57 protein-coding genes (1 of these 57 cut by a window edge) are annotated in these 54,173 nt (G+C 70.1%); 34 read left to right on the top strand and 23 right to left on the bottom strand.

Annotated elements, in window-relative coordinates; genetic code table 11:
• Positions 1–1,508, top strand: the 3' portion of a protein-coding gene (locus ACIQM3_RS08195) for an alpha/beta fold hydrolase (RefSeq protein WP_401620503.1). It extends 13 nt beyond the left edge of the window; 1,508 of the gene's 1,521 nt are visible here — the last part of the coding sequence; the start codon falls outside the window, past its left edge; the stop codon is at positions 1,506–1,508.
• A 39-nt stretch (positions 1,509–1,547) separates the two neighbouring features.
• Here the strand turns inward: ACIQM3_RS08195 and ACIQM3_RS08190 are convergent, their stop codons facing one another.
• Positions 1,548–3,185: an FAD-dependent oxidoreductase gene (locus ACIQM3_RS08190; protein ID WP_401622350.1), complete on the bottom strand. Its 1,638-nt coding sequence runs from the start codon at positions 3,183–3,185 to the stop codon at positions 1,548–1,550.
• 271 nt (positions 3,186–3,456) lie between these two features.
• Here ACIQM3_RS08190 and ACIQM3_RS08185 point away from each other — a divergent pair, with 271 nt between their 5' ends.
• The 7 genes from ACIQM3_RS08185 to ACIQM3_RS08155 all read left to right on the top strand — a co-directional run bounded on the left by ACIQM3_RS08185 (position 3,457) and on the right by ACIQM3_RS08155 (position 8,715).
• Positions 3,457–4,575, top strand: coding sequence for a TcmI family type II polyketide cyclase (locus tag ACIQM3_RS08185; protein ID WP_401620500.1), 1,119 nt, complete (start codon positions 3,457–3,459; stop codon positions 4,573–4,575).
• Positions 4,576–4,643: 68 nt separating this feature from the next.
• Entirely contained in the window at positions 4,644–5,087 is a 444-nt protein-coding gene (locus ACIQM3_RS08180; RefSeq protein WP_393754374.1) for a cupin domain-containing protein, read from the top strand.
• Positions 5,084–6,352: a beta-ketoacyl-[acyl-carrier-protein] synthase family protein gene (locus tag ACIQM3_RS08175; protein WP_401620496.1), complete on the top strand. Its 1,269-nt coding sequence runs from the start codon at positions 5,084–5,086 to the stop codon at positions 6,350–6,352. The genes ACIQM3_RS08180 and ACIQM3_RS08175 overlap by 4 nt, the downstream gene beginning before the upstream one ends.
• Positions 6,349–7,608 carry a ketosynthase chain-length factor gene (locus ACIQM3_RS08170; RefSeq protein ID WP_401620493.1) on the top strand — a complete coding sequence of 420 codons (1,260 nt, stop codon included), beginning with the start codon at positions 6,349–6,351 and terminating at the stop codon, positions 7,606–7,608. Before ACIQM3_RS08175 ends, ACIQM3_RS08170 begins: the two co-directional genes overlap by 4 nt.
• Before the next feature lie 16 nt (positions 7,609–7,624).
• Positions 7,625–7,882, top strand: coding sequence for an acyl carrier protein (locus tag ACIQM3_RS08165; RefSeq protein ID WP_104791180.1), 258 nt, complete (start codon positions 7,625–7,627; stop codon positions 7,880–7,882).
• A gap of 1 nt (position 7,883) precedes the next feature.
• Positions 7,884–8,363 carry an SRPBCC family protein gene (locus tag ACIQM3_RS08160; RefSeq protein WP_401620489.1) on the top strand — a complete coding sequence of 160 codons (480 nt, stop codon included), beginning with the start codon at positions 7,884–7,886 and terminating at the stop codon, positions 8,361–8,363.
• A gap of 19 nt (positions 8,364–8,382) precedes the next feature.
• Positions 8,383–8,715 (top strand): TcmI family type II polyketide cyclase, encoded by a 333-nt coding sequence (locus ACIQM3_RS08155; RefSeq protein ID WP_401620486.1) that lies wholly within the window; start codon positions 8,383–8,385, stop codon positions 8,713–8,715.
• A gap of 72 nt (positions 8,716–8,787) precedes the next feature.
• On the opposite strand, the gene ACIQM3_RS08150 is transcribed toward ACIQM3_RS08155, so the two are convergent.
• Positions 8,788–9,873, bottom strand: coding sequence for a methyltransferase (locus ACIQM3_RS08150; protein ID WP_401620483.1), 1,086 nt, complete (start codon positions 9,871–9,873; stop codon positions 8,788–8,790).
• 34 nt (positions 9,874–9,907) lie between these two features.
• A complete protein-coding gene (locus ACIQM3_RS08145) occupies positions 9,908–10,996 on the bottom strand; it encodes a nitrous oxide reductase family maturation protein NosD (protein ID WP_401620480.1) in 1,089 nt (362 codons plus the stop codon).
• Between the two features lie 135 nt (positions 10,997–11,131).
• Here ACIQM3_RS08145 and ACIQM3_RS08140 point away from each other — a divergent pair, with 135 nt between their 5' ends.
• Both ACIQM3_RS08140 and ACIQM3_RS08135 read left to right on the top strand, forming a co-directional pair.
• Positions 11,132–11,533 (top strand): ACT domain-containing protein, encoded by a 402-nt coding sequence (locus ACIQM3_RS08140; protein WP_401620478.1) that lies wholly within the window; start codon positions 11,132–11,134, stop codon positions 11,531–11,533.
• 46 nt (positions 11,534–11,579) lie between these two features.
• On the top strand, positions 11,580–12,080 hold the full coding sequence (locus tag ACIQM3_RS08135; RefSeq protein ID WP_401620475.1) for a hypothetical protein: 501 nt from the start codon (positions 11,580–11,582) through the stop codon (positions 12,078–12,080).
• On the opposite strand, the gene ACIQM3_RS08130 is transcribed toward ACIQM3_RS08135, so the two are convergent.
• On the bottom strand, positions 12,019–14,280 hold the full coding sequence (locus ACIQM3_RS08130; protein ID WP_401620472.1) for a family 2 encapsulin nanocompartment cargo protein terpene cyclase: 2,262 nt from the start codon (positions 14,278–14,280) through the stop codon (positions 12,019–12,021). The two genes, ACIQM3_RS08135 and ACIQM3_RS08130, sit on opposite strands and share 62 nt — an antisense overlap.
• A 239-nt stretch (positions 14,281–14,519) precedes the next feature.
• On the opposite strand from ACIQM3_RS08130, the gene ACIQM3_RS08125 reads away from it, so the two are divergent.
• A complete protein-coding gene (locus ACIQM3_RS08125) occupies positions 14,520–15,851 on the top strand; it encodes an N-acetylmuramoyl-L-alanine amidase (protein ID WP_401620469.1) in 1,332 nt (443 codons plus the stop codon).
• Positions 15,852–15,951: 100 nt separating this feature from the next.
• Here ACIQM3_RS08125 and ACIQM3_RS08120 read toward each other — a convergent pair whose 3' ends face one another.
• Complete coding sequence (locus tag ACIQM3_RS08120) at positions 15,952–17,088, bottom strand: aminoglycoside phosphotransferase family protein (RefSeq protein WP_401620467.1); 1,137 nt, start codon at positions 17,086–17,088, stop codon at positions 15,952–15,954.
• Positions 17,089–17,319: 231 nt separating this feature from the next.
• On the opposite strand from ACIQM3_RS08120, the gene ACIQM3_RS08115 reads away from it, so the two are divergent.
• On the top strand, positions 17,320–18,816 hold the full coding sequence (locus ACIQM3_RS08115; protein WP_401620464.1) for a hypothetical protein: 1,497 nt from the start codon (positions 17,320–17,322) through the stop codon (positions 18,814–18,816).
• 56 nt (positions 18,817–18,872) lie between these two features.
• Here the strand turns inward: ACIQM3_RS08115 and ACIQM3_RS08110 are convergent, their stop codons facing one another.
• Complete coding sequence (locus ACIQM3_RS08110) at positions 18,873–20,291, bottom strand: PP2C family protein-serine/threonine phosphatase (RefSeq protein WP_401620461.1); 1,419 nt, start codon at positions 20,289–20,291, stop codon at positions 18,873–18,875.
• A 522-nt stretch (positions 20,292–20,813) separates the two neighbouring features.
• Between ACIQM3_RS08110 and rpmG the strand changes: the two genes are divergently transcribed.
• Positions 20,814–20,978, top strand: coding sequence for a 50S ribosomal protein L33 (gene rpmG, locus ACIQM3_RS08105; protein WP_401620458.1), 165 nt, complete (start codon positions 20,814–20,816; stop codon positions 20,976–20,978).
• Between the two features lie 309 nt (positions 20,979–21,287).
• Here rpmG and ACIQM3_RS08100 read toward each other — a convergent pair whose 3' ends face one another.
• On the bottom strand, positions 21,288–21,788 hold the full coding sequence (locus tag ACIQM3_RS08100; RefSeq protein ID WP_401620455.1) for a tetratricopeptide repeat protein: 501 nt from the start codon (positions 21,786–21,788) through the stop codon (positions 21,288–21,290).
• A 57-nt stretch (positions 21,789–21,845) separates the two neighbouring features.
• Between ACIQM3_RS08100 and ACIQM3_RS08095 the strand changes: the two genes are divergently transcribed.
• Positions 21,846–22,646, top strand: coding sequence for a VanZ family protein (locus tag ACIQM3_RS08095; RefSeq protein ID WP_401622347.1), 801 nt, complete (start codon positions 21,846–21,848; stop codon positions 22,644–22,646).
• On the opposite strand, the gene ACIQM3_RS08090 is transcribed toward ACIQM3_RS08095, so the two are convergent.
• Entirely contained in the window at positions 22,643–24,391 is a 1,749-nt protein-coding gene (locus ACIQM3_RS08090; protein ID WP_401620452.1) for a glycoside hydrolase family 6 protein, read from the bottom strand. The two genes, ACIQM3_RS08095 and ACIQM3_RS08090, sit on opposite strands and share 4 nt — an antisense overlap.
• Positions 24,392–25,305: 914 nt before the next feature.
• On the opposite strand from ACIQM3_RS08090, the gene ACIQM3_RS08085 reads away from it, so the two are divergent.
• The 8 genes from ACIQM3_RS08085 to ACIQM3_RS08050 all read left to right on the top strand — a co-directional run bounded on the left by ACIQM3_RS08085 (position 25,306) and on the right by ACIQM3_RS08050 (position 32,344).
• Complete coding sequence (locus tag ACIQM3_RS08085; RefSeq protein WP_401620449.1) at positions 25,306–28,143, top strand: glycoside hydrolase family 48 protein; 2,838 nt, start codon at positions 25,306–25,308, stop codon at positions 28,141–28,143.
• Between the two features lie 377 nt (positions 28,144–28,520).
• The gene (locus ACIQM3_RS08080) at positions 28,521–28,739 is read left to right on the top strand and encodes a helix-turn-helix domain-containing protein (protein WP_401622344.1); all 219 of its coding nucleotides are present in this window, start codon (positions 28,521–28,523) and stop codon (positions 28,737–28,739) included.
• A 98-nt stretch (positions 28,740–28,837) separates the two neighbouring features.
• Complete coding sequence (locus ACIQM3_RS08075; RefSeq protein WP_401620446.1) at positions 28,838–29,353, top strand: DinB family protein; 516 nt, start codon at positions 28,838–28,840, stop codon at positions 29,351–29,353.
• A 90-nt stretch (positions 29,354–29,443) separates the two neighbouring features.
• On the top strand, positions 29,444–30,157 hold the full coding sequence (locus ACIQM3_RS08070) for a DUF4230 domain-containing protein (RefSeq protein ID WP_401620443.1): 714 nt from the start codon (positions 29,444–29,446) through the stop codon (positions 30,155–30,157).
• 110 nt (positions 30,158–30,267) lie between these two features.
• On the top strand, positions 30,268–30,705 hold the full coding sequence (locus ACIQM3_RS08065; protein ID WP_401620440.1) for a nuclear transport factor 2 family protein: 438 nt from the start codon (positions 30,268–30,270) through the stop codon (positions 30,703–30,705).
• A 127-nt stretch (positions 30,706–30,832) separates the two neighbouring features.
• Entirely contained in the window at positions 30,833–31,501 is a 669-nt protein-coding gene (locus tag ACIQM3_RS08060; RefSeq protein WP_401620437.1) for a TNT domain-containing protein, read from the top strand.
• An 8-nt stretch (positions 31,502–31,509) separates the two neighbouring features.
• On the top strand, positions 31,510–31,743 hold the full coding sequence (locus ACIQM3_RS08055) for a hypothetical protein (protein ID WP_401620435.1): 234 nt from the start codon (positions 31,510–31,512) through the stop codon (positions 31,741–31,743).
• An 88-nt stretch (positions 31,744–31,831) separates the two neighbouring features.
• Entirely contained in the window at positions 31,832–32,344 is a 513-nt protein-coding gene (locus ACIQM3_RS08050) for a DUF664 domain-containing protein (RefSeq protein WP_401620432.1), read from the top strand.
• On the opposite strand, the gene ACIQM3_RS08045 is transcribed toward ACIQM3_RS08050, so the two are convergent.
• On the bottom strand, positions 32,338–33,144 hold the full coding sequence (locus ACIQM3_RS08045; protein ID WP_401620429.1) for an AraC family transcriptional regulator: 807 nt from the start codon (positions 33,142–33,144) through the stop codon (positions 32,338–32,340). The two genes, ACIQM3_RS08050 and ACIQM3_RS08045, sit on opposite strands and share 7 nt — an antisense overlap.
• Before the next feature lie 89 nt (positions 33,145–33,233).
• On the opposite strand from ACIQM3_RS08045, the gene ACIQM3_RS08040 reads away from it, so the two are divergent.
• Together ACIQM3_RS08040 and ACIQM3_RS08035 are read left to right on the top strand one after the other, a co-directional pair.
• A complete protein-coding gene (locus ACIQM3_RS08040) occupies positions 33,234–33,665 on the top strand; it encodes a DUF2000 family protein (RefSeq protein ID WP_401620426.1) in 432 nt (143 codons plus the stop codon).
• A gap of 122 nt (positions 33,666–33,787) precedes the next feature.
• Complete coding sequence (locus tag ACIQM3_RS08035) at positions 33,788–34,072, top strand: hypothetical protein (protein ID WP_104791202.1); 285 nt, start codon at positions 33,788–33,790, stop codon at positions 34,070–34,072.
• A 28-nt stretch (positions 34,073–34,100) separates the two neighbouring features.
• On the opposite strand, the gene ACIQM3_RS08030 is transcribed toward ACIQM3_RS08035, so the two are convergent.
• The 6 genes from ACIQM3_RS08030 to ACIQM3_RS08005 form a co-directional block, all read right to left on the bottom strand.
• On the bottom strand, positions 34,101–34,535 hold the full coding sequence (locus ACIQM3_RS08030) for a protein-tyrosine phosphatase family protein (protein WP_401620423.1): 435 nt from the start codon (positions 34,533–34,535) through the stop codon (positions 34,101–34,103).
• Positions 34,536–34,537: 2 nt separating this feature from the next.
• Entirely contained in the window at positions 34,538–34,825 is a 288-nt protein-coding gene (locus ACIQM3_RS08025; protein WP_401620421.1) for an HPr family phosphocarrier protein, read from the bottom strand.
• Between the two features lie 45 nt (positions 34,826–34,870).
• Positions 34,871–36,847: a fructose-specific PTS transporter subunit EIIC gene (locus tag ACIQM3_RS08020; protein WP_401620418.1), complete on the bottom strand. Its 1,977-nt coding sequence runs from the start codon at positions 36,845–36,847 to the stop codon at positions 34,871–34,873.
• Between the two features lie 81 nt (positions 36,848–36,928).
• Entirely contained in the window at positions 36,929–37,876 is a 948-nt protein-coding gene (pfkB, locus tag ACIQM3_RS08015; protein WP_401620415.1) for a 1-phosphofructokinase, read from the bottom strand.
• Positions 37,873–38,634 (bottom strand): DeoR/GlpR family DNA-binding transcription regulator, encoded by a 762-nt coding sequence (locus ACIQM3_RS08010; protein ID WP_401622341.1) that lies wholly within the window; start codon positions 38,632–38,634, stop codon positions 37,873–37,875. The genes pfkB and ACIQM3_RS08010 overlap by 4 nt, the downstream gene beginning before the upstream one ends.
• 139 nt (positions 38,635–38,773) lie before the next feature.
• Positions 38,774–39,028 carry a DUF6296 family protein gene (locus tag ACIQM3_RS08005; protein ID WP_401620413.1) on the bottom strand — a complete coding sequence of 85 codons (255 nt, stop codon included), beginning with the start codon at positions 39,026–39,028 and terminating at the stop codon, positions 38,774–38,776.
• A 276-nt stretch (positions 39,029–39,304) separates the two neighbouring features.
• On the opposite strand from ACIQM3_RS08005, the gene ACIQM3_RS08000 reads away from it, so the two are divergent.
• Both ACIQM3_RS08000 and ACIQM3_RS07995 read left to right on the top strand, forming a co-directional pair.
• Complete coding sequence (locus ACIQM3_RS08000; RefSeq protein WP_401620410.1) at positions 39,305–39,559, top strand: DUF5133 domain-containing protein; 255 nt, start codon at positions 39,305–39,307, stop codon at positions 39,557–39,559.
• Between the two features lie 179 nt (positions 39,560–39,738).
• Complete coding sequence (locus tag ACIQM3_RS07995; RefSeq protein ID WP_401620408.1) at positions 39,739–40,560, top strand: PepSY domain-containing protein; 822 nt, start codon at positions 39,739–39,741, stop codon at positions 40,558–40,560.
• 128 nt (positions 40,561–40,688) lie between these two features.
• Here ACIQM3_RS07995 and ACIQM3_RS07990 read toward each other — a convergent pair whose 3' ends face one another.
• On the bottom strand, positions 40,689–42,110 hold the full coding sequence (locus ACIQM3_RS07990) for a hypothetical protein (protein WP_401622338.1): 1,422 nt from the start codon (positions 42,108–42,110) through the stop codon (positions 40,689–40,691).
• A 184-nt stretch (positions 42,111–42,294) separates the two neighbouring features.
• On the opposite strand from ACIQM3_RS07990, the gene ACIQM3_RS07985 reads away from it, so the two are divergent.
• Together ACIQM3_RS07985 and ACIQM3_RS07980 are read left to right on the top strand one after the other, a co-directional pair.
• Complete coding sequence (locus tag ACIQM3_RS07985) at positions 42,295–43,434, top strand: hypothetical protein (protein ID WP_401620405.1); 1,140 nt, start codon at positions 42,295–42,297, stop codon at positions 43,432–43,434.
• Positions 43,435–43,549: 115 nt separating this feature from the next.
• Positions 43,550–44,317 (top strand): NPP1 family protein, encoded by a 768-nt coding sequence (locus ACIQM3_RS07980; RefSeq protein WP_401620403.1) that lies wholly within the window; start codon positions 43,550–43,552, stop codon positions 44,315–44,317.
• 76 nt (positions 44,318–44,393) lie between these two features.
• Here the strand turns inward: ACIQM3_RS07980 and ACIQM3_RS07975 are convergent, their stop codons facing one another.
• Positions 44,394–44,825, bottom strand: coding sequence for a VOC family protein (locus ACIQM3_RS07975; RefSeq protein WP_401620399.1), 432 nt, complete (start codon positions 44,823–44,825; stop codon positions 44,394–44,396).
• 185 nt (positions 44,826–45,010) lie between these two features.
• On the bottom strand, positions 45,011–45,433 hold the full coding sequence (locus ACIQM3_RS07970) for a PPOX class F420-dependent oxidoreductase (RefSeq protein WP_401620397.1): 423 nt from the start codon (positions 45,431–45,433) through the stop codon (positions 45,011–45,013).
• Positions 45,434–45,675: 242 nt separating this feature from the next.
• On the opposite strand from ACIQM3_RS07970, the gene ACIQM3_RS07965 reads away from it, so the two are divergent.
• The gene (locus ACIQM3_RS07965) at positions 45,676–45,942 is read left to right on the top strand and encodes a hypothetical protein (RefSeq protein ID WP_401620394.1); all 267 of its coding nucleotides are present in this window, start codon (positions 45,676–45,678) and stop codon (positions 45,940–45,942) included.
• Between the two features lie 29 nt (positions 45,943–45,971).
• Here the strand turns inward: ACIQM3_RS07965 and ACIQM3_RS07960 are convergent, their stop codons facing one another.
• Together ACIQM3_RS07960 and ACIQM3_RS07955 are read right to left on the bottom strand one after the other, a co-directional pair.
• Positions 45,972–46,919, bottom strand: a complete 948-nt coding sequence (locus tag ACIQM3_RS07960) for a MerR family transcriptional regulator (protein ID WP_401622335.1) — start codon at positions 46,917–46,919, stop codon at positions 45,972–45,974.
• An 88-nt stretch (positions 46,920–47,007) separates the two neighbouring features.
• Positions 47,008–48,528, bottom strand: a complete 1,521-nt coding sequence (locus ACIQM3_RS07955) for an alpha/beta hydrolase (protein WP_401620391.1) — start codon at positions 48,526–48,528, stop codon at positions 47,008–47,010.
• Positions 48,529–48,675: 147 nt separating this feature from the next.
• On the opposite strand from ACIQM3_RS07955, the gene ACIQM3_RS07950 reads away from it, so the two are divergent.
• Together ACIQM3_RS07950 and ACIQM3_RS07945 are read left to right on the top strand one after the other, a co-directional pair.
• Positions 48,676–48,921 (top strand): hypothetical protein, encoded by a 246-nt coding sequence (locus ACIQM3_RS07950; protein WP_401620388.1) that lies wholly within the window; start codon positions 48,676–48,678, stop codon positions 48,919–48,921.
• Positions 48,911–49,492, top strand: coding sequence for a DUF1707 domain-containing protein (locus tag ACIQM3_RS07945; RefSeq protein WP_401620385.1), 582 nt, complete (start codon positions 48,911–48,913; stop codon positions 49,490–49,492). Before ACIQM3_RS07950 ends, ACIQM3_RS07945 begins: the two co-directional genes overlap by 11 nt.
• 17 nt (positions 49,493–49,509) lie before the next feature.
• Here the strand turns inward: ACIQM3_RS07945 and ACIQM3_RS07940 are convergent, their stop codons facing one another.
• Entirely contained in the window at positions 49,510–49,887 is a 378-nt protein-coding gene (locus tag ACIQM3_RS07940; protein ID WP_401620382.1) for a MerR family transcriptional regulator, read from the bottom strand.
• Positions 49,888–50,007: 120 nt separating this feature from the next.
• Here ACIQM3_RS07940 and ACIQM3_RS07935 point away from each other — a divergent pair, with 120 nt between their 5' ends.
• The gene (locus ACIQM3_RS07935; protein WP_401620379.1) at positions 50,008–51,081 is read left to right on the top strand and encodes an alkene reductase; all 1,074 of its coding nucleotides are present in this window, start codon (positions 50,008–50,010) and stop codon (positions 51,079–51,081) included.
• A gap of 6 nt (positions 51,082–51,087) precedes the next feature.
• Here the strand turns inward: ACIQM3_RS07935 and ACIQM3_RS07930 are convergent, their stop codons facing one another.
• Positions 51,088–51,858, bottom strand: coding sequence for a class I SAM-dependent methyltransferase (locus ACIQM3_RS07930; RefSeq protein WP_401620376.1), 771 nt, complete (start codon positions 51,856–51,858; stop codon positions 51,088–51,090).
• Between the two features lie 143 nt (positions 51,859–52,001).
• Positions 52,002–52,961, bottom strand: coding sequence for an alpha/beta hydrolase family protein (locus tag ACIQM3_RS07925; protein WP_401620373.1), 960 nt, complete (start codon positions 52,959–52,961; stop codon positions 52,002–52,004).
• 462 nt (positions 52,962–53,423) lie between these two features.
• Between ACIQM3_RS07925 and ACIQM3_RS07920 the strand changes: the two genes are divergently transcribed.
• Together ACIQM3_RS07920 and ACIQM3_RS07915 are read left to right on the top strand one after the other, a co-directional pair.
• Positions 53,424–53,594: a hypothetical protein gene (locus ACIQM3_RS07920; RefSeq protein WP_393754275.1), complete on the top strand. Its 171-nt coding sequence runs from the start codon at positions 53,424–53,426 to the stop codon at positions 53,592–53,594.
• A 69-nt stretch (positions 53,595–53,663) separates the two neighbouring features.
• The gene (locus tag ACIQM3_RS07915; protein WP_401620370.1) at positions 53,664–54,170 is read left to right on the top strand and encodes a GNAT family N-acetyltransferase; all 507 of its coding nucleotides are present in this window, start codon (positions 53,664–53,666) and stop codon (positions 54,168–54,170) included.
• The last annotated feature ends 3 nt before the right edge of the window (positions 54,171–54,173 follow it).

Below are 54,173 nucleotides of genomic sequence, written 5' to 3'. Positions count from 1 at the left end.
GCACGTACGACGGAACCGGACTCGCCTATCACCTGGTGGGCGAGGGCGAACCGCTGATCTGCCTGCCGGGCGGCCCCATGCGGGCGGCCCGCTATTTCGGCGACCTCGGCGGCCTGTCCCGGGTGCGGCAGCTGGTGCTGCTGGATCTGCGGGGCACCGGGGAATCCGCCGTCCCGGATGACCCGTCGACCTACCGGATCGACCGTCTCGTCGAGGACGTCGAGGCGCTCCGCGCGCACCTCGGCCTCGAACAGGCCGATGTGCTGGGCCACTCCGCCTCCGGTGAACTCGCCGCGCTCTACGCCGCGAAGTACCCCCGGCGACTGCGTTCCCTCACGCTCGTCACACCCGGGACAGGCACCCTGGGCCTTCCCGCCACCGACCAGGACCGGCGCGACGCCGCAGCGCTGCGCGCCCACGAGCCCTGGTACGCCGAGGCCAGGGCCGCGCTGGACGAGATCCAGGCCGGACGCGCCACGCCGGAGGCCTGGGCGGGGATCCGACCGTTCATGTACGGGCGCTGGGACGCCCCCGCCCAGGCCCACGCCGCCGAATCCCCCGTGCAGCGAAACGCCCTGGCCGGGTCGTTCTACTACCCGGAGGACGGCCTCGACACCGACGCCGCGGTCGCCGCACTCCGCGAGCTGCCGTTGCCCGTGCTCGTCCTCGCGGGGGAGTACGACGGAGGCCCCAGCCCCGACCGCGCGGCGGAACTCGCCGCGCTCTTCCCCCACTCGCAATTCGTCGTCCAGCGGGGCGCCGGCCACTTCCCGTGGATGGACGACCCCGGTGCCTTCGTCCGCACCGTCACGGCCTTCCTGGACCCCGACCTCAGCAGTGTGCAGGCGGGCGGGATCCGGCTCGCGTACCGCACCTGGGGCGACCCCTCGGCCCCGCCCGTCGTCCTCGCCCACGGGCGGGGCGGCAGCAGCCTGGACTGGACGGGCATCGCCGAACAGCTCGCGGCCCGCCACCGGGTGTACGCACTCGACTTCCGGGGCCACGGCCTCAGCGACTGGCCGGGCCGATACTCCTTCGAATTCTTCCGTGACGACCTGCACGCCTTCCTGGAGACCCGCAATCTCGCCGGCGCCACAGTGATCGGGCACTCGATGGGCGGAGCGGCAGCCCTGCTGCTGGCCGAGCGGCACCCGGAACTGGTCGGGGCCCTGGTCGTCGAGGACGCCCCGTCCCTGCTCCCGCTCGACCCACCCCGCGGGCCGGCCGAACGTCCGCCGGGCGAGCTCGGCTTCGACTGGCAGGTCGTTCCGTCCATCGACGCCCAGCTCAACGCCCCTGACCCCGCCGCACGTGAGTGCCTGGGCGAGATCACCGCCCCGGTACTCGTCGTCGGAGGGGCCCGCAGCCACGTCGACCAGGGGCAACTGGCCTGGATGGCGGAGCAGATACCCCAAGGACGGTTCGCCTCCGTCGACGCCGGGCACCTCGTGCACGCCGACAACCCCCAGGCGTTCCTCGAGGCCCTCAGGTCGTTCGGCGTCGGCTGACGGGCCCCACGGGGCCCGCCGGCCGCACCTCCCGCCGCGTCAGCCGCGGTGGAGCAGAGTCACCATGACCTCGTACAGCGTCGCCTCCGGGTCCGCCGCCGCGCCGTGCGAACGCCAGGCGACGAACCCGTCGGGCCGCACGAGCACGGCGCCTTCGGCGGACGTTCCATGGGTGGCGGCCCAGTCGGCCCCCTCCTCGGGCTCCAGATCGGCGCCCGGGGCGGCGCCGATCCCGAAGGCCTCCAGCGGGACCGACAGGCGCTTGGCCACCTGCTCCGCCGCCGTACGCCAGTCCGGATGCCGGGCGTCGTTCAGCAGCACGAACGACTTCTCGTAGAGATCCAGCGTCGACACACGCCCGCCGTCCCGCCCGAGCCACATGTGCGGTGCCCTGGTGCCGGGCTCACCCGTCAGGCCCATGCCTTCGGGCACCACCGGAAGGCCGGGGTCCACGTCGAGCACGGCGCCGCGCACATAGCGGTAGCCGAGTGCGACCGTGAGCATGCCGCCCTTGCGGCCGCCGCCACCCGGGCCGGGTGATCCGGCGTACCCCGGGTGGCTGTGCTCTCCCGAGCGGGCCGACGCACGCGCGCTCGTGGCCTTCGCCACGGGCAGCCGCTCCGCCTCGTACGTCTGGAGAAGCCCCGGTCCCGCCGCCTCGTCGAGCACGGCAGCCAGCTTCCACGCCAGGTTGTGCGCGTCCTGGATACCGGTGTTGGAGCCGAACGCCCCGGTGGGGGACATCTCGTGCGCCGAGTCCCCGGCCAGGAAGACCCGGCCGGAGCCGTACCGCTCGGCGACCCGCTCGGCGGCGTGCCACGGCGCCTTGCCGGTGATCTCCACGTCCAGGTCCGGCGCACCGACCGCCCTGCGGATGTGGTCCGCGCACCGCTCGTCGGTGAAGTCCTCCAGCGTCTCGCCCTGGTCCGGCTGCCACGGCGCGTGGAACACCCACTGCTCCTCGTTGTCCACGGGCAGCAGCGCCCCGTCCGCGTCCGGGGTGGTCAGGTAGCAGACGATGAAGCGCCGGTCGCCCACCACGGAGGCGAGCCGCCGCGAGCGGAACGTGATGCTCACGTTGTGGAAGAGGTCCCCCGGCCCCGTCCGGCCGATGCCCAGCTGCTCCCGGATCGGACTGCGGGGCCCGTCGGCCGCCACCAGATAGTCGGCGCGCACCGTGGTGTGTCCCCCGGTCTCCCGGTCCTTGACCACAGCGGTGACCCCGTCCGCGTCCTGCTCGAAGCTGAGCAGCTCGGTGGAGAACCGCAGCTCGCTGCCCTCCGCCCGGGCATGGGAGACCAGCACCGGCTCCAGGTCGTTCTGGCTGCACAGGCACCAGCCGCTCGGGCTGAACCTGGCGATCCCGCCGCCCGGGTCGATCTCCTTGAACAGCCACTCCTGGTCGTCGCCGGTGAGCGACCCGGCCTGAAGGATTCCGTGATTGTCCGCCAGCACGGATGCGGCGTCCCGGATCAGCTGCTCCGCACCCGCGGTCCGGAACACCTCCATCGTCCGGACGTTGTTCCCCCGCCCCCGTGGGTGGGTCGAGGTGCTGCTGTGTTTCTCCACCAGCAGGTGGCGGACGCCGAGCCGGCTCAGGAAGAGGGAGGCGGACAGGCCCACCAGGGAGCCGCCCACGATGAGGACCGGTACGCGGAGGTCGACGTTCTCGTTCATCAGTTGCTCCAGCTCGGACACGTGACGGATGCAGTGTCCATGCCCTCGCAGGAGGCCTTGGGCCGGACTTCGGCCGACGCCTCACCTGAACGGTTCATAAATCTCGCGCCGCTCGTACCAGCGTTCCACGATCAGTCGCGGGAGCGATGCTCGCGATGTGGGGGTGGACTTCATGCCGGCGGGCAGAGACCTGCGCCGCTTCCACCGAAACCGACGGATGACGAGAGGCCACGGGACGTGGCCGCCGCGCCGTCTCGAAGGAGAGCGAAAGATGACAACCCTCTCGGAACGGATATCTCAGTCCGCCTTCGACGGTTCGAGGCTCCGGGTCATACTGCTGCTGGACCTGCACGACGGCGCCCAGAACCAGTTCCTCGAGGCGTACGAGCACATGCGCAACCAGGTGGCCTCGATCCCCGGACACATCAGCGACCAGCTGTGCCAGTCCATCGAGAACCCCTCGCAGTGGCTCATCACCAGTGAGTGGGAGAGCGCGCCGCCCTTCCTCGCCTGGGTGAACAGCGAGGAGCACGTGGCGACGGTGCAGCCCCTGCACAGCTGCGTGCGCGACACACGCTCCCTGCGCTTCAGCGTGCTGCGGGAGACCGGGGTCGCGTTCGAGGGCACTCCCGAGTCCGCCAAGGGCCGCCTCCAGGCCGCGCCGCGACTGGGCGACGGCGTCGTACGCCACGCGCTCACCTTCACGGTGAAGCCGGGCACTGAGGAGATGGTCGCGAAGATCCTCGCCGACTACGACTCCCCGCAGTCCCGCGTCGACGAGAACACCCGGCTGCGCCGTACCTCGCTCTTCATGCACGGAAACCGTGTCGTGCGAGCGGTCGAGGTCGAGGGCGACCTCATGGCGGCCCTGCGCCACGTCTCCCGCCAGCCCGAGGTCAGGGCCGTCGAGGAGGCCATCAACCCGTACCTGGAGCAGGACCGCGACCTCAGCGACCCGGACTCCGCCCGGATGTTCTTCACCAGGGCCGCGCTCCCCACCGTTCACCACGTGACAGCGGGCCGGCACGCCCCCGAGGGGATCCAGCGGCACTCGCTGTTCTACCAGGCCAAGGAAGGCTGCGGCATGGCACTGGCCCGGCTGCTCGCCGGCCAGGACGAGGAAGCGGCGAACGACGCGTCGAGCCCCATCGAGAGCAGCACCATCTTCCAGCGCGACGACATCGTGGTGCGGCTGCTCGAGGTGAGCGGCCCGCTCGACGCCCAGCCCTCACAGGCACTCGGCATCGGCGGCCACCGCAAGGCGGCCATGCTCGGCCGGCTGCTCGACGGCGGTGCGAACGGCATGCCGACGACCGACCAGGAGGCCGCGCGCTTCCTCGCGCAGGCCGAGATGAACCTGATCACCGACCGTCGGGCCACCGAGTCCTGACGCGTCACCGGCAGTGGGGCCACCCGTGCTGCCGTCACACCGCACAACGTGCCTGGAGGAGAACAGCCATGACCACCCACCGGCCTCGCATCGTGGACCTCAGCGAGACTCAGCCCAACCGCAGGCGCGGAGGCGACCTGCGCGCCATGCTCACACCCACGGCGGTGGGCGCCACCAGCGGCTTCATGGGGCTGGCCATCGTCGCCCCGGGAGACCGGATCGGCGAGCACTACCACCCGTACTCCGAGGAATTCGTGTACGTCGTGGACGGGCTCCTCGAAGTGGACCTGGACGGCGAATCACACCCGATGCGGCCCGACCAGGGCCTGCTGATCCCGCCGCACGTCCGTCACCGCTTCCGTAACGTGGGTGACGTGGAGGCGCGCATGGTCTTCCACCTCGGCCCGCTCGCCCCGCGGCCCGAACTCGGGCACGTGGACACCGAGGTCACGGAGACCGCGGACGCGAGTGACGGCTACGCGCCGCCAGAACGAACGGGGGCGGCCTCATGACCCGGCGCGTGGCCGTCACCGGGGTCGGCGTCGTCGCACCCGGTGGCATCGGAGCCCCGGCGTTCTGGGACCTGCTCGCCAACGGCCGTACCGCGACACGCGGAATCACACTGTTCGACCCGGCGCAGTTCCGATCGCGCATCGCCGCCGAGTGCGACTTCGATCCCGTCGCCCACGGGCTGGACGCGGATCTGATCGCCCGCTCGGACCGCTACATCCAGTTCGCCCTGGTGGCGGCCCGGGAGGCGCTGGGCGACGCCGGACTCGACCTCGAGAAGGAGGACCCCTGGCGTATAGGGGTCTCCCTCGGGACCGCGGTCGGCGGCACCACGCGCCTGGAGCACGACTACGTCGCGGTCAGCGGCAGCGGCGCGCGCTGGGACGTCGACCACAAGCCGGCGGGCGCCCACCTGGAGCGCGCGTTCGCGCCCAGCACCCTCGCCTCCGCGGTCGCGGAGGAGGTCGGCGCGCACGGACCCGTGCAGACGGTCTCGACCGGTTGCACCTCCGGCCTCGACGCCATCGGGTACGCCTTCCACTCCGTCGAGGAAGGCCGAGTGGACATCTGTGTCGCCGGAGCGTCCGACACACCGATCACCCCCATCACGGTGGCGTGCTTCGACGCGATCAAGGCGACCTCGGCGAACAACGACGACCCGGAGCACGCCTCCAGGCCGTTCGACGCCCGCAGGGACGGTTTCGTCATGGGCGAGGGCGGCGCCGTCCTCATCCTCGAGGACCTGGAGCACGCCCGCGCCCGCGGCGCGACCGTCTACTGCGAGATATCGGGCTACGCCACGTTCGGCAACGCCTACCACATGACCGGGCTGACCACCGAGGGACTGGAGATGGCCGAGGCCATCAACACCGCCCTCGCGCATGCCCGGCTCGACGGATCGCAGGTCGACTACGTCAACGCGCACGGCTCGGGCACCAAGCAGAACGACCGGCACGAGACGGCCGCGGTGAAGCGGGCCCTGGGCGCGCACGCGTACAAGGTTCCGATGAGCTCCATCAAGTCGATGGTCGGCCACTCCCTCGGCGCCATCGGCGCGATCGAGATCGCCGCGTGCGTACTGGCCCTCAAACACCAGACGGTGCCGCCGACGGCCAACTACGAGACCGCGGACCCCGAGTGCGATCTCGACTACGTACCCCGCACCGCGCGGCCCCTCAAGCTGCGCAGCGTGCTCTCGGTCGGCAGCGGCTTCGGCGGATTCCAGTCCGCCGTCGCCATGACCAGATCAGGCGGGAGGACCCCATGAACGCCCCGGCAACTCCGGTACGCCGCAGTTCCGTCATCACGGGGATCGGCGTCGTCGCCCCCAACGGGACCGGCGCCGGTGCTTTCTGGAAGCAGACCCAGGAAGGGGTCAGCGTCCTCGACACGGTGTCCCGCGAGGGCTGCGAGAACCTCCCGCTGCGCGTCGCGGGCGAGGTCAGGGACTTTGACCCGGTCGCCTTCATCGAGGAGCGCTTCCTCGTCCAGACCGACCGCTTCACGCACTACGCGATGGCCGCAGCCGATCTCGCCCTGGACGACGCACGGCTCGGACGCGCGGACTACGAGGGCGCGCCTTTCAAGGTGGGCGTGGTCACCGCAGCCGGTTCCGGCGGAGGCGAGTTCGGCCAGCGCGAGCTGCAACGGCTGTGGGGCGAGGGCTCCCGGTTCGTCGGCCCGTACCAGTCCATCGCCTGGTTCTACGCGGCCAGCACCGGCCAGATCTCGATCCGCGGCGGCTTCAAGGGGCCCTGCGCCGTCGTCGCCAGCGACGAGGCCGGCGGCCTGGACGCGCTCATGCACGCCGCGCGGTCCATCCGGCGGGGAACGGACGCCGTCGTGGTCGGCGCGGCCGAGGCACCCCTCGCGCCGTACTCGGTGGTCTGCCAGCTCGGCTACGAGGACCTCAGCCTCTGCGACGACCCCACCCGCGCCTACCGGCCGTTCACCGCGGACGCCTGTGGATTCGTGCCCGCCGAGGGCGGCGCCATGCTGGTGGTCGAGGAGGAGACGACGGCCCGCGAACGCGGTGCGAAGGTCCGGGCCGAACTGGCCGGCCACTCCGCGACCTTCACCGGAGCGGCCCGCTGGGAGGAGTCCCGGGCGGGACTGGCCCGGGCGATCGAAGGCGCGCTCCGCGAGGCGGACTGCGCGCCGGAGGAGATCGACGTCGTGTTCGCCGACGCGCTCGGCGTGCCCGCGGCGGACCGGGCCGAGGCCCTCGCCATCGCCGATGCGCTGGGCGCGCACGGACGCCGGGTCCCGGTGACCGCGCCCAAGACGGGTATCGGCCGCGCCTACTGCGGCGCACCCGTGCTCGACACCTCCGCCGCGGTACTCGCCATGGAACACGGCCTGGTCCCGCCGACGCCCAACGTCTTCGACGTGTGCCACGACCTGGACGTGGTCACCGGGCGCGCGCGTCCCGCAGAACTGCGCACCGCGCTCGTCCTGAGCCGCGGGCTGATGGGCTCGAACTCGGCCCTGGTGCTGCGCCGCCCCACCGACACCCCGCTCTGAGAAGGAGTAGCCCCTCATGACCGCTCAGCTGACGTACGAAGAACTGGCCGCGCTGATGAAGAGCGGCGCCGGCCTGACGGTCGACCCGTCGGAGATGGCGAGCCGTCCCGGCTCCGCCTTCGACGCCTACGGCCTGGACTCGCTCGGCCTGCTCGGCATCGTGGCCGCGCTGGAGAACCGGTACGGCCACCCGCTGCCGGTCGACGCCGACCGGTGCAAGACGCCCGGCGAGTTCCTCGACCTCGTGAACAACACTCTCGTGACTGGAGCCTGACATGACTGGACACACCGAGAACGAGATCACCATCGCCGCACCCCTGGACCTCGTCTGGGACATGACGAACGACCTCGAGAGCTGGCCGCAGCTGTTCAGCGAGTACGCGTCCGTCGAGGTGATGAAGCGGGAGGGCCAGAAGACGACCTTCCGCCTCACGATGCACCCCGACGACAACGGCAAGGTCTGGAGCTGGGTCTCCGAGCGCACCACGGACCGCCAGGGACGCAACGTACGCGCCCGGCGGGTCGAGACCGGACCGTTCCAGCACATGGACATCCGGTGGGAGTACTCGGAGGTCCCGGGCGGCACGCGCATGCACTGGCGCCAGGACTTCGCGATGCGGCCCGACGCACCGGTCGACGACGCGTGGATGACCGACAACATCAACCGCAACTCGCGCGTCCAGCTGGAGCTCATCCGCGACAAGATCGAGCAGCGCGACCGGGAGCGCCGTTCCGCCTCGGTCCCCGCCAACTGATGCCCCGAAAGGCAGCCAGATGCACCACGCACTGATCGTCGCCCGGATGGCGCCGGAGTCCGCGCCGGACATCGCGAAGCTGTTCGCGGCCTCGGACAACACCGACCTGCCGCACCTCGTCGGCGTCAACAGGCGCACCCTGTTCCAGTTCGGCGACGTGTATCTCCACCTCATCGAATCGGAACGGCCCCCCGGCCCGGAGATCGCCAAGGTGACGGAGCACCCGGAGTTCAAGGCCATCAGCGACCGGCTGACCGCCTTCGTGAGCCCTTACGACCCGGAGACCTGGCGCGGTCCGAAGGACGCGATGGCGCAGCAGTTCTACCGGTGGCAGAGCGACGGCTCCGCCTGACTGACACAGATGATCGCCCCGGGTCCGGCACTCAGGTGCCGGACCCGGGGCGATCTGCGCGTGTGCCCCGCGCTACGGCACGACGCACTCGAAGGCGTGCAGGTACGCGTTGACGGGGTGGATCTCGCCGACCCGCAGGCCCGCGTCGGACATCCGCCCGACCAGACTCTCCCGGGTGTGCTTGGCACCCCCGACGTTGAGCAGGAGCAGCAGGTCCATGGCGGTGGTGAACCTCATCGACGGGGTGTCGTCCACGAGATTCTCGATGATCACCACGCGGGCGCCGGGGCGGGCCGCGGCGACCACGTTCCGCAGGGTCCTGCGGGTGCTCTCGTCGTCCCATTCGAGGATGTTCTTGATGATGTACAGGTCCACCTCGAACGGGATGTCCTCACGGCAGTCGCCGGGCACGATCCGTACGCGGTCCGCGAGGCGGCCGCCGTCCCGCAGCCTGGCGTCCGCACGGGCCACGACGCCCGGCAGGTCCAGGAGCGTTCCCTGGACCGAGGGGTGCTTCTCCAGCAGACTCGCGAGAACGTGCCCCTGGCCGCCGCCGATGTCGGCTACCGAGGACACCCCGGTGAGGTCCAGGAGGTCGGCGACATCCTGCGCCGACTGCACGCTCGAGGTGGTCATCGCCCGGTTGAACACCTGGGCGGACTCGCCCGCGTCCTCGTGGAGATATTCGAAGAAGCCCTTGCCGAACGCCTCGGGGAAGACGCTCGTACCGGAGCGCACCGCGTCGTCGAGCCGCGGCCAGACTTCCCAGGTCCAGGGCTCGGTGCACCACAGGGAGATGTAGCGCAGGCTGTTCGGGTCGTCCTCGCGCAGCAGCCGGGACATCTCGGTGTGGACGAACTTCCCGTCCGCCGTCTCCTCGAAGATCCCGTAGCAGCAGAGTGCGCGCAGCAGCCGGCGCAGAGGTACGGGCTCGGCGTCCACGATCAGGGCGAGCTCGGCGGCCGATGCCGGTACCTCGGCCAGCGCGTCGGCCACACGCAGCCTCGCCGCCGCGCGCACGGCCGCGGCGCAGGCGGCCCCGAACGCGAGCTCCCGGAGCCGCATGGACGGAGGCGGGTTCTGGGCGGCGGAGACCGGGGGCGCGGTGAGAGGGGCCGCGACGGGGGTGGTGTCGGGGGTGGGACTCACGGTGGTCATACCGTCTCGTTTCTCCTTGTGCGGCGGTGGGCCGTCATCCGGCACACATGCCGGCCGGGACGGACGTCCCGCACGTGTTGCTGACGAAGGTGTTGCCGGTGCCCGAGGTGTCGCGGTTGGCGAGGTCGGCCGGCTTGTTGCCCTGCACGAGGTTGCGGCTGATGGTGTTGTCGGTGTTGAGCGCGCCCACGAAGCTCTTGAACAGCAGAATGCCGCCGGAGAGCGGGGTCGAGCCGACGTTGTCGCGGATGACGTTGGAACGTACGGTCGTGGCCTCGCTGCCGGTGAGGACGATGCCGGACCCCTGGATCGCGGAGAGACGCGGGGTGGCCGGACAGAATTTGTTGTTCTTGACGATCCGGTTGCCGCTGATGGTCATCGCCCCCGCCGCGGGCTTGGACTCGTCGCCCACGACGAAGACCCCGCTGCAGTTGCCCGTCAGGGTGTTGCCGTCGATGACGAGGTTCCTCACCCGGCGAGCGGTGACGCCGATGCGGTTCCCGCTCACGGAGTTGTCCACGACCAGGGTCCCGCCGGTGTCGGTCGCTCCGCCCTCCTCGCTGACCGAGTTGGCGACGAAAATGCCCGCGTCGCCGTTGCCGGTGGCGGTGTTGTGCCGGAAGTCACCGCGGGTGGACCGTTCCTGGGCGATGCCCCAGGTGCCGTTCTTGCCGGCTGCCACCCTGCGGACGGAGAGCCCGTCGGTCCAGGACGCCCAGATGCCGCTCTTGTCGAAGCCGGAGACGGTCAGTGACCGGATGCGGACATCGTCGACCGTGCGGCTCTTCGTCCCGATGACGCAGATGCCGTTCCCGCCCGTGGCGCAGGCGTTGGCGGCCTTGGCCTTCTTGGCGGTCTTGGCTCCCTTCGCGGCCGGCGGGGCGATCACCGTCCGCTCCCCGGTGCCGCGCAGGGTCAGGCCGGGCTTGGTGATCAGGACGCTCTCACGGTAGGTGCCGGCCAGGATGACGACGGTGTCTCCGGGCCGGGCGGCGTCCACCGCGCTCTGGATCGATTCGCCCGGGTGCACCACGAGGTCACTGTGCCCGGACGCGGCGGAGGGAACGGCCGCGAGACCCAGTGTCGTGGCTGCGGAGACGGTGATACCCGCCAGGCATTTCATGTGTCTTTTCCTCATGAGCCGAAGCTATGGGCGATCAACCGCCGGTGCCACGCAAGGTGAGCGTATGGATACATGGCGTGCCTGAATGGCTTACTGCGTCCGCGCTCCCGGCTACCGCAGCCGTACCGTGGCCCCATGACGGGCGAGCGCGATCTTCGAACACTGCTGCGGGGCATGCGACCGGAGCTCAGGCCCGGCCGCTACGTCTACACCACTCTTCCGGGCGGTGAGGCGCCCACCGGTGTCACCCCGGTGGTCACCGTCTCCGAGCAGGAAGGGCTGACGCTCGTCGTCCCCGAGGCACAGGCCGAGGAGTCGGGGCTCGCGTACCACTTCGTCGCCGCGTGGATCACTCTCCGTGTGCACTCCGCACTGGACGCCGTCGGGCTGACCGCGGCGGTCTCCCTGGCCCTCACGGACGCGGGGATCAGCTGCAACGTGGTCGCCGGATTCCACCACGACCACCTGTTCGTGCCGTACGCACGCGCGGCCGACGCGGTCCGGGCGCTCGAAGCGCTGGCCGCGGAGTCCGCGTAGGAGTGCCCGGCTCCGCAACGTGAGCCGGGACACGTAACATGGCCCCATGTCCTTCCTCCGCCGCCGTAGCGCCGCCACACCCGCGGGCCCGGACTTCGACGTCCTGGCCATGGACCCGGGGGACTGGCCCGGCAACCTCGGCGCCGGTCTGCTCCCCGCTCCCGACGGGAGCTGTCAGGGCGTGTTCCTGCGTTACGACCTGTTCGGCGGACGCGGCCCCGCGATGATCATCGGCAATCTGCCGGAGGGATCACCGGCCCGCGAGACCGAGGAGGGCCAGGTCCCCTTCGAGGTCGCCCAGCTGCTCCTCGCGCTCGAGAACGACGAGCCGGTCGAAGTCACCGGCACCGAGGACGTGCCCGTCATGCAGGGTGCCAGCCTGCTGATCGTGCGCCGCGTCAAGCTCTCCGAGAGCCGGATCTCCTGCGTCCAGTTCGACCGCAGCGACGGCGTGCTCGTCACCATCGCCAGCTGGGACCGGCCGATCACCGACGATCTGTACGCCCTGCTGAAGCCACTTCCCGCGGAGCTGTTCCAGCAGGGCTGAAACGTCCCTGCGTCAGCAGTCGTGTGACCTGCGCCGCCGATGTCCCGAACCCCGTGGGGCCACTGATGTGCCACGGGGTTCCGGTGCCCCGCCGCAGATCCTCCTCGCGGTAGCGCCGGCAGTCCCGGTGCCAGATCAGGATCCCCGCCATCCAGTGCTGGAGCTCCAGCACATAACCGGCCAGGACCTCTCTCGCCTCCGTGTCCAGGTCGAAGTCGTCGTAGAGAACCGGCAGTTCCTGCTCGGCGACATGCCGGAACTGGCGCATCCGCGATTTCATCAGGTCGTGCACGATCGCGACACCCGTCGGATAGTCCACCCCGAAGAAGTTCTGGACGACCAGGACGCCGTTGTGCACCTCGCCCTCGTACTCGATCTCCTTCTGGTACGAGAACAGGTCGTTCAGCAGGCACGCGTAGTCCGCCGCCGCGTTCTCCAGGGACTGCATCGGGCCGCTGCGGTAGACGGCGTCAGGCACCTTCCTGCCGTGCCCCAGCCGGCACAGGCTCATCGTGAGATCCGAACCGAACGTCGCCCGGCGCATCTCCATGTAGTCCACCGGATCGGGAATCCGGTTCTGCGCCTGGTTCGCCAGCTCCCAGAGCCAGCTCGCCGTCATCGATTCCACCGCCTCCCGGAAGGTGTGGCGCGCGCCCTCGTCCATCGGCCCCGCCGTCCGCTGCCAGAGGTCCGCGAGCCCGCGCTCCAGCGCGTTGACCGGCTCGGGCACGGACGACCCGTCCAGCGGCATGAACAGCGACAGCCGCTCGTTGGCCAGCCGCGCCCCCGCCAGGTCACGCGTCCGGCCGTGCACCACGGGGAACCAGTCGTCGCCGTACGTCCCCCAGGTCAGCCAGCCCGAGGACAGGTCGAGCTCGTCCGGGGTGGCGTCCGGATGCAGCCCCGCCGCACAGAGGGGCAGATCGGTGGCGACCAGCCGCTCCTCGTCCCAGATGTGCGAACCCGGCACACCAGGCTGGGCCTCCAGCAGCCCCATCCGGCGCGACCAGTCCACGATCCGTACGCGCGCCCCGTCCAGGTGCGGACTCAGCGTCGTGCTGAACGGCATGTCGAAGTCGGGCAGCAGCGACGGACCGACCCGCTGGAACGGAACATGTGTATGGCTGCGCAGCCGGAGCGACTCGGAGCGGGGGGTGAGGCGCAGCGAGGCCGCGGCCATTCCGAATCCGGGGACGCTCTCACCCGTGCCGCCGCCGTTCATGTAGCGGCTTGAGCGCATGTGCCACTCATGGCCGCCGGACTGCCAGTCCTGAAGCCCCTTGACGTACGCCAGGACAGCCGCCGTCCCGTCGGGGGTGAGCCCCTTCTCCGTGCAGAGCGGCCCGAGTTCGGTGAGGGCGGTGTTCTCGAACTGCTGCAGTCGCGACGTGAGCAGATCGTTGACCGCCTCGGCCGCCTCCTGGGTCGAGCAGCCCAGGAACCTCTCCAGGACCAGGACACCGTTGCTGTTCTCGCCCTCGTCCTCGACCTCGCGCTGGTACGAGAACAGGTCGTTGCGCAGATGCACCCCGTCGGAGAAGGCGTCCCTCAGCACGCGCAGCGGGCGCGAACCCGCCACCGAGTCGGGAACCTCCGCGTTCGCGGCGTACTCCACCAGACCCGCCGACCACGGTGCCCCACCGACCTTGCGGCGCATCTCGATGTACTCGACGGGGTTGGCGATCCGCCCCTCGTTGATGTTCGAGAGCTCCCACAGGGACTCGTTGAGCAGGTTCTCCGTCGCCTCGGCGAACCGGGCCCGCCAGGCGTCGGACATGGCCGGCACGGTCCTCGCCCAGAGATCGGCCAGCCCCGCCTCCACCGGATTCTCCGGCTCCGGTGTCGCAGCGCCCCGCTCCATCGGCATGAAGGCGGGCAGCCGGTCCAGATACCGCTTGCCGCCCTCGCGGTCCGGAGTCCGTTTGAACAGCTCGAGGAAGTGGTCGTCGAAGAAGAAGACCCACACATACCAGTCGGTGACCAGGGACAAGGCCTCGGCCGAGCAGTCCGGGTGGGTGTACGCGCAGAGCAGCGCGTAGTCGTGGGACTCGAGGTCCTTCTCCTCCCAGATACCGGAGCCTTCCAGCATCCCCATTCCGCGCGCCCACGCCCGGGTATGGGTCCGGGCAGCCTCCAGATGAGGGTTGAGGCGCGCCGGGTACGGCACGTAGAAGTCCGGCAGTGAGAAGGGCTGTGCCATGTGCGTCCGGCCTTTCCGAGAACTTCGCGCGATCCACATGGACCGGTCCTGTCGGCGCCAGCACTACCCCTCGGCCATACGGGGCACGCACAGCGCGAAATAGTCACACAAATCCATGACCGGCGGCACACTGCACTCTTGACTCACCAACACCTCCCGCCACAGAGTGTGCGCCGACCGACGAATGCGAGGGAGCGTCCCCCGGGAACCGCTCTGCCACCGGGCCAAGAAGGGTTGTCATGACGTCGAAGCAGAGGATCAGACTCGCGCTCGCACTGACCACGGCAGGGGCGCTGAGCGTGGCGCTCCTCTCCCCGGCCGCGGCAGGAGCGGACACCGTACGACCGGAATGCCCGCGCGGCCTCGCCTGCGACTGGGTCCCCGCGGCCTACCAGCAGACCGGCGACCCGGCGGACAAGGAGACCTACGGCAACTACGACACGGCGAACAGGCCCGAGAGCAACGCCATCCGATTCATCGTCCTGCACGACACCGAGGTCGACTACGCCACCACCCTGAAGATCTTCCAGAACCCGGCCAACCAGACCTCCGCCCACTACGTGGTGCGTTCGGCCGACGGCCATGTCACACAGATGGTGAAGAACAAGGACGTCGCCTGGCAGGCGGGCAACTGGTACGTCAACTCCCACTCCATCGGCATCGAGCAGGAGGGCGTCGCGGCCGAGGGCGCCAAGTGGTACACCCCCGAGATGTACCGCTCGACCGCACGCCTCGTACGTCACCTGGCGGCGAAGTACGACATCCCGCTCGACCGGCAGCACATCCTCGGCCACGACGGCGTGCCGCCCACCAGTGCGGCGGGCACCCAGAACATGCACTGGGACCCGGGCCCCTACTGGGACTGGAACCGTTTCATGGCGTTGCTGGGCAAGCGCACCGTGACCAGCGCCCCCAGAAGCAGTGAACTGATCACCGTCAGCGCGGACTTCACCAAGAACCAGCAGGAGTTCCGCGACTGCGAGAAGAGCGTCGACCTGCCCCGCCAGGGCAGCAGCGCGGTCCCACTGCACACCGAACCGTCCGCGGACTCCCCGCTCTTCTCCGACCCGGGGCTGCACCCGGACGGCTCGCCCGGGACGAACTGCGCGGCGGACTGGGGCAGCAAGATCAGCGCCACCCAGCAGGCCGTCGTAGCCGGCAAGGCACCCGGCTGGACGGCGATCTGGTGGTACGGGGAGAAGGCGTGGTTCCGCACCCCGGCCGGGACCCGGACCGTCACCCCCACATCCGGCCGCGTCGTGCGGCCGAAGGCCGGCAAGGAGGAAGTGCCGGTGTACGGCGTCGCCTACCCGGAGAAGGCGGAGTACCCCACGGACTTCGCCAAGCCGACCGTGGGCAGCCCGCTCGTCTACACCATCAAGGCGGGGCAGGCCTTCCCCGGAGGGGGCGAGGCACCCACCGGCTACTACTACGCGCCGACGATCGACGCCTCGAAGCCGTACGACCACACGTACTTCCGCGGAAGCCAGAAGTACGTGACGGTCCAGATCGGCCACCGGATCGGCTTCGTGAAGACATCCGACGTCGATGTGGTGCGAGCCGGATCGTGAGCAGCTGCTGAGAAGCGAACGACGTGCTGCGGGACCCATGTGTCGGTATCGGTCCCGCAGCGCGCATCCCCCGCCCGTCAGGCCGGTATACCCGGCGTGGTCAGCGTGTCCCCACCGCGGCGCGCACGGCCCGCCGGGCCATCGCGCAGTCGTCGTGCAGCCTGCGCAGCAGCAGCCGCTGCTCCTCGCCGGAGGTCAGCAGGCCCTGCCGTGCCTGGCCGCCCCCGGCCGGCGCCCCTTCGCGCATGGCCCGCTGGACAGCCGTCTCGTACGTACGGATCTCCCGGGTCAGCACGATCATGAGGTTCACCAGGAAGGCGTCACGGGCGGCAGCCCCGGCCGCCTGTGCCAGCTGGCTGATCTGGCGCCGCGACCCCGGTGCGTCACCGAGCACGGCCCAGAGCGTCGCCAGGTCGTATCCCGGCAGATACCAGCCGGCGTGCTCCCAGTCGACCAGCACGGGCCCGGTGGGCGGCAGCAGGATGTTCGAGAGCAGGGCGTCGCCGTGACAGAACTGGCCCATGCCCTGCCGGCCGCCCGCGTGGGCCAGACCGTGCAGCAGCTTCTGCAGGTCACCCAGATCACGATCGGTGAAGAGACCCAGCTCGTGATAGCGGGCGATGCGTGAGGCGTAGTCCAGCGGGGCGTCGAACAGCCCGGCCGGCGGCCTCCAGGCGTTGATCCGGCTGACGGCTCCGAGCACGGCCCGCAGATCCGCACGGGGCGGTGCCTCCGCGGGGTGCCTCGTCAGCGCCGCGACCCGTCCGGGCATCCGCTCGATCACCAGGGTGCAGTTCTCCGGGTCGGCTGCGATGAGCCGCGGGGCCCTGACCGGCGGGCGGTGCCTGACGAAGGCGCGGTATGCCGCTATTTCGTGCCGGAACCGCTCCGTCCACGCGGGGGAGTGATCGAGTAAACACTTGGCCACCGCGGTCGCGCGGCCGGTGGTGCCCACGATGAGCACCGAGCGCCCGCTGCGGCGCAGCACCTGCACGGGATTGAACTCCGGGCAGATGCGGTGCACGGAGGCGATGGCCATCCGCAGCTGCGCACCCTGAGCGCCTGACAGGTCCAGTCTTCCGCTGAGCGGTTGGGAGCCCGGCCCCGCCGTCCGCCGGGTCCGGCCCGTGCCGGACGCCGGTGACGCGGCGCGGGGGTCGAGATACGGACCGCCGCCCGCCCCCGAAGGACGCAGCGGACGGGGCGGGGCGGACACGGAGGACGATGCTGTGTACATGGGCGAGACAGATCCCTTCGTGCGCCGACAAGTTACGTGCGCCGCCCCGGCCGGCGGCCGTTCGGCACCCTGGGGAGTACCTAGGGCTGCCGGGCGGGGTGGCGCTTTCCTACCTGACACCGGCCCGCGGGTGGCACAACATCTAGCGACCCCTGGCGAACCCTGGCGAATATTCGCCCGGCATCCGCCGGGGGGCTAGGGTCAAGTCAGCCGAGAACCTGGGGGCTTGACGTGACCGGAGAACCCAACACCCGTCTTTCCGACCTGTTCGGCCTGGCCGGCTGGTCCAAGGGCGAACTCGCGAGAATGGTGAACAGGCAGGCGGCGGCCATGGGCCACCTCCAACTCGCCACCGATACCTCGCGGGTGCGGCGCTGGATCGACATGGGGGAGTCCCCCCGTGATCCCGTGCCCGAGGTGCTGGCTGCTCTGTTCACCGAGCGGCTCGGCCGTGTCGTGACCATCGAGGACCTCGGGTTCGGCCGGCGCGGGCGTGTGGGGAAGCGGCGAAAAGCCGGGACGGAAGACAATCCCGACGGTTTGCCGTGGGCGCCCGAACGGACGGCAGCGGTCCTCACCGAATTCACGGGAATGGACCTCATGCTCAACCGACGCGGCTTGGTGGGCGCGGGCGCCGCGCTCGCCGCTGGCTCAGCTCTCACCGGCGCCATGTACGACTGGCTGCATTCAGATCCCGCTCCGGCGGCCCGGGCCTCCCGGCTCAACGACCCTCGGTACGCCGACAACGCGGGCTTCGACCTGTACGAGGCCGCGCCCATCGGGTCCGAGGAGATCGAGGCACTCGAGCGCTCGGTCGAGGTGTTCCGGGCCTGGGACGCCTCCCGAGGCGGCGGGCTCCAGCGCAAGGCCGTCGTGGGCCAGCTCAACGAAGTGGGCGGCATGCTCGCCTACAACCACCCAGAGCATCTGCAGCGCCGCCTCTGGGGTGTCGCCGCCAACCTCGCGGTCCTCGCCGGCTGGATGTCCCACGACGTCGGCCTCGAGCCCACAGCCCAGAAGTACTTCGTGATCGCGGCACACGCGGCGCGCGAGGGCGGCGACCGTCCCCGCGCGGGCGAGGCGCTCTCCCGCGCCGCCCGCCAGATGGTCCACCTGGGCAGGCCCGACGACGCCCTGGACCTGATGAAGCTCGCCAAGTCCGGTTCCGGGGAGGAGACCCTGCCGCGTACGCGGGCGATGCTGCACACCATCGAGGCCTGGGCACAGGCGTCGATGGGACGCGGGCAGGCCATGCGGCGCACCCTCGGCGAGGCGGAGGAGCTCTTCGTCTCGGACAAGGGCGATGTGCCGCCGCCGAGCTGGATGCAGATGTTCGACGAGGCGGACATGCACGGGATGCAGGCGCTGGCTTTCCGTACGCTGGCCGAGCACGACCCGGGGGCGGCCTCCACCGCCCAGCGCCACGCCAAGCAGGCACTCGATCTGCGGATAAACGGCCGCCAGCGGTCCAAGATCTTCGACTACATCTCACTCGCCTCGGCGTGCTTCATCGCCGACGACCCCGAGCAGGCCGATCGCTACGCACGGCTGGCCCTGGTGTCGATGGGCGAGACGTCCTCGCACCGGACCTGGGACCGGCTGCGTGAGATGTACCGGCTCACCGGCCAGTTCGCGGGTTACGCCAAGATCGAGGACCTGCGCGAGGAGATCGAGCTCGCTCTGCCCCCGAGCGCAGCCAAGAAGAAGGCCAAGGGCTCCCAGATCTGACCCGGGCCTGCCATCGATGAGCGCACCGGACCGTCCGCAGGCCGACCGGGGCTCGCTCATGCCTCGACGCGGGCCACCAACACACAGGCATCGTCGAGCCGTTCGGCAGATCCGAGCTCCTCGACCACGGCCCGTACGCAGTCCTGCGCCGTGCGGGCCTGCGCGAACCGAGGCGCCAGCCCCAGAAGCATGTCCGGGCCGACGCTCCGGTCCGTCAGTCCGCCGGTGTGCAATACGAGCACATCGCCCGGAAGCAGGTCCACCTCGTCCTGCTCGTAGGTGACTCCGGAGGCCGCCCCGAGCAGCACTCCGTCAGGTGCCGGCAGCGGTCGCCCCACTCCGTCGCGGAACAGCAGCGGCGCGGGGTGCCCTGCCTGTGCCCAGACGAGTGTGCCGGTCGCCGGGTCGAAGCGGCAGCACACGGCGCTGCCCAGGGCGGGCTGTGCCGAGCACTCGATCAGCTGGTTCAGGTGGCCCATGACCGGCCCGGGGCCCACGCCCGCCACGGCCATGCCGCGCAGCGCGCCGAGCAGCATCGCCATGGCCGAGGTGGCCGGGATCCCGTGCCCGGTGAGGTCGCCGACGGTGAGCAGGGTCCTGCCGTCCGGGAGCGGAAGCGCGTCGTACCAGTCGCCACCGATGAGGTCACTCGACCCCGAGGGCAGGTAATGCGCGGCGATGTCCAGGCCGTTCGCGCCCTGACCGGGTATCGGCAGCGAGCCGCGCCACGGCGGAAGCACAGCCTCCTGGAGTTCCACCGCCATGCGGTGCTCGGCTTGGGCCAGCTGTTCCTGCCGCCGCAAGGTGTCCTGTGTCCTGCCCACGATGTGCTGGCTGCGCCGCAACCTGCTGACATCGCGCAGGACCGCCCACATGGAGGCAGTGCAGCCGTCCGCGTCGAGAACGGGTTCGCCCATCATGTGCAGCGTGCGCATTCCGCCGTCGGGCCGCAGAATCCTGAATTCGCCGTCTATCGGCCGCCCGTCCACCAGGCAGTCGGTCACCATCGACATCAGGAGAGGCTGGTCCTCCGTGAGGAGCACGGACGGCAGCTCGTCCAGGGACAGCCCTCCTGCCCCCGGGTCCCTGCCGAAGATCTGGTACAGCTCCTCGGACCAGCTGACCTCGTCCGTGAGCAGGTTCCACTCGGCGCTGCCCACTCTGCTGAGAAGGGAACCGGTCGGCTCGGCCGGCGCAGGGGGGTTCTCTCCCGCGGGCTCCGCGGCCGTGACACGGGGGATGCCGTCCCTCAGCTGTCCCAGATGCTCGCCGAGGTCGTCGAGCTGGTGGACGGCCAGGTCGCAGAGCGCCCGCTGCCAGCGCTGCTGGGGATCGTCGTCGTCGATCACGGAGGTGTCGCGCCGGACCGCGTCCATGTCGCCGCGCAGTATCCGGGTCCGGTTGATCAGGGCGTCGACGGCGTCCCGCTCGGGCGGCTGTGGGGCGGGGCGGTCCGCAAACAGATGGGACGGCATCTGGTACTCCGATACAGGCGGAACGGCCGGTTCGTGGGGGTGGACCGAACACGACTGTTGCACAGGCCGTGGGGCCCCGTAAGGGGTTTGGCAACACTCGATGCGTTCTTGCTTCCGGCATATGCCATCGGCTGGGTGGAGCGAGGGTCCGCCGAACACCCTTGCCCCTGGCGGGGAGTTGACGCAAGTAGCCAGGCGTGAGTCGCTCGGCGTACGCCCGCGCGTGCGACCCCGCACGCTCGCACCGGCCGGGATCTGGGCCTATGCGGAGTCGTGGGAGCCGTGGATCAACGCCTAGTGCTGCCGGTGCTGTCGCGAGGTCGATGAAACGTTCGACATCGCGGCCGGATGTGCTTCGGTCGCCCGTTCGAGATCCAGTTGCAGGGGGCTCGGCGGCCCGCTGCTCAGTGTCTCCGGCCGAGGGAATGGTGGCGCACGTGTTCGTGTTGTGTGACCAGAAACGAAAACGACACTCATTCCCGCCCTGGGGAGTGAGGTCGAAATCCCTGTCTGGAGGCCCCCATGGCGCGCAGTGAGACCAGGCCCGTCGTCCTGCTCCGGTCCACGGCCGGAACCGGCCACACCTATGTGACGCGGAAGAGCAGGCGCAACGACCCCGACCGGCTGGAACTGCGGAAGTTCGACCCGGCTGCCGGGCGTCATGTCACGTTCCGTGAGGCCCGCTGACGATCGGTTGCGGCATCTTCCGTCGGTCGTGGGGCGCCGGCCTGCGGGGTCGTGGTGTGGATCACACGGCGGGGGGTGGATTCACGGGAACGCCGAGTGGTGGTTTATCGTTCATCTATGCGTCGGGGTGAGCGGCCGAAAGCCGCCGGGCGGCAGTCCGCCCTCACCTCCGCACACAGGCCGCCCCGGCTGGATTCCCCCGATCCGGCCGGGGCTTCTCCTTGGGGCGCCTCTTCTGCGTGCCGTGCGATCGCAGCCGGCCGGGGCACACAGGTCCCCCTCGAAGGCCCCACCCGCACGGGCCCGTGCTCACATGGTCTGCGTGAGATCCGCCGCGTAGTGCTCGATGGCAGGCCGGTACCGCTGCACGTCCGGGCTGTCACTCGTCGATGCCAGCAGCCGCAGCAGGAGCTGCATGGCCTCGTGGTGCTCGCCGGTGTTGAACAGGGCCATGGACAGAAAGGTCCTCAGCGCCCCGTCGTCCGGGAATTCCGAGACACCGCGCCGGAGCGTCTCGACGGCTTGACCGAATCTGCCCAGGACGCGATAGGTGCTGCCGAGACCCAGCAGCGCGCCCCGGCGTTCCTCATCGGTGAGGCCGTCGCCCTGCAGACTCCGCTCGTAGTACGGGACGGCCTCGGCCTCCAGGCCGAGCACATCGTGGACCCAGGCGGTCTGATAGGCGACATCCGTCGCGTCGGGGAACAAGGCCGTGAGGGAGAGGAGGCGTTCCCTGGCCTGTTCGGGGTGGCCTTCTTCCCGCAGCCGAACGGCTTCCCCCAGAAGTTCGTCCTTCTTCTGTGCGCTCATGCGCACATGGTCGCACCCATGGGTGTGCCCGACGGGGTTGGGGGCATCCGTTCCGCCATGACAGCAGAGGCGGATCGTAGTGCACGACGCAGAGGCGTGGGGAAACTACTGCTGCGCGCGGCGGTGTTGGCGGCGGCGTTCGTGGCCCTTGTCGCGTTCTCCGTGGTCCTGGCGAAGGTGACCCTCACACCGTCACCCGCCTCGGAGGGCATCGTGACGTCCAATCTGAAGCCGGGTCGGTCCCTGCGGCAGTACGCGGAGGACTACACGTTTCTCGCAGCATGCAAACAGGCGGGCGGAAACCTGCTGCTGGGCGCCCCGTTCGGCGTACTGCTGCCGATTCTGGTGCCGCGTCGACTCCGGATGATCCGGATGACCGTGCTCACCGTGCTGGTCATGGCGGTCGTCGAGCTCGCACAGGGCGCGCTCGTGGCGGGACGGGCCTTCGACATCGACGACGTGATCCTCAATACGACCGGCGCACTGCTGGGGTACGCGCTCGTGGGGCGGCGCATCAGCCACCGCTACCACGCGCTCTCGGACGAGCCGGCCTTGGTGGACGAGGCGAAGCCCGGACCGCGGACGCCGGCCGGCACGGAGCCGGCCTCCAAGAGCAGGGCGAAGCCTGGCGCCGCCAGGAGCGGGAGCAGGACGAAGCCCGGTGCCAAGGCCAAGCCCGGCGCCGCGTCGAAGTCCGGGACCAAGGCGAAGGCCGCAGGCAGGCCCGCGTCCGGTTCCGCCGCACGGCGGAGCGCGTCCGCGCCTGTGGCTCGCGGACGCGCTCTGCTCGACAGGTGGCGCAGCCGGCGGGAGGGCCCGGGCGGGGGAGCACCCGGAGCCCGCCGGCGCGGAGCCTAGAGCGCCGGGTAGGCGTTCTTCATGAGCTCCTGGAACTGGGCGGAGAACCACTTGCCGGAGACCGGTGCGTCGGGCAGCGCCCCGGACGGGTTGTTGCCGTTGCGGACGTTACCGGTGTAGGTCGGGTCGCACATCCGGTCGAAGCCCTTGCCCTCGTCGTTCGGGATCTCCTTGCTGGAGCCGTCCGACTCCCCCGGGGGCTTCATCCAGACGTACGCGTCGATGCCCGCGGCGGGCGCTGCCTGCGGCCGTTCGCCGAGACCTGCTCCGGACTGGTTGCACCAGTTCCCGAGGTGGAGGCGACGGTCGTACCGGCCGCCGTCCACATAGGTGTCGACACTGGTGCTCGCGCCCGGCCCGGTCGGCCGGTCCGCGCCGCCCCAGCCGTTGCGGGAGGTGTCGATCAGCATGCCGATGCCGGAGTTGAAGCCGACCGAGACCAGCTCGTTGCGGAAGGCCTGGGCGAAGGACTGCTCGTCCGTGTAGCGGTTCCAGTCGACCCACTTCGACTGACGGACGGACGTCCCGTTGACGGAGTCGTCGATGGAGAAGTTGTCCTCCGTCGTCGCACCGTAGTTGGCCGTGTTGGTGATGAAGCCGTGCACGTCGTTGACGGTCGCGCCCTCGGTCGTCGCCGCCACCTTGAAGAGGTCGGCCGACGGGCCGAAGTTGTCGTCCCAGCCGATCCAGCCGTGGTGCCCCGCGTCGATGTAGTTGTAGACGTTCGGCGCGTCACCGAGCTTGTTGAGCGCGTAGCCGACGCCCTTCTGGTAGTTGCCGTTCGCCTTCATCACGTCGCAGTTCGGGGTGGCGGTGGGCCGGCTGCCGGTGTTCGTGACAAGGTTCGGCAGCGAGTCGATCTCGACGGTGGTGACGATGCGCAGACCCGCGTACTTCGCGTCAGCGAGGATGGCCGCGATCGGGTCGATGTACTCGGTCTTGTAGCGGTCGATCTCGGTGGGGCCGAGCTCACCGTTGGAGGCGAGAGCCGCGCAGTCACGCCCGGGCAGGTTGTAGATGACGAGCTGGACGACGAGTTCGCCGGAGCCCTTCTGGGTGAGAGCCTCGTCCAGGTGGTCACGCAGGCCCATTCCGCCGTTGGCGCCCTCGATGGCGGCGATGCGGTCGAGCCAGACACCGGTCGGCTGGTCGGAGATCCGGCTTCCGCCCGGCTCGGCGGCAGCCTTGGCCGACCACTCCGGGTTGACGTAGACCTTGGAGCCCTCGTACGGGTTGTTCACCCGGTCGGTGGGATCGGTGGGCGGGTCGGTCGGGTCCGGCGGGTCGGTCGGTCCGGTGGTGCCTCCGTCACAGGTGACGCCGTTCAGCTTGAACGTCGCGGGCACGGCGCTGTTGCCGCTCCCGGTCGCGTTGAAGCCGAAGGTGGCGGAGGACCCGGTGGCCAGTGCGGCGTTGTAGCCGGCGTCCTTCGCGGTGACGGCGCTGCCGCTCTGCGAGACGGTGGCGTTCCAGCCCTGGCTGACCTTCTCACCACCGGCGAACGACCACTGCAGCTGCCAGCCGGATACGGCGTCGCCCAGGTTCTTGACGGTCACCGAGGCAGTGAGACCGCCGTTCCACTGATTCTGGATCTTGTAATCGACGGAGCAGCCTGCCGCCGCTGCGGCGGAGGTGCCGAAGGGTGCCACCGCGGCGGCGGATCCTGCGGCTGCGGCGACGAGTGCTCCCGCGGCTATGAGCGCCGTTCGGGATCGGCGCAGGGTGGTGCGGCTCGTGCGGCTCATACGAATTCCGTTTCCTCAGCTGTCGAGGGCGCGCAGGTGATCACGCAGCCCGATTCCGTACGGGGTGGGGGTACCGTCGTAGTCGCTGATCAAGGACGGGCCCTGGAGCGGTGCCAGGTGTCCCAGGTCCGTCCGGAGGAGAGTTCCTGGTCGACGAACCCTGCGCGACCCGGCCGGACAAGCCGGTGGGGGCAGTGTTCTGGCCGATCTCGCCTGCGGCGAGGGGGAGTTCGGCCCGACGCGTGAGAGTGGGGAGTCGGAGCGGTCCTCGTTCACACAGAGGTGTTCGGGTTCAGGCCAAGCCGGTACTCCTGGTCGGGGCACCGTTCGCGTGAGTCCCGTTCAGAGCCGTTGCCGGCCGCGAGGCCCGATTTCCGGAAACCGCCGGCCCGATGCTGCGCGGTGCTGTTCTCCACCGTGCGTACGAGGGCGGATCCGGAAGCCGTGACCGTAGCCGGGAGAGCGCGTTCGGTCACGCCGAGCACTGCTCCGGGGAGCAGCCTGAACAGGTGCGACACGTGCGGGGGGTGAAGCACGAGCGACTCCTTGCAGATCGGGCGTGCCCCCTACGGCACGTCGACTGGTGGAACCGCTCCCACTGGTGTGGCTTGACGTTAGAGCGTCAAGTGGTGTCGGTCAACACACCAGTTCTGATCTCTTGGTATCGAAATAATTCGACTCTTCAAGTCTCTTGACTCTCTTTTTCCTCGTCCCCATGCTGGGAGCGCTCCCACTGGTTCAAGGCTTGTGCTCAGCCCCGCACACCCCCCATGTCGCCGAGCCGCGAGGAGGTACTGCGCATGCCATCGGGACGCGCACGAAGAACCTGGTTACCCGGAAGACCACGCAGAACCGGAGCCGGAAACCGACGGTTGTGGACAGCATTGGTGGCCGCGCTGGCCCTCCCCCTGGGGATGACAGCCGCAGCCGGTACGCCGGCCCAGGCCGCCGCCGTCCAATGCAGCGTCGACTACAGGACCAATGACTGGGGTTCGGGCTTCAGCGCCGAGCTCACCGTCACCAACAGGAGCTCCACCGCGATCGACGGCTGGACCCTGAGCTACGACTACGCCGGCAGCCAGAAGCTCACCAACGGCTGGAACGGGGCCTGGTCCCAGTCCGGCAAAACGGTCACCGTCAAGAACGCGAGCTGGAACGGCACCATCGCCGCCGGGGGAGCCGCCACGACCGGCGCGCAGTTCAGCTACAGCGGTACCAACACGGCGCCGTCCACCTTCGCCGTCAACGGCACGGCATGCGTCGGCGCCCATCAGCCGCCGATCGCCGTCCTCACCAGTCCGGCGGCGGGCGCCGTCTTCTCCGCCGGAGACACTGTTCCTCTGGCCGCGACGGCCGCGGCCGCCGACGGCGCGGGAATCAGCAAGGTCGAGTTCTACGACAACACGACGCTGCTCGGCACGGACACGACGTCCCCCTACACGTACAACGCCCAAGGGCTCTCCGCCGGCGGCCACTCCGTGTACGCCAGGGCGTACGACAGCCTCGGCGCCTCCGCGGAATCGACCCCGGCCGGCATCACCGTCGCAGCGGGCCCGGCCGTCGTCGCCACCCCCGCCCAACTGGGCGTGCAGCAGGGAAAGTCGGCGACCTTCGAGGTCTCGCTGTCCACCGCCCCCGCCTCGTCCGTCACCGCCACCGTGGCGCGGAGCGCCGGCAACACCGGTCTGAGTGTCACCGGTGGCGCGAGCCTCACCTTCACCCCGTCGAACTGGTCCACGCCTCAGAAGGTGACCGTCTCGGCCGACGGATCCGGCACGGGAGCCGCGACCTTCACCGTGACGGCCCCCGGCCACACCAAGTCAGAGGTCACTGTCACCCAGCTTGCGGAGGCGAAGGAGTACGACGCCCGCTTCCTCGACCTGTACGGGAAGATCACAGACCCGGCGAACGGCTACTTCTCCTCGGAGGGCATCCCCTACCACTCCGTCGAGACGCTGATCGTGGAGGCTCCCGACCACGGACACGAGACGACGTCGGAGGCGTACAGCTATCTGATCTGGCTCCAGGCGATGTACGGGAAGCTCACCGGGGACTGGACGAAGTTCAACGGTGCGTGGGACACCATGGAGAAGTACATGATCCCCACGCACGCCGACCAGCCCACGAACTCCTTCTACAACGCGTCGAAGCCCGCCACCTACGCGCCCGAGCACGACACTCCGAACGAGTACCCGGCCGTCCTCGACGGATCGGCGACCTCCGGCTCGGACCCGATCGCGGCCGAGCTGAAGAGCGCGTACGGCACCGACGACATCTACGGCATGCACTGGATCCAGGACGTCGACAACGTCTACGGCTACGGCAACACGCCGGGCAAGTGCTCGGCCGGCCCCACCGAGACCGGGCCCTCGTACATCAACACCTTCCAGCGGGGACCGCAGGAGTCGGTCTGGGAGACCGTCACCCACCCGACCTGCGACAACTTCACCTACGGCGGGGACAACGGCTACCTGGACCTGTTCACCGGGGACGCCTCCTACGCCAAGCAGTGGAAGTTCACCAACGCTCCGGACGCGGACGCCCGCGCCGTACAGGCCGCCTACTGGGCGGACACCTGGGCGACGGAGCAGGGCAAGTCGGGTGAGGTCTCCGCGACCGTCGCCAAGGCGGCGAAGATGGGCGACTACCTCCGCTACTCCATGTTCGACAAGTATTTCAAGAAGGTCGGCAACTGCGTCGGCCCGACCACCTGCCCCGCCGGCAGCGGCAAGGACAGCGCGCACTACCTGATGTCCTGGTACTACGCCTGGGGCGGTGCCACCGACACCTCGGCGGGCTGGTCCTGGCGGATCGGATCCAGTCACGCACACGGCGGCTACCAGAACCCGATGGCGGCCTACGCGCTGAGCTCCGTCGCCGACCTCAAGCCCAAGTCGGCAACGGGCCAGCAGGACTGGGCCAAGAGCCTGGACCGGCAGATGGACTTCTACCAGTGGCTCCAGTCCGACGAGGGAGCCATAGCGGGCGGCGCGACCAACAGCTGGAAGGGCAGTTACGCCCAGCCGCCGGCCGGGACGCCGACCTTCTACGGCATGTTCTACGACGAGAAGCCCGTCTACCACGACCCGCCGTCCAACCAGTGGTTCGGATTCCAGGCATGGTCGATGGAGCGCGTCGCCGAGTACTACCACGAGTCGGGTGACGCACAGGCCAAGGCCGTACTCGACAAGTGGGTCGACTGGGCCCTGTCCGAGACGACCATCAACCCGGACGGCACCTACCTCATGCCCTCCACCCTCAAGTGGTCGGGCGCGCCCGACACCTGGAACGCGTCGAGCCCCGGCGCGAACTCCGGGCTCCACGTCACGGTCGCCGACTACACCAACGACGTCGGGGTGGCCGGTGCCTATGCCAGGACACTGACCTACTACGCCGCCAAGTCCGGTGACGCCGAGGCGAAAGCCACGGCCGAAGGACTGCTCGACGGCATGTGGAGCCATTACCAGGACGACGCCGGGGTCGCGGTTCCCGAGACCCGGGCCGACTACAACCGGTTCGACGATCCGGTCCACGTCCCGAACGGCTGGACGGGCGCGATGCCCAACGGGGACACCGTCGACAACGACTCGACGTTCCTCTCCATCCGGTCGTTCTACAAGGACGACCCGAACTGGCCGAAGGTGCAGGCCTATCTGGACGGCGGGACCGCCCCGGTCTTCACCTACCACCGGTTCTGGGCACAGACCGACGTCGCACTGGCTCTGGGGGCGTACGCAGACCTCCTGGAGTGAGTGACCGCAGTACCCGGGTGTCCCGGCCGCAGTCGGCGGCCGGGACACCATCAGTGCTCAGGCGCCCCTGTCGCTCTCAGCCGTGGCCGTCGAGAACGTGACGTTCACGGTTCGAGAGCACGCCCGCCCACCTCTGCAGGACGGGCAGGCCGACGAGCGCCATGAGCGGGACGGTCCAGCCCTGCGTCGCGGTGTGGAGTGCACCGAGGCCGACAGGCCGAGGCCGGCCACGAGGTAGCCGAATCCTTGGGCCGTCATCGAGACGTGGCCCGTGTGCCTGGCATCGGGCGAGCGCCAGACGATGTAGGTGAGGGACAGGCTGAGTGAAGCCTCACGACGGCCGACTCCGCGCCGTGGTCGCTCTTGTGGAGGAGAGGATGGCAGAACCTCTCTCGCTTGGCCGGCTCGGCCATGAAGTCGGCGCCAGCGAACGTACGCTCAGCAGGCTCTTCCAGCAGGAAACCGGAATGAGCTTCCCCCAATGGCGCACCCAGCTCCGCGTTCACCACCCTTGTCGGACAGCCCCCCGGCCAGTACCAGCGCTCGCTCCGGGAAGACGCCAGGACGGCCCCGAGTCGACTCTCCGGATGAGGTGAATCCGCCGGTGAATTGCCGGCCCACGCCCTGGACTCGCGTGCCGCCCGGTCCCGCGCATGCCTCGCGCGAACCTGTCCGTGCGAGGCATGATCATGCGATGACATGGACAGCTCCCGAAGCCACCCGCACCATCGGACCGCTCACCGGCGGTGAGCGCGAGACACTGACCGCCTTCCTCGCGTTCTACCGCAGCACACTGCTGCAGAAATGCTCCGGCCTGACGGGCCGGCAGCTCGCCGAGCAGACCGTCGAGCCGTCCAACCTCACCCTGCTCGGCCTCGTCCGGCACATGGCGAAGGTGGAACGCATATGGTTCCGCGAGGGCCTCGCCGGGCTGGCTCTTCCCTCGATGTACGACACGGAGATGGGCAAGGACGCCGACTTCGAGGACCTCTCACCGGACCGCGCCCCCGACGACTACGGCCGTCTCGTCGAGGAGATGCGCCTCGCGGACGAGGCCGCGGCGGACGCGTCGCTCGACACCACCTTCACCCGGCGCGACTCGGTCTACTCGCTGCGCACGGTGTACGTCCACATGATCGCCGAGTACGCGCGCCACATCGGCCACGCCGACCTGCTGAGGGAGCGGCTGGACGGCAGCACGGGGGCCTGAGGCCGCCCGAGGCCCCGCCGCCCGTACAGGATCTGGCGTAATCGGCAGCCCCGGCGGACTGAAACCCCCGGACGGGGTCACACGGAAGGTATGACGTCCACTGACGTAAGGACAGACAGCGCCGGGGACCCGTCCCACGGCGGCACGCCGCGCCGCCGCGCCCGCACGCGAGGATGCCTGCCGTTCGCGGGTGTGTGCGCCGTGGCGCTGGTCCTGCTGCTCCTGGGTTCCCGGCTCAGCCTGCTGCCGGGGTTCGGCAGCCTGTTCGGCGAGGAGACCACCGACCGCTCCGGCCCTGCGGTGCTCAAGTCCATCCAGGACATGAGCGCGTACGAGGCGGCGTCGGGCAACTTCCAGGTCGTCGTCGACCTGGAGAAGGACGCGAAGTTCCTGCCTGACGCCGTCCGGGGCACCCGGACGCTGTACGTCGGCGCGGGCACCGTCGGAGCCTCCGTGGACCTCGGCAAGGTCGGGGCCGACGGGGTGACCGTCAACGAGGACCGCACGACGGCCGAACTCGTCCTGCCCCACGCGGTGCTGGGCAAGCCCGCCCTGGACCCGGACCGCTCCTACGCCGTGTCCAAGCAGCGCGGCCTCCTGGACCGGCTCGGCGACCTCTTCTCCGACAACCCCGGCAGCGAGCAGGCGGTCAACAAGCTGGCCGCGCGGCACATCGGGGAGGCGGCCGAGGAGAGCGGCCTCACGAAGCGGGCCGAGAAGAACACCACCTCGATGCTCCAGGGACTGCTCGGTTCACTCGGATTCGAGAAGGTCACCGTCCGCTTCACCGATCCGCGCGGCTGACCTCCTCACGCTCCGCCCCGCCCCGCCCGCACCGGCCCCGAGGCCCTGCGCCACACTCGCCTGAACGAACGGTCGCCTCATCGACCGTCAGGAGCCGGGGAGTGATGACCATGACCGCCGAAACCACGGAACGCTTCAGGGCAGCTGTCGAGAAGGGGGACCACGCGGCACTCGAGGAGCTGTTCACCGAGGACGTACGCCTCTTCAGCCCGGTGAAATTCACGCCCTTCGAGGGCAGGCCGATGGTGCTCGGTCTCTTCGGCGTGCTCCTTCGCACCTTCGAGGACTTCCGCTACGTGGGGCACTTCGAGGGCGAAGCCTCCACCAGCGCGGAGGGCGACCAGCAGCCCTCCGAGATCCTGCTGTTCAGGGCGACGGTGGACGGCAAGGACATCCACGGGATCGACCTTCTCCAGTTCGGTGGGGACGGCCGGATCAATGAGTTCACCGTGATGGTCCGCCCGATGTCCGCGGTCAAGGCGCTGGGCGAGGCCGTCCTGCAGGGGCTCGCCGCCGACGGTCTCGTACCGGACGGGACGGCCCGCTGAGGGGGCGGTGCCCGGCCGGATTCCCCCGGCCGGGCACCGAACAGCATGGCGTAACGTCGGTACGGAGTCCTTCGGTTACGCTACGTGAGCGCGACGAGCGCTCATTGTCATCCGAGGGGACCCCCGAATGAACCGTATCCGTACCGCACTTGCCGCAGTCGGCATCGCCGCCGGCCTGGTGGCCGCTCCCGCTGCCAACGCCGCACCGCACGAGAACCGCGCGGCGGCAGTCGTCCACGATCCCTGCACCGGCGAGTTCCTCGGGGACGCGCGACTGGGCCCCCAGTGGCTCCCCTCCACGAAGCAGGCACCCGTCGGCCCGCTGCTCAAGGGGTACAAGCGCACGGGCGGCCTGTCTCCCTCCGCCTTCCTGAACAAGTACTGGGAGGGGCCGGCGGACACGGGCGGCTGGAAGTATCCGCCCAACGACGGCTTCGCCGAAGTCAACGGTGAGGTGGACAAGGAGCCCGCCAAGCTGCGCACCGGTCAGCGCCTGGACCGCTTCGGATCGGAGTACGGCGCCTACCTCGCACCGGCCGGTGACGCCTACAAGGAGCGTGCCCTGCCTCCGCAGAACCTCAACACCCGTGATGCCGCCGTCCCTTGTGACTACCGCGTCTACAAGGTGGCCAAGCCGTTCTGGGTCTGGCAGGGCGGCATCGCACCGTGGTTCGAGCAGCCCGGCGGGGGCCAGCAGATCAAGCTCGACGCCGTCTTCCTCGACCCGGGCGCGGGCCAGCGCCTCAACGTGAAGTGGCTGCTGGACCACGCCTACCTCACCCCCGCGGGGGCGTAGTACCCGCCATGGAACGCCAGGAACTGCGTGCCGCCCTTCACGCGGCGGGCGTGGACGACGGCTACTACCGGATCGAGGGCGTTCACGAACCGGCCCCCACACCCACTGACTTCCTCTTCCTGAGGAAGGCGCCCGACGGGGTGTGGGAGACCGGCGCGTACGAGCGCGGCAGCTACGAGGTGATCGCCCGGCACCCGGACGAGGCGGCCGCATGCGCGCACCTCCTGCGTCTGCTCGTCTGACGGGGGGCGGCGGAACGCCTGCGCGCTCGAGCGTGACGGCCGCGTGTCGAAGTCGGGGCCCCGTCCGCGGAGCGGCCATGGTGGTCGTATGAACAGTGCAGGCATTCTCGCCGATGCGTTCGAACGCATCCATGAAGCGGTGCACGCCGCAGTCGAGGGTCTCCCGCCCGAGGACCTCAACGCCAGGCTCGACGACGACGCGAACTCCATCGCCTGGCTCGTGTGGCACCTCACCCGCGTCCAGGACGACCACGTCGCCGACGCGGCGGGCACCGAGCAGGTCTGGTTCGCGAAGGACTGGGCGTCCCGCTTCGAACTGCCCCTCGAGAAGGGCTCGACCGGCTACGGCCACAGCAGCGCGCAGGTGGGCTCTGTGACCGTGGCGTCGGACGATCTCCTCCTCGGCTACTTCGACGCCGTGCACGAGCAGACCCTCGGCTTCGTCCGGGGACTCGACGGCCGGGCCCTGGACCGCGTCGTGGACGACGCCTGGTCGCCGCCGGTGACCCTCGGGGTGCGGCTGATCAGCGTCATCGCCGACGATTTGCAGCACGCCGGGCAGGCGGCGTTCGTCCGTGGCGCGCTGGAACGCCGTCAGTAGGACGCGGAACCGGTGCGCGCGTAGTGCCCCGGACTCGTGCCGACCACCCGCTTGAAGTGCCGGGAGAAGTGGGCCTGGTCGTAGAACCCGACCGTGGCCGCGACCTCCGGTCCGCGCATCCCACCGAGCAGCAGGCGGCGGGCCAGATCGACACGACGCCCCGTCAGATACTGGTGCGGAGCCATGCCGAACTCCCTGCTGAAGGCACGTACCAGGTGCGTGTGATGGGCGTGGAGACGCTCCGCGGCCTCTCGGAGCGTCAGCCCTTCCACGAAGTGCTGGTCGAGCAGATCCCGGAGGGCGTACGCGATGCGGCTGTCGGGCACCTGTGGGGCGACGGGCTCGTCGCCCCACAGGTGCCCCGCGAGACGTTCGGAGACGAGGGCGAGACGGCTCTGGGCCTCCAGCTCGTCGCCGGGGCGCTCGAGCGTCCGGTGCAACTGGTCGACACGGAGGCGCAGCCGCGGATCCCGCAGCACGGGCCGGTCGACCGCGCGCCCCACGAGATCCGCGTCGATCTGTGCGGTGTTCAGATACAGGACACGCTTGCGGAACCCTCCAGGGGTCGCCGCGTCGCCGTTGTGCGGCACGTGCGGAGGCAGCAGCGTCACCACCGAACTGGGCGCTCCGTGCTCATGGCGGTCCAGGTCGTAGCGGACCATTCCCTCGTCGACGATGAGCAGCGTCCACGCGTCGTGCGTGTGCATGGGATAGGCGTGGTCGGCGAAGTGCGCGTGGAAGACCTCGTCGATCCCCTCGACGCGCGGACGCCACGCGGTGATGTCCGGACGTGCACCCATGTGCGAAGCGTACAAGAGCGTGCCGGAACCCCGACGACGTGCAAACTTCGTACAAGACGGCCGCCTGCCGGGCTCGGCAGACTCCTGGCATGACCGACGACAACGCCCCCGTACGCTTCGACACCAAGATCGCGGTGCTGCTCCGCGACGACCTCGAGACCTGGCAGCGCCTCAACGTCACCGCCTTCCTGGTGAGCGGCCTCGGCACACAGGTCCCCGAGGTGATCGGTGAACCGTACGCCGACGCCGACGACACCTCCTACCTGCCCATGTTCCGGCAGCCCGTTCTCGTGTTCGCCGGGTCCAAGGAGCTCCTGACGACCGCGCACACCAAGGCGGTCAGCAGAGGCGTGACCCTTGCCGTGTTCACTTCCGACCTCTTCGCGACCGGCCATGACGAGGCCAACAGGGCGGCCGTCCGGGCGGTGCGCAGGGACGGGATGGATCTGGTGGGCCTGGCCGTGTACGGCCCGCGCAACGCCGTCGACAAGATCCTCAAGGGTGCCTCCATGCACCCCTGACCGGCGCCCGGGCGTCACCGGTCGGATACTCACGGACACACCCGTGCGGGTGAGGGTTCCTGGTGCCATACTCGAGACAGTCCGCTTGACAGGCTTGTCATTGTCCCGAAAGGCGACGCGTCATGAACTGGGCATCGTGGACCACCCTCGGTGTCTTCGCGGGAACCGGCGGAGTGCGCACCGAAGAGGTTGGTGTCGTGAGCGGTGATCTGACCGTACACACGACGTGGACCGAGAAGCAGGCCGAGGTCGCTGTCCAGTACAGCGGGGCCTCGGACTGGTTCACACTGGCCGGCAGTCCGGTGCCCTGCCCGTCCGAGGAGGCGAGCAGGGCCCTCCACCAAAGCGTCGTCGAGGCGGTACGCGCCGGCGGCGGAGCCACGGTTCCGGCTCCGCACACGGTGTAGTGACACGCACCGTCGGCGTGGCAGGTGATCAGTCTCCCGCGAAGCGCACCACATACCGCCGCTGCCAAGGCGTCTCCACAGCCTTGGGGTGATAGTTCCGGCGGACGAAAGCGACGGCTTCCTCCGCCGGGACCCCGTCCAGTACGGCCAGGCAGGCCAGAGCCGTACCGGTTCGTCCGCGGCCGCCCGCGCAGGCGACCTCCACCCGCTCACCCGGCGCTCTGTTCCACGCCTCCTTCAGCACGGTGCGCGCCGCGCTCCTGTCGGAGGGCAGGCGGAAGTCGGGCCAGCGCAGCCACCGCGACTCCCAGGCCACCGGGGGCGGAGGACCCCCCAGCAGATGGACGGCGAAGGTCGGCTCCGGTCCCGTGGGGAGCGGACGTCTCAGACCGCGGCCACGGACCAGCCGGCCCGAGGGCAGGCGCAACACGCCCTCAGCGGCCGGGTTCCAGGTCTCCGTCATGCTCAGTCCTTGCTGTCGAGGTCCTTGCTGTCGAGGTCCCGGGACAGCAGGCTAGCCAGCTCCTCGACCGCGTCCTGCGCGCTTTCGCCCACGGCTGACAGTACGAGCGCATCGCCGTGCTGAGCGGCCAGGGCGAGCACCGAGAGCATGCTCCGGGCGTCGACCGGGGCGCTGCCCTCGCGTGCGACGGTCACGGGGACCGGCTGCCGCATCGCCGCCTGGACGAAGAGCGAGGCGGGGCGGGCGTGCAGGCCGCTGCGGGATCCGACGGATACGGTGCGCTGGTACACGGTTTCACTCCAGGGTCGAAGAGGGTGTTCGGGGGAGGACGGGGATCAGGCGGCCACTGCGACGTCGGCCCCGTCGTCGGCCGTTGCGGCGGCCTCAGGGCTCCGCCGCACGCCCTTGAGGGTGACGACCAGAGTGGTGGACACCGCGGTGCCGGCGGCGATCGCCAGCAGGTAGAGGAACGGCTCGCCGATGAGCGGCACGACGAAGACACCACCGTGCGGGGCCCGGAGCGTACAGCCGAACGCCATGGACAGCGCGCCCGTGACAGCCCCGCCGGCCATCACGGAGGGGATGACCCGCAGGGGGTCGGCGGCGGCGAACGGGATCGCGCCCTCGGTGATGAACGAGGCGCCCAGCACCCACGCGGCCCTGCCGTTCTCCCGCTCGGTCCGGGTGAACAGCCGGCGGCGTACGGTCGTCGCGAGGGCCATCGCCAGTGGAGGCACCATGCCGGCCGCCATCACCGCGGCCATGACCTTGAGACTGCCCGGCGTCGGATCGGCCAGCCCGCCGACCGCGAAGGCGTACGCGACCTTGTTCAGCGGGCCGCCCATGTCGAAGCACATCATCAGGCCGAGGACGACGCCGAGGATCACCGCGTTGGAACCGGACAGCCCGTTCAGCCAGTCGGTGAGGGCGTTCTGGAGGGAGGCGATCGGCTTGCCGACCACGATGAACATCAGGAATCCGACCGCGATCGACGCGAGCAGGGGGATCACCAGCACCGGCATGATGCCGCGCAGCGTGGGATGCACCTTCACCCGCTGGATCGCCATCACCGCCGCACCGGCCAGCAGCCCCGCGACCAGTCCGCCGAGGAAGCCCGCGTCGATGGTGAGCGCGATGGCACCACCGACGAATCCGGGGACGAGCGCAGGCCGGTCCGCCATCCCGTAGGCGATGTACCCCGCCAGCACCGGGACCAGGAAGCCGAAGGCCGCAGTGCCGATCTGGTTCAGCAGGGCGGCCCAGCTGGCCGCCTCGCCCCAGACGAAGTGGTCGGCCACCGACTTCGCGCTCGCGATCTCGTAGCCGCCGATCGCGAACGAGAGGGCGATGAGCAGCCCCCCGGCGGCGACGAACGGCACCATGTAACTGACCCCGGACATCAGATAGATACGGAGCCGGACACCGAAGTGACCGGACGCCCCCGCTGAACCGCCCGTGCCGGACCCCGGCTCGGCGGGACCGTCGGCGACCCCGCTGACCTCTCCGCGCTCGGCCTTGCGCCGGGCCTCGGCGATGAGCTCGGCAGGCCGGTTGATTCCGGCCTTCACCCCGGCGTCGACCACCGGCTTACCGCCGAACCTGGTCTTCTCCCGTACGTCGACGTCGTGCGCCCAGATGACTGCGTCGGCGGCGGCGATCACCGCCGGATCCAGCCGCTCGAAGCCCGCGGATCCCTGCGTCTCGACGTCCAGGACGACACCCTGGGCGCGCGCGGCCGCCTCCAGCGACTCGGCGGCCATGTACGTGTGCGCGATTCCGGTCGGACAGGACGTGACGGCGACGATGCGGAACGGTTCGGCCGCCTCCTTCTCCGCCGCGGTGTCCTTTGGGGCCGGAACCGCCGCGGGGACCTCTTCGCCGCGGATCAGGGCCGCCGCGGCGGCGGGACAACCCTCCGCCCGCAGGGCGCCGGTGAAGCCGGGGTCCATGAGCCGGCGTGCCAGGCTCGACAGGATGGTGAGGTGATCGTCGTCCGCACCCGCGGGCGCGGCTATCAGGAAGACGAGATCCGCGGGGCCGTCCGCAGCACCGAAGTCGATACCCGCGGCGCTGCGGCCGAAGGCCAGCGTCGGCTCGGTGACATGCTCGCTCCGGCAGTGCGGAATGCCGATGCCGCCGTCCAGGCCGGTCGGCATCTGGGCCTCGCGGGCCGCCACGTCGGCGAGAAAACCGTCGAGGTCCGTGACGCGGCCGGCCTCGACCATCCGCCCGGCCAGTGAACGGGCGGCCTCGCTCTTCGTCTCGGCGGAAAGATCGAGATCGACCAGTTCCGCGGTGATGAGCTCACTCATCGCGGGGCTCCTTGCTCGTGGACCGCCCGGGAACGGGGCGGGGGACGGGGGCGTCGAACGAATGGACAGGGACGAGGGTGGTCATGCGGCCTGTTCCGTGAGAGTCAGGTCCAGGGGGATGTCCGAGGTGGTGACCACCGCGGACGGATCGAGGTCGGCGGGCGTCGGCATGGCGCTTCCGGGCAGCTGCACGGCGGCGGCGCCGTGCGCCACAGCGGCCGACAGCGCCGCCCGGCCCGTTCCGCCGGCGGACAGGAACCCCGCGAGCGAGGCGTCCCCCGCACCGACGTCGCTCCGGACGGCATCCACCCGCGCCACGGCGAAGTGCGCACCGGACGGTTCCACCAGCAGCTGCCCGACGGCGCCGAGGCTGGCGAGCACCGAACGCGCGCCGAGCTCGCAGAGCTCCTGCGCCGCCTTGAGCGCGTCACCGACCGTCGCGAGCGGACGGCCCACGGCCTCGGCGAGCTCCTGGACGTTCGGCTTGATCACGTCCGGCCGCTCACTCAGCGCGGCGACGAGCGCGGCGCCGGAGGTGTCGAGCGCGATCCGGACCCCGGCCCGGTGGCTGCGGGCGACCAGTTCGGCGTACCACTGCGCGGGCAGTCCGCGCGGCAGACTTCCGCAGCAGGCGATCCAGTCCGCGCCCGCCGACCGGCTCCGGACGGTCTCCAGCAGGCGCTCGGCCTCGGCAGGGGCGAGCTCGGGACCCGCGGCGTTCACCTTGGTGAGCGTGCCGTCGGGTTCGACGAGGGTGATGTTGATACGGGTGCTGCCGACGATGGGCACCCCCGCGGACTCGATGCCGTGCTCTCCGAGCAGCCGGGCCAGCAACGCTCCCTCGGGGCCGCCCAGCGGTGCGACAGCCACCGTACGGTGCCCGGCGGCGGCAACCGCGCGGGAGACGTTGACGCCCTTGCCGCCGGGGTCGACACGGTCCGCGGTGGCCCGGAGGACGGCGCCACGGGTGAGCCCGGCCAGTTCGTACGTGCGGTCCAGGCTCGGATTGGGGGTGACGGTCAGGATCATGCGCGTACCACTTCCGTGCCCCGGCTCTCGATGGCCCGGGCGTCCTCGGGGCTCAGCCCCGTATCGGTGATCAGCAGGTCGACGTGGGAGAGATCGCCGAAGCGCGCGAAGTGCTCCTGCCCGGACTTGCCCGAGTCGGCGAGGAGTACCACCCTGCGGGCCGCCGCGATCACGGCACGCTTCACGGCCGCCTCGGCCAGATCCGGAGTGGTCAGGCCGCCGTCGGGGGAGAAGCCGTTCGTGGCGAGGAAGACGACATCGGCGTTGATCTCGGCGTACGCGCTCAGCGCCCAGGCGTCGACGGCCGCGCGGGTACGGTGCCGGACCCTGCCGCCGACCAGATGCAGGGCGATCCCCGGATGATCGGAGAGGCGAGCGGCCACCGGCAGAGCGTGGGTGACCACGGTGAGGCGCGAGTCGAGGGGGACGGCGCCGGCCAGCCTCACGGTCGTCGTCCCGGCGTCGATGATGATGTTGCCCTCGGCGGGGAGTTCGCCCAGAGCGGCGGCGGCGATCCGGTCCTTCTCGTCGGCCGCCACCGTGTCGCGCTCGGCGAGATCCGGCTCGAAACCGAGCCGTCCGGCCGGAATCGCGCCGCCGTGCACCCGGCGGAGGAGTCCCGCCCGGTCGAGCGTCTTGAGGTCACGCCGAATCGTCTCCGCCGTCACCTGGAACTCCTCGGCCAGGGACAGCACGTCGACGCGCCCGCTCTCGCCGGCGATGCGGAGAATCTCTTGCTGCCGCTCCGGTGCGTACATGTGGTTACGTTTCCGTTTCATGCCCGAGTCTGTTGGTTCATCGGCAGACTACGGTCGCACCTCGGGAAAGTAAACACATTCGGGCGAAGAATGGGCATGAACGGGCTAAGGGAACGGCGATACGGCGGCCCGGGACTCCTCAGCCGGTGCCGTGGGTGGCGGTTCGCGGGCTCAGTGGCCGGGCCAGCAGAGGCGCCCCCAGGACCTGATGGCCGCCGCTCGCCTGCATGCGCACCTCACCGCGCCCGCTGATTTCGGCACGCACGATGCCTGTCTCGTCCGCGTAGACCGGATAACCACCCGCGCCGGATCGGTCCGTGAGGTGGACGACGACCACGTCGTCCTCGGCGCCGCCCGCCTGGAATATGAGCTCGTAACTCACCGGGTAATCCATGACACACCTCCCGACCGGGCCCGGCAGTAGCCGCTCGCCCGTCATCTCCATTGTTTCCCACCGGAGCTCGCGGCGCTCCGGGAGCACGGGCGGGTGACCTTCCGTGACTGCGGATGCGGAATGGGTGAGGCGGGGCGACCATCTTCTGCAAGGGACCGGACGCGTGCTGTCAGCTTCGCACGGCCGCCCGTGACGCCAGGCGGAACCGCCGGCGCGATCGGACTTCGTCGGCGCGGGGCCCACGGGCTCCCGGCCGCCCTGTGGAGAGGAACTGCCGTGCTGATGGCCAATCCCGCAACGCTGCGGAATCTCGTCAAGCGCTACGAGACACTGCGAAGCTCCCACGCACGGCTGGGCACGTCCGAGAGCAGCCGTCGACTCGAAGACGTCTCCTACACTCTCTGCGTCACGACCGGAACCAGGACCGTGCCCGACGCCCTGGCTGCCGCGGCGGCCCAGTTGCGCGCCGTGCCGTCGGCTGGATCGCTGGGCCCGGCGACGGGTGCTGCCGAGGTGCAGCTGACGGCCTGACTCCACACAGTGCCCACAGGGATGACGCCGGTTCTCCGAACCGGCGTCATTCGCTTGTGTGGCCAGTCCCCGGGTGCGGAACCGTACGACACGCCGAATGGGCGGACGGTGCCGTCGAACGGGTGATACCCGCCGGTCGGACAACATGACTGTCAGCGGAGGCGGCTAGGCATGCAAGCATGAGATCTGAGCCCCGTCGAAACAAGACCGTTTCCCCGCGTACCCGCCGACTCCGCGTGACCGGGGGTGCCCTGTGCGCCGCCGCTCTTGCCGCCACTCTCGTGACCGGTTGCGGTCAGGACAGCGGTGACAAGACCGCCGCGGAGACCTCAGAGGCTGCGAAGGTCCTTCCGAACCAGACGACCAGCCCTTCGGGCAGCCCCTCCGAGACGGCGCAGCTGACCGCGGAGCAGACCGAGCGCAAGGAACTGCTGTCGACCGTCAAGATCACCGCCGACAAGGCCGTCACGACGGCCATCGGTGAGGTGTCGGGTGGCAAGCTGACCGATCTGGACCTCGAGGGCCTCGACGACGAGGACGACGACGACGCCACCGGCAGCCCCAGCCCGAGCGGCAGTGCCAGTCCGAGCCCCGAGGCCAGCGGCAGCCCGAGCGGGACCGGAAGTCCCAGCCCGAGCGGCAGCTCCACCAGCCCGAAGTGGGTCGCGGAGGTTGTGGAGAAGGACGGCACCGCACACAACGTGACCATCGACGCGGTGTCCGGCAAGGTCGTCGACTTCTCACCGGATGCCGATCAGAGTGCTGAGGACAAGCAGGAGCTGGCCGCCCAGATCGCCAAGGCGACGCAGACGCCCCAGCAGGTCGCGAAGGCCGCCATGAGCAGGCAGAAGGGCTGGGTAACCTCGATGGCCCTCGACGAGAACGACAGCCAGGTTCTGGTCTGGAAGGTCGACGTCGTCTCCAAGGGATACAACAAGACCACCTTCGACGTGGACGCGGTGAAGGGCACGATCACGGACGAGCAGATCGACGAGGACTGATCACAGGACGAACGGGCTCATCGGTGGCGGACCGCAAGGCGGTGCGCCACCGATGTGCGTTCCCCGAGCCGTCGCCCCGGACCCCTTTGCGCCCGGGGCGAGCACACACCGGGCGCCCGCCTCCACGATCAGGGCGCGATCCCGACGTTCCCGAGGCGGCTCCACCTCCTCTCCTGGGCCCTCGTCATCGCGGGCCAGTGTGTGGCCCCCGCACGAGGGTTCACCCGCGAGGCATAGGAGGCGGGACTGTGGTCCGGCCGGAAGAAACACCCGGTCCCGTAATCGGCGTCGAAGGCGGGGCAGGAGGACGCGACGGACGACGGGGTCGGCTTACGGCCCGTCCGTACCCACCCGGACAGCGCCGAGACCGCGGCGGCGTACTCCGCCGTGCTGAGACCGCTGTGCTCGCGCTCCTGTGTGAAGGTCTGCACGAGGTGACGGTCGCGGTGGGCGCCCTCCAGACTGTCGCGGTACGCCGCCTCGTGCTCGGCGAAGGCTGTCGGGTCGTCGATGGCGTGCATGGACAGCACCGGGACGGACACCGCTCCGGTCACATCACTGTCGTACGACAGGTCGCGCCGCGCCGAGGCATCGGCGGAGAACCGCTCGACCCCGGCGTTCAGTGCCGCGTCGTCGTGCGAGCCGCTGTAGCGCACGTGCTGGTTGCTGAAGGGGCTGCGCAGGCCGAGTCGCCGGACGATGTCGCGGAAGGTGAAGGTCGCGAAGGAGAGGTGCGACTCAAGGGTGCGTTCGGGGATCTTCGTGACCGCGAGGATGTCGTCCAGGTTCCGCTGCTGGAGGGGCGTCCGGTCCGCGGGCTGCGAGGCGTAGCCCGTGCACTCCTGGAGCCTGGCGCGCAGACCCGCCCCGGTCATGGCCGAATCCTCGCGGAGCCCCATCCACAGGGGGTACGACGGTTCGGACGGGCGTGGGTGGTTCCGGCAGTAGTACTGGTAGACGACGCGGAGGTCCACCCGGTAGTCGTAGCCGCGGGAGCCGCCCGCGAGGACACCGTTCGTGAGCAGCGCGCCGTCGTAGGGCGAGCCGGCGCCGCCGTACATCTCGATGGTCTTCGCGGCCACGTTCCCGCCCCAGGACTGCCCATGGATCAGGGTGGTGCCCGGGCGACCGAACCTCTCGGTGAACAGCCGGCGCAGATTCTCCGTGTCCGCGGCCGCCATCCTCGTCCCGTATCCGCCGCGACGGTAGGCCGAACCCGCCCAGGCGTAGCCCTCGTCGACCATGACCGACCAGCGCTCCAGGTCGTCGCCGCTGCGCTGCGGGTCCGACTCCTCGCCCAGGTCGGGTCCGCCGTGGGCATGCATGACCAGAGTTCCGTTCCATGTGTGGGGGATGGCGACGGTGTAGTGGGCGCCGTGGGAATCCTGGCCGGCGTAGCACGTGGCCTTCGCCGCCAGGCTCGTCGGGCAGGCGACCGTGCCGGGCGCTGCGGCCGCGGGCCTGGCCGGGCCGATGACGCCCGCGGCGAGAATCCCCGCGACGCAGCCTGCCGTCACTGTGGACAGCCTCCTGCGTGAACGCGACTGCATGAGAAAGGCGAACACGGTACTGCCTCCTGGCTTCTCGCTCCGGTGCATGCCGGCCGATGCTAGCCACGCCCGGGACATCCGCCAGGGGTCCCGTCATTGCGTTCATATCGTTTACCGGCGGTCGCCCGGGCGCGTACTTCAGGACGAACGGTGACCTCCGCCCTTCGTGCGCGTTGTACAGGGCGTGCCCACTTCTTTCTCCAGCTCGCCCACCGCCCCGGCCGCGCCGGTGGTGAAGCCGAAGCCCTTCCTGCTGACGCCCCGCCAGGGAGAAGCGGCCCGCGCGCTCATGGCCTATGTGGGCTCGCTGCCGCTGAAGGGAGCCGATGCACAGCTTCTCGCGGTCGTCGTCTCCATCCGGGCGGCCCGGCGAGGCATCGGCAACCTCACCGGGCAGGATCTGCGTTCGCTGCGGCTCACCGACCCGGAGGGTGCCGTCACCTCCTTCGCCGCACTGGGCTGGCAGGGCCAGGAGGCTCTGCTCGGCGAGGACATGGTCACCCCCGTGGCCGTCACCGTGCCGGACCTCGCCGACCGGCCGGACCCCCGGCTGCCCTTCGGTAAGGTGATGCGGTCCAGGGTGTCGGGCTGGACGGTCCGGACCATGGCCGCCAAGCCGGTCAAGAAGACCTCGACCGCCGCGCGACTGGCCGCACTGTTCCTGGCCGCCCACGGACCGGCCGACGAGCACGGCACGCTGCCTGTCCACCTGCCCGACGACTGCCGGGCCGCCCTGCCCGAACTGCTCGCCAAGGGTTTCCTGTGCGAGTTGGACGGTGAGCGGTATCTGCTCTCCGAGGCCGTCCGTCACCTGTCGGGAACGCGTCCTCCGTCCGACACCCCGTCCAGGACCCGCGAAGAGCCGGAGGCGGAGCGGCTGAGCTGGGACGCGTGGAAGGACCGGGCGAGCGTGGCCCTGCGGCGGCACGTCGAAGCGGTTGAGCACTGTCCCGAGTGCTCCCTGACCACGGCCAGGGTCTCGGAGGCCTTCATGCGCACGGCGGTTCCCGCCCAGTTCGAGGAGAAGGTACGCGCGGCCTACGCCGCCTGGGAGGTCAAGTACCCCGACCAGGGTCCCGCCGCCGCCGAGTTCGCCGCCGCCTTCCGCGCCGCGCACGGTCACGGGCCCTCCGTGAAGCAGCTCTGCAAGGCGCTGGGCTGGGGGAAGATGTCACGGGAGCTACGTATCCACGTCATCCGCCGGTTGATCGCCGACGGTTGGCTGATGAACACCGATCCGGTGCCGTGGACCCTGCGCCCGGGCAAGGCGGCCCAGAACCGCACGCCCGGGGCGACGACGGCCTCGGGTGAGCGCACGCGCTGAGCGTTGCCCTTCGTCGCATGACCCGCGTGAATCCCCAGGATTCAAGACGCTTGTGATGGGCATGTCAGGCGTAGCGCGCGTGCCCCCACATTCACGCGCCGACCGGGAGGACGCAGTGAGAAGCAGCGCACCGATCCGCAAGGCAGCACTCGTCCTGACCAGTGCCGTCGCTCTGGTCATCACCTCGGCGAGCAGCGCGCTCGCCGCCCCGCCGGCCGCGCTGGCCGCGAACGCGGACGCGATGGAGCAGACGTTCCAGCCGGCGTACGACTACGACACCGACGGCTGCTACCCCACACCGGCGATCGGCCCCGACGGAACGATCGCCCCAGGCCTCAACACCACCGGGGCGGTCAACGGAAGTTGCCGCGACGCCGTGGATCTGGACAACACCAACGGCTACGCCCGCTCCATGTGCAACAACGGGTGGTGTGCCGTCATGTACGGGCTCTACTTCGAGAAGGACCAGGCGGTGGCCGGCAGCGGGCTCGGCGGGCACCGGCACGACTGGGAGCACGTCGTGGTGTGGGTCCAGAACGACGAGGCCCGTTACGTATCCACCTCCGCCCACGGCGACTTCGACGTCTACGCCGGTGACCGGATCCGGTGGGACGGAACCCACCCCAAGATCGTCTATCACAAGGACGGTGTGAGCACCCACTGCTTCCGCCCCGCGAATTCCGGCGACGAACCGCCGGAGAACCACTACGGCGAATGGCGGTTCCCGGCTCTCGTCGGCTGGAACGGCTACCCGGACGGCCTCCGGGACAAGCTGGTCCAGGCGGACTTCGGGAGCGCGGTCTTCGGTCTCAAGGACGGAAACTTCGCCGCCCATCTGCAGAAGGCCCTACCGGCCGGCATACCTTTCGACCCCAACGCCTGACGTACGAGGAGCGGGTGACGTCGCGAGCCCGCCCCGGCCCGGGGCGGGTGACGGCGTGACCCGCCCCGGCGAAGACTCAGCGGGCCGACAGCTCGGAGGGCGCTTCCTGGACCACCCATCCGTTCCCGTCCGGATCGGCGAAGGACATGAACGAGTTCCAGGTGTCCCCCTTGCCTTCCTCCCAGCCCGTAGCGCCGACGTGCCGGATGGGGGAGACGTCCACGCCCCGGCCCACCAACTCCTCGCGTGCCGCCTCGATGTCCGTCACACAGACCTGGAGACCGTGCAGCGTGCCGGGAGCCATCACCTTCTCTCCGGGGAAGGCGGGCATTCCCTTGAGCATGGCGATCGAACACCGCGACCCCGGTGGCGTCATCTGGATGATGCGCATACCGGGGGCGACCTCGTCGTCCAGGTCCAGTGTGAATCCCGCCTTCTCCGTGTAGAACGCTTTCGCCCGGTCCATGTCGGTGACGGGGATCGGGATGACCTCGAGTGTCCAGTTCATGGAGCCTCCTCAGCAGAGCCGGTTCGCCTGGAGGTCCACCGTCGCCCACGAGGGAGCCGCATCGCACGCCGAAACGCCAGCAAGGCCTGTACTTCGACCATTTACTCCGCGAGGGAGCCCGGGCGTCGGCGCCGGGACGTCCGGAGCGATCTTCGTCCGGCCCTGGACGGCCCGGACGAGAGGCCTCAGGTCGCCGCCTGGGAGCTGTCCCGGAAGCCACCCCATCCGTGCCAGCGGTCGATCTCGATCCAGGCGTTGACCCGAGCACGGTCACGGTCCGCGTACGGCTGGCCGAGGTACTGCTGGGACAGCCGGTCGATGCCGGCCAGACCCTCGTCGTCGCTCATCTCGACGACGCGCCCGATCAGGGTCACATGGGTGTACCAGTCGGAGTCGTCGAGCACCGTAAGGGTGACACGGGGATCCCGGCGTACGTGGTCCAGGCGCTTGCGCCCCTCGTCCATGTTGACCAGCACCCGGCCGTCCTCCCAGAGGTACCAGGTGGCCGTGGACACCGGCTGCCCGTCCGAGCGAAGGGTGGCGATCACAGCCGAGTTGGCCTTGCGGAGCATCGCCACCGCGGCCTCGGGAAGCGGAGGTTTCGACATGTTCTCTCCTCTGTCTCGTGCTGCGCCCTCCCTGTGACGGTGAACCACACCGGATGATTCGGAGGGCGCGCCTCCACGCTGCCACACGACGTCGGCGGCGGCCGGTACCGCCCCCCACGCTGCGCGTCCGCGCCGAGCAGCCGCGCCGAGTGGGGCCGCTGCCCCGCGTCTTCCGCATGGGAGCGGCATGGCGCGGTCGCGTGACGGAGGGAATTGTCGGTGGTGGCTGTGATGCTGGAGCCATGGACGAACTGATGAGGCGCCGCGTCTACGGCGCCGACCACGACGACCCCGACCCGGGGCCGCGGCCCGGGCACGTCTACGTGGAGCTGGTGGGCGGCCCGCTGGACGGACTGCTCCTGGACGTGACCGGCTGGCCCGAGGAGCGCCTTGCCGTAGGGGCCGCACTGGGCACGGAACTCGGGAAGTTCGGTGCGGGAGGACATGCCGTGTACGGGCCTGTGACCGGTGATCCGAGGCGCTGGTCCTGGGAGGCGGACAGCCCCTGAGGCGTCCGCCTCCCCCTGCGCGGGCCCCGTCACCGCGGTGCCGGGTGCCCTCCCGTACGCAGGGCGGCGATGAACCACGTGAAGACCGGTGCCAGGCTGGGCGGGACCGGCCACCCGTTGACGGCGCCGAGGAGCTGCCAGTAGCCCTCCGCACGCGGGTCCGAGCCCGCTACCAGCCGGGTGACGAGCCAGTGGCGCAGCTCGGTGTCGTCGGTACGTGCGAAGGTCTCGGCGTAGAGGGCGGTGAGGGAATCGAGAATCGGCGCCGCGTCGGCGGAGGCGGGCTCGATTCCCGCCGCTAGGGCCTTGCCGACCTCCTGGCGCACCGACTCGGTCAGCTCGTGGTGCAGCCCCGTGGTGTCTCCGTCCGCCCGCTGCCCTGCCTGGTGTTCGGCCATCCGCCGCACCGCGGCGCGGAAGTCCGCGTCCTGGCAGAGCTCGGCGAGTTCGATCCAGGCTTCCACCTGCTCGGGAGCCGGGTCGTCGGGGAGCTGAGGCATGGCCGAGCGCATGAGAGCGACGAAATCAGGATTGGCGTCGAGACCGCCGAAGGTGTCGTCGATGAAGTCATGGACCACTTCCTGCCGTTCGTTGTCGGAGAGTTTGGCGAGTCTGTGCACGAGATCCAACTCCTCCGGTGTGGAGCCACGTCTGGCAACCGCTCGCAGCACTGCCCTGCGCAGACGCAGGGTGCGGATCTGCACGTCCAGGGCATCGGCGTGAGCCGCGGCGACGTCCGGTACGGAGACCTCCCGGTCGAGGACCTGCCTGATGACAGCGAGGTCGAGACCGAGGTCGCGCAATGTGCGTACGAGGTCGAGCCGGCTCATCGCGTCGATGTCGTAGAGGCGGTACCCGGCCGGGGTCCGGCCGGTCGGCGGCACGATCTCCGCGTCGGAGTAGAACCGAATGGTCTTCACCGTCAGGCCGGTTCGCCGGGCCAGGTCACCGATCGAGTAGAGCGCGTCGCCGTCCAGGCCCCCACTGTGCTGTCTCCCCCCGCTGGAGACTCAGGCGGGCTGCGCCAACCGCATCCGCCGGGCGCAGGGGGAGACCCGGACCGCGTCAGTCGGCGCAGTGCGTGTCCTGTGCCGGGCGGTGCCCGGTGGTGAGGAAACGGGTCACTGCGCCGTCGCCGCACTCGTTGCCGTTACCCAGATACATCCCGTGCCCACCCCGGTCGACGGTGACCATCCTGGCGCGGTCGCCGAGCGCCGCACGCATCTTCAGCGCTCCGGCGTAGGGGGTCGCCGGATCGCGCAGACTCTGCACCATCAGGATGTTCGACGGGCCCTCGTCGGTGATCCGGACGGGCTGCCCGGCCGGGGCGTCCTTCCAGAAGGCGCAGGGGGTGATGTTGACAGGCATCCCGGCCGTCAGCGGATACCGGGCCCGGTCGGCCTCGACCCGCTCCGCGTCCCCGGAAGCGGGACCCGGCCAGCGCACGTCGTTGCAGATCACCGCGACCATGAGCGACGCGTCCTCGTCCGGGATGACCTGGGCCAGGTCCGGCGGCAGGGTCGGCCGGCCCTCCGCACTCCGGGCCTCCTGGATCAGGCGGGCCATCGCCGGGAACGCGGCGTCGCTGTAGAGGGCGTTCTGGAGCGCCTGCCTCAGTCCGTTGCCGGTCAGCGGGACGCCTGGCGTTCCCGAGTCGCGCGGGGCGCGGTCCAGCTGGGCGGCCAGCGCGAGGAACAGCGGTTCCACGCCCTCGGCGCGCTGAGCCAGCCGCAGCCCCTCCGCCTCACGGGCGGGATCGGCCGACCAGGCCGCGAAGTCCGCGAAGCGGTCGGCGGAACCCCGCGACATGTTCTCCAGCCACCCGCGCGCGACTCGCGTGGGGTCGGGGTCCCCCGTGCTGTCGAGGACCACGCGGTCGACGCGACCGGGCTGGGTCTGCCTGTACACGGCGCCGACGTAGGCCCCGTAGGAGGTGCCCCAGACCGACAGCTTCCGCTCGCCCAGGGCCTGCCGGAGCCGGTCGATGTCGCGGGCCTCGTTCCTGGTCGTGAACGACCGCAGCACCGCACCTCCGTCGGTGGCGCAGGACTCGGCGGTCCGGAAGGAACGTGCGGTGTTCTCCTCGATTCCGCCGTCCGGCGCGGGCCACGACCGCAGTGTCACCAGCCGGCGGTCCGCCGCCGGCATGCCGCAGCGTGCTCGGACGCTGCCGCCCACTCCGCGCGGGTCGAGGCTGATGAGGTCGTACGCCCCGCCCAGAGCGTTCTGCAACGCTGCGCCCTTCTGTGTCAGACGCTGCACCCCGGACGAACCGGGCCCACCAGGGATCACCGCCAGGGTGCCGCGCCGCTTCTCCGGCCGGTCGCTGAGCAGACGGGTGACGGCGACCGGGACGGTGCGCCCGTGGGGCCTGGAGTAGTCGAGGGGGACAGGCAGCGTCGCGCACTCCTGCCCGGCAGGCCCGGTGGTCCCGGCGGGCAGTTCGCACGGTTGCCAGTCGAGCCGCGGAACGGACGCGGGCTCCGGGCCGGCCGCTCCGGCGGCCTGCGGAGTGGTGGTCACCGTGGCGGCCACCGCTGTGGCACAGAGCGTCAGAAACAACGTGTTGCGGGTCCAGTTCGTCATGGGGAAAGCGTGGCCCGGCCGCGTCCGGCTGCCCATGCGGCAGGCAGGCGTACCAAGGGTGGGGCAAGCCCCTCGGACACCCTGCGGAACACGCCCGGCGTTGGCCTCGGCGGGGTGCAGTTCGCGGTCCGGCGACTGGGGATGCGCGTGATCCTCATGACGGGGTCGGTGAGCATCGCGCTGGGCATGGTCGCGCTCAACACCCCGTGCGCACTTCTCGGCCCGGTCCTGGTCGCCCCCGCGCTCCTTGCCGGAGCGGGCCAGGGCATGGGGCAGCTCGGCGGCCTGTCGCTCCTCAACTCCGCCGTTCCTCCGCACCGGCTCCCGACCATGACGGTCGTTCCGGGTTCGCATGGCCATCACACTCGTTACCATCGGCCTCATGAGCGCTGAGCCCTCGCACCCCGTCCCCCTGCGCGCTTCCGACGCGGACCGCGAAGCCGTGGTTGCGGAGTTGCAGGAAGCGGCGGCCGACGGCCGCATCGACCTCGACGAGTTGGGTGCGCGGCTGGAAGTGGCCCTGGCCGCGAGGACGCACGACGAGCTGGCGCCGCTCACCGCTGATCTACTGCCCGCCATGCCACCGGCTCAGCCGCTGCTGCTCAAAGGCGGCATTGCCGGCGCGGTGCGGGACGGGGTCTGGCGGGTGCCCGAGCAGATCAAGGCGTACGGCGGTCTGGGCAGCGTCAAGATCGACTTCACGCGGGTCGAGTGCCGGCTGCGTGTGGTGGAGATCGAGGTGGACGGACAGACCGGAGGGGTCGAGATCGTCATTCCTGACGGCTGGGCGGTCGAGGTGGGGGAGTTGGACCCCGGCCTGGCAGGCCTGCGCGACAGGACGACGGCCGAGAAGCTTCCGGGCTCACCCCTGATCCGCCTGACCGGCACCTGCGGGACGGGCGGAGTGACTGCCCGTCACCCCAGGCGCGGTGAACGCCGCAAGCTGCTGCGGGAGATTCGCTGAGCAGGAGCCCTGCGCCCTCAGTCGGTCGCTGCTCCCAGAAGCTGTTCCCGGTAGGCGCGAGCCGTGGAGATGAGTCCGTCGAGGGAGTCCCGGGTGGCCGCGAGGTCGGCGATGTGCCGGGTGAGCCTGTCCCGTTCGAGCGCCATCCGCTCGAGCGCGGAGTCGGAGTTGTCCTGGCTCGGCGAATCGAGGCAGGGGAGCAGATCGGCGATGGTGCGGCTGGAGAGGCCTGCCGCGTACATCTCCTGGATGAATCCGACCCGCTCGGGCTGGTCGTCCGTGTAATGCCGTTGCCCGCTGCTGCTGCGGACGCTGGTGAGCAGTCCCTGCTCCTCGTAATAACGCAGGGACCGGACGCTCGCTCCGGTCCGTGATGCGAGTTCCCCGATCCGCATGAGCCCCCCTGTGGCCTGTGGTGTGCGTCACAAGCCTTGCCTCTGACATTGATGTGAGGTTTTAGCGTAATCGATGTGCCCGGCAGCCGGGTACGGAGTCGACGCAGGGGAGTTCTCGACATGACCGGCCTCTTCCACCGCTACCAGCTCGGTGATCTGACGCTGCCCAACCGGATGGTGATGGCCCCGATGACACGGGTCCGGGCTGCCGCGGGCGGTCTCGCGACCTCCTCCATGGCCGCCTATTACGCCCAGCGGGCAACGGCCGGACTCATTGTCAGCGAGGGGGTGCAGCCCAGCCTGATCGGTCAGTCCAATCCCGGCACGCCGGGACTGCACACCGATGAGCAGGTGGCCTCATGGCGTCCGGTGACGTCCGCGGTGCATGCGAACGGCGGCCGTATCTTCGCGCAGATCATGCACGGCGGCCGGGTGTCGCACCCGGACACCACCGGTATGCAGCCGGTCGGGCCCTCCGCGGTCCCCGCGGTGGGCGACGTGTTCACCCCCACGGGCCCCCGGCCCGCCCCGCTCCCGCGTGAACTGGAGACCGCGGAGGTGGGGGAGCACACCCTGGCGTACGCGAGCGCCGCCCGCCGTGCGGTCGACGCGGGCTTCGACGGTGTGGAACTGCACGGTGCCAACGGCTACTTGATCTCCCAGTTCCTCTCGTCGAACGCCAACCTGCGCACGGACTCCTACGGCGGTTCGGTGGCCAACCGGATCCGGTTCGCCGTCGAGGCGGTCTCCGCGACGGTGCAGGCGGTCGGAGGCGCGAGGACCGGTATACGCCTGTCCCCGGGCGGCGGCTTCTGGGGCGTCGAGGAGACTGATGCCCTTGAGCTCAACAAGGCGTTGCTTGCCGAGCTGGCGCGGCTGGAGCTCGCGTACGTACATCTCGAGGCCACGGCAGGCGAACAAGTGCTGCTGGACCTGAGGCGCGCATGGCCGGGGACCCTGATCATGAATCCTGTGTTCCCCATGGGGCCCAAGCAGACCGGCAGGGCCGAAGCGGACCACTGGCTCGAGCTCGGAGCGGACCTGATCGGCTTCGGCCGCGCGTTCATCGCCAACCCCGACCTCGTCGAGCGGGTGCGTTCCCGGCTGCCGATCGCTCCGGTCGACGAGACGACGTACTACCAGGGCGGTGACGCCGGTTACCTGACCTACCCGGCCTACCAGTACACGGCGTGATGACGCTCAAGGGCTGACGGCTTCGACGTGCACCGCTATGGCCAGGGCCAGGCTGACCACGTAGTGCTCCTCGACGGTTCCGTGCGGGAAGAGGTCGGTGAGGATTTCCCGCTCCTCGGCCATGAACCTCTCGGTGGCGTTCCTGCCGAGGACCAGGAAGTCGGAGTACGTGGCGAGGTTCGCGAGATGCGATTCGAGCGGAACTTCTCTGGACCACGTGACCTGCCGTCGGGCGAAGCCGATTTCCGATGGCAGGCCGTGGAAGCGGGCCATACGGTCGGGCTCGTCGCCGTCGGCTCCGAAGAGGCGGCGCAGCCGGGCGTCCTGGCCGGCCACCCAGCCGACCGCGCTGTCCGAGTCGTTCCACCAGAGGGCGAGTGCTCCGCCTCGGCGGAGCACTCGCAGAGCCTCCGGCACGGACTTGCGCCGGTCGGTCCAGTGCCAGCTCTGCGCATAGGTGAGGATGTCGACGGAACCGGAGGCGAGCGGCAGGTTGTCGCCGTCGCCGCGTACGAGCGGGATGTCCGGCAGGCCGAGGCGGAACTGGGACGCCATGGCCGGTCCCGGCTCCACAGCGACGACGCGCGCACCGCGGGCGTGGAGGAGAGCGGTCGCGAGCCCCGTGCCGGCGCCGATGTCGGCGACATCGGCGCCTCTCAGCGGGCGGCCGGCGAGACCCTCCACCGCGTCGAACAGCGCGGGCGGATACGACGGGCGGTTCGCGGCGTACTCGGCGGCGGCGCTGTCGAAGGAACGGGCCTGTGAAGTGGTCGTCATACGGCAATCCTGGCGAACGCCGAGGCGGCCGGGGCGGCGATCCCCGTAACTCGTGAGCTCTTCGGACGAAGTCACCGACCGAGGACAGCTGACCTCAGCCCCCGCCGTCCGCTCTCTCCGGAACAGCGGGCCTGGTCCTCGGCCTACTTCGACTCGACCCGTCCGAACGCGCGGGGTCCGGTCGTCAGCGCGTCACACGCCGTCCGCCACGCCGGGTCCCCGGCGTGCAGCTGGGTGCGGAGGTAGGCCCAGGTGAGCCGCTGGACCGCGGACACCCGCTCCGGGTTCTCGTCCGTGGTCTCGTCGACGTCATATCCGGAGACCCCGCCGAGCCCGTGCTCCGCGTCGAACAGGGTGAGCAGTGCCTTGGGGCCCGAGGAGAGTACGTACGCATCCGTGTGCCATTCCGGGCCCAGGACGGTCAGATGGAGCGAAGCGTCCTTCTCGCCGGCGACCACGAGCGTGGGTGTCGTCATCGTGGAGAAGTCCGTGGTCGAAACGAAGGGGAGGTTCTCGGCCGCGTACTCCGTGAGGGCGTCCCCGCCCCTGCCCGGTGCCGCCAGCAGTACGCCCGCCTTGATCCGGGGATCGGCCAGAGCCACCTCCGCTCCGTCGTCGGGATCGGTGATCCGGGCCCCCAGCAGCACGCTTGCGGTGTGCCCGCCCATCGAGTGCCCGGCCACGGCGACCCTGGTGCGGTCCAGTCGTCCGAGGAGTTGCGGGACGGCGGCCTCGATCACGCCGAGCTGGTCGAGGACGCTGCTCATGTCCTCGGCCCGCGAACGCCAGTACAAGGGCGCGCCGGGGGTGTCGGGATCGAGGCTCAGCGTCCTCGAGCTCAGATGCGTCGGCTGGATTACCACGAACCCGTGCGCCGCCCAGAAGTTCACGAGGGGGGCGTATCCGTTCAGTGAGGAGAGGTGGTTCGAGGGGCCCTGCCCGTGCGAGAGGAGGATGACCGGCAGATTGCTCCCGGTCACGGGCGCGGAGACCCGAACCTCCAGGTCCACGGCGCGTCCCGGAGACGGGAGCACCACCGGGCTGACCGACAGGACGGGGGCGGGGGAGCCGAAAGCGTCCACCGCGTGGGTCGATGCACTCATTGCGCATATCCATTCGACATCGATGCAATGGCCTCCGCCGCAGGTCCGGGCCGCCGGGCGTGGGCGGGCAGAGGCGTCCGGTCGCAGCGACACTGAACCGGACCGTTGTTCCGATTAGAATATGGAGCAACGTTCCGCTTTGTCAACGGCTGTCCGAGGAGGGCGCGGTGGCCCTGCGGCTGTCGCATCCGCGGCTATCGCGCGGGAACGGGGCCGGCCGGAACACATGAGGTCGTCTGCCACAACGACCTCGCGCCCAAGAACGGTGGTCCACCGGCCTGTCGGCGGCGCCTTGCGCCCGGTGACTTTCATCGACCGGGATCTCGCCGCGCCGGGACACTCCGTCAGGTCGTGGATTTCCGCGATCTCAGCCTCGGGGGCTCGACGGAAACGCGGCCTCCGGGCCGGCCTGATCCAAGCCTGCGGGGGCACATGTGTTCCAACAACAGAAGGAGCAACGTCATGCTGGGTATAGCCGCGGCAGTACTGTTCTTCATCGCTTTTCTGATCAACGCCGCCGACATAGCGACGAATGACATCTTCGCCTCGACGAATGTCATGCTCATCGGCCTCCTCCTGCTGGCCCTGCACGTCGCAGGCATCGGCAACGGACGGCGCGCCGGCCGGCGATGACCGTCACCCGGCGTGCCCGCCCGCTGTGGGCGGCACACGCCGGGGCCGGCCGCCGGGGACAATGTCCCCATGCGTACCCGCCCCGTGAACGTCGACGAGCTTCCGCTTCTCCAGGACATCGAGCGAGCCGCCGGACGGTGCTTCCGTGACATCGGTATGCCCGAGATCGCCGAGGACGAGCCGCTCCCGGTCGGTGAACTGGCGCGCTACCTGAGGAATGGGACGGCCTGGGTCGCCGTCGATCCGGGGGACGCTCCAGTGGCCTACCTCATCGCTGAACACGTGGACGGGAACCTCCACGTCGAGCAGGTGTCGGTCCACCCGGATCAGGCACGTCGCGCTGTAGGGCGCGGGTTGCTGGACCACCTGGCCGGTCACGCCGCGGCCTGCGGCGTGCCTGCCCTCACCCTCACCACGTTCGCCGACGTCCCCTGGAACGCGCCCTATTACGCGCGCTGCGGTTTCGACCCGCTCGACGACAGCGAGATCGGCCCCGGCCTGCGGGAAATCCGCCGGCAGGAAGCCGCTCACGGCCTGGACCGATGGCCAAGGGTCTGCATGCGCAGAGACCTGTGACCC

Source organism: Streptomyces sp. NPDC091271 (genome assembly GCF_044757505.1).
GTDB lineage: Bacteria > Actinomycetota > Actinomycetes > Streptomycetales > Streptomycetaceae > Streptomyces.
The sequence above is the reverse complement of the archived record's forward strand: the minus strand, read 5'-3'. Positions and strand labels throughout refer to the sequence as shown.

Excerpts from the sequence above, each read along its gene's own strand:
- ACIQM3_RS08190 (WP_401622350.1), bottom strand. The coding sequence starts at position 3,185 with ATGAACGAGAACGTCGACCTCCGCGTACCGGTCCTCATCGTGGGCGGC.
- ACIQM3_RS08185 (WP_401620500.1), top strand. The coding sequence starts at position 3,457 with ATGACAACCCTCTCGGAACGGATATCTCAGTCCGCCTTCGACGGTTCG.
- ACIQM3_RS08180 (WP_393754374.1), top strand. The coding sequence starts at position 4,644 with ATGACCACCCACCGGCCTCGCATCGTGGACCTCAGCGAGACTCAGCCC.
- ACIQM3_RS08175 (WP_401620496.1), top strand. The coding sequence starts at position 5,084 with ATGACCCGGCGCGTGGCCGTCACCGGGGTCGGCGTCGTCGCACCCGGT.
- ACIQM3_RS08170 (WP_401620493.1), top strand. The coding sequence starts at position 6,349 with ATGAACGCCCCGGCAACTCCGGTACGCCGCAGTTCCGTCATCACGGGG.
- ACIQM3_RS08165 (WP_104791180.1), top strand. The coding sequence starts at position 7,625 with ATGACCGCTCAGCTGACGTACGAAGAACTGGCCGCGCTGATGAAGAGC.
- ACIQM3_RS08160 (WP_401620489.1), top strand. The coding sequence starts at position 7,884 with ATGACTGGACACACCGAGAACGAGATCACCATCGCCGCACCCCTGGAC.
- ACIQM3_RS08155 (WP_401620486.1), top strand. The coding sequence starts at position 8,383 with ATGCACCACGCACTGATCGTCGCCCGGATGGCGCCGGAGTCCGCGCCG.
- ACIQM3_RS08150 (WP_401620483.1), bottom strand. The coding sequence starts at position 9,873 with ATGACCACCGTGAGTCCCACCCCCGACACCACCCCCGTCGCGGCCCCT.
- ACIQM3_RS08145 (WP_401620480.1), bottom strand. The coding sequence starts at position 10,996 with ATGAAATGCCTGGCGGGTATCACCGTCTCCGCAGCCACGACACTGGGT.
- ACIQM3_RS08140 (WP_401620478.1), top strand. The coding sequence starts at position 11,132 with ATGACGGGCGAGCGCGATCTTCGAACACTGCTGCGGGGCATGCGACCG.
- ACIQM3_RS08135 (WP_401620475.1), top strand. The coding sequence starts at position 11,580 with ATGTCCTTCCTCCGCCGCCGTAGCGCCGCCACACCCGCGGGCCCGGAC.
- ACIQM3_RS08130 (WP_401620472.1), bottom strand. The coding sequence starts at position 14,280 with ATGGCACAGCCCTTCTCACTGCCGGACTTCTACGTGCCGTACCCGGCG.
- ACIQM3_RS08125 (WP_401620469.1), top strand. The coding sequence starts at position 14,520 with ATGACGTCGAAGCAGAGGATCAGACTCGCGCTCGCACTGACCACGGCA.
- ACIQM3_RS08120 (WP_401620467.1), bottom strand. The coding sequence starts at position 17,088 with ATGTACACAGCATCGTCCTCCGTGTCCGCCCCGCCCCGTCCGCTGCGT.
- ACIQM3_RS08110 (WP_401620461.1), bottom strand. The coding sequence starts at position 20,291 with ATGCCGTCCCATCTGTTTGCGGACCGCCCCGCCCCACAGCCGCCCGAG.
- rpmG (WP_401620458.1), top strand. The coding sequence starts at position 20,814 with ATGGCGCGCAGTGAGACCAGGCCCGTCGTCCTGCTCCGGTCCACGGCC.
- ACIQM3_RS08100 (WP_401620455.1), bottom strand. The coding sequence starts at position 21,788 with ATGAGCGCACAGAAGAAGGACGAACTTCTGGGGGAAGCCGTTCGGCTG.
- ACIQM3_RS08095 (WP_401622347.1), top strand. The coding sequence starts at position 21,846 with ATGACAGCAGAGGCGGATCGTAGTGCACGACGCAGAGGCGTGGGGAAA.
- ACIQM3_RS08090 (WP_401620452.1), bottom strand. The coding sequence starts at position 24,391 with ATGAGCCGCACGAGCCGCACCACCCTGCGCCGATCCCGAACGGCGCTC.
- ACIQM3_RS08085 (WP_401620449.1), top strand. The coding sequence starts at position 25,306 with ATGACAGCCGCAGCCGGTACGCCGGCCCAGGCCGCCGCCGTCCAATGC.
- ACIQM3_RS08080 (WP_401622344.1), top strand. The coding sequence starts at position 28,521 with ATGGCAGAACCTCTCTCGCTTGGCCGGCTCGGCCATGAAGTCGGCGCC.
- ACIQM3_RS08075 (WP_401620446.1), top strand. The coding sequence starts at position 28,838 with ATGACATGGACAGCTCCCGAAGCCACCCGCACCATCGGACCGCTCACC.
- ACIQM3_RS08070 (WP_401620443.1), top strand. The coding sequence starts at position 29,444 with ATGACGTCCACTGACGTAAGGACAGACAGCGCCGGGGACCCGTCCCAC.
- ACIQM3_RS08065 (WP_401620440.1), top strand. The coding sequence starts at position 30,268 with ATGACCGCCGAAACCACGGAACGCTTCAGGGCAGCTGTCGAGAAGGGG.
- ACIQM3_RS08060 (WP_401620437.1), top strand. The coding sequence starts at position 30,833 with ATGAACCGTATCCGTACCGCACTTGCCGCAGTCGGCATCGCCGCCGGC.
- ACIQM3_RS08055 (WP_401620435.1), top strand. The coding sequence starts at position 31,510 with ATGGAACGCCAGGAACTGCGTGCCGCCCTTCACGCGGCGGGCGTGGAC.
- ACIQM3_RS08050 (WP_401620432.1), top strand. The coding sequence starts at position 31,832 with ATGAACAGTGCAGGCATTCTCGCCGATGCGTTCGAACGCATCCATGAA.
- ACIQM3_RS08045 (WP_401620429.1), bottom strand. The coding sequence starts at position 33,144 with ATGGGTGCACGTCCGGACATCACCGCGTGGCGTCCGCGCGTCGAGGGG.
- ACIQM3_RS08040 (WP_401620426.1), top strand. The coding sequence starts at position 33,234 with ATGACCGACGACAACGCCCCCGTACGCTTCGACACCAAGATCGCGGTG.
- ACIQM3_RS08035 (WP_104791202.1), top strand. The coding sequence starts at position 33,788 with ATGAACTGGGCATCGTGGACCACCCTCGGTGTCTTCGCGGGAACCGGC.
- ACIQM3_RS08030 (WP_401620423.1), bottom strand. The coding sequence starts at position 34,535 with ATGACGGAGACCTGGAACCCGGCCGCTGAGGGCGTGTTGCGCCTGCCC.
- ACIQM3_RS08020 (WP_401620418.1), bottom strand. The coding sequence starts at position 36,847 with ATGAGTGAGCTCATCACCGCGGAACTGGTCGATCTCGATCTTTCCGCC.
- pfkB (WP_401620415.1), bottom strand. The coding sequence starts at position 37,876 with ATGATCCTGACCGTCACCCCCAATCCGAGCCTGGACCGCACGTACGAA.
- ACIQM3_RS08010 (WP_401622341.1), bottom strand. The coding sequence starts at position 38,634 with ATGTACGCACCGGAGCGGCAGCAAGAGATTCTCCGCATCGCCGGCGAG.
- ACIQM3_RS08005 (WP_401620413.1), bottom strand. The coding sequence starts at position 39,028 with ATGGATTACCCGGTGAGTTACGAGCTCATATTCCAGGCGGGCGGCGCC.
- ACIQM3_RS07995 (WP_401620408.1), top strand. The coding sequence starts at position 39,739 with ATGAGATCTGAGCCCCGTCGAAACAAGACCGTTTCCCCGCGTACCCGC.
- ACIQM3_RS07990 (WP_401622338.1), bottom strand. The coding sequence starts at position 42,110 with ATGCAGTCGCGTTCACGCAGGAGGCTGTCCACAGTGACGGCAGGCTGC.
- ACIQM3_RS07975 (WP_401620399.1), bottom strand. The coding sequence starts at position 44,825 with ATGAACTGGACACTCGAGGTCATCCCGATCCCCGTCACCGACATGGAC.
- ACIQM3_RS07970 (WP_401620397.1), bottom strand. The coding sequence starts at position 45,433 with ATGTCGAAACCTCCGCTTCCCGAGGCCGCGGTGGCGATGCTCCGCAAG.
- ACIQM3_RS07965 (WP_401620394.1), top strand. The coding sequence starts at position 45,676 with ATGGACGAACTGATGAGGCGCCGCGTCTACGGCGCCGACCACGACGAC.
- ACIQM3_RS07955 (WP_401620391.1), bottom strand. The coding sequence starts at position 48,528 with ATGACGAACTGGACCCGCAACACGTTGTTTCTGACGCTCTGTGCCACA.
- ACIQM3_RS07945 (WP_401620385.1), top strand. The coding sequence starts at position 48,911 with ATGAGCGCTGAGCCCTCGCACCCCGTCCCCCTGCGCGCTTCCGACGCG.
- ACIQM3_RS07940 (WP_401620382.1), bottom strand. The coding sequence starts at position 49,887 with ATGCGGATCGGGGAACTCGCATCACGGACCGGAGCGAGCGTCCGGTCC.
- ACIQM3_RS07935 (WP_401620379.1), top strand. The coding sequence starts at position 50,008 with ATGACCGGCCTCTTCCACCGCTACCAGCTCGGTGATCTGACGCTGCCC.
- ACIQM3_RS07930 (WP_401620376.1), bottom strand. The coding sequence starts at position 51,858 with ATGACGACCACTTCACAGGCCCGTTCCTTCGACAGCGCCGCCGCCGAG.
- ACIQM3_RS07925 (WP_401620373.1), bottom strand. The coding sequence starts at position 52,961 with ATGAGTGCATCGACCCACGCGGTGGACGCTTTCGGCTCCCCCGCCCCC.
- ACIQM3_RS07920 (WP_393754275.1), top strand. The coding sequence starts at position 53,424 with ATGCTGGGTATAGCCGCGGCAGTACTGTTCTTCATCGCTTTTCTGATC.
- ACIQM3_RS07915 (WP_401620370.1), top strand. The coding sequence starts at position 53,664 with ATGCGTACCCGCCCCGTGAACGTCGACGAGCTTCCGCTTCTCCAGGAC.